The sequence below is a fragment of the Achromobacter sp. 1011791174 genome (assembly GCF_059760925.1).
Genome location: NZ_JCBANH010000006.1, coordinates 1 through 54,879, shown reverse-complemented (window position 1 = coordinate 54,879; position 54,879 = coordinate 1). Strand labels below are relative to the sequence as shown.

General features: G+C 64.6%; 57 protein-coding genes, 3 tRNA genes and 2 pseudogenes. 33 read left to right on the top strand and 29 right to left on the bottom strand.

All coding sequences use genetic code 11. The features are described 5' to 3' along the window. Positions 1 to 222: 222 nt before the first annotated feature. Together AC6LJ5_RS03710 and AC6LJ5_RS03705 are read left to right on the top strand one after the other, a co-directional pair. Complete coding sequence (locus AC6LJ5_RS03710) at positions 223 to 816, top strand: cytochrome b (RefSeq protein WP_392411988.1); 594 nt, start codon at positions 223 to 225, stop codon at positions 814 to 816. Positions 817 to 961: 145 nt separating this feature from the next. Beyond that, positions 962 to 1,037: transfer RNA gene (locus tag AC6LJ5_RS03705), tRNA-Gly, on the top strand. Between the two features lie 88 nt (positions 1,038 to 1,125). Here AC6LJ5_RS03705 and AC6LJ5_RS03700 read toward each other — a convergent pair. Beyond that, entirely contained in the window at positions 1,126 to 2,124 is a 999-nt protein-coding gene (locus AC6LJ5_RS03700) for a GntR family transcriptional regulator (protein ID WP_392410668.1), read from the bottom strand. 197 nt (positions 2,125 to 2,321) lie between these two features. Here AC6LJ5_RS03700 and AC6LJ5_RS03695 point away from each other — a divergent pair, with 197 nt between their 5' ends. The 13 genes from AC6LJ5_RS03695 to AC6LJ5_RS03635 all read left to right on the top strand — a co-directional run bounded on the left by AC6LJ5_RS03695 (position 2,322) and on the right by AC6LJ5_RS03635 (position 12,689). Continuing rightward, on the top strand, positions 2,322 to 3,005 hold the full coding sequence (locus AC6LJ5_RS03695) for an amino acid ABC transporter permease (protein ID WP_392410667.1): 684 nt from the start codon (positions 2,322 to 2,324) through the stop codon (positions 3,003 to 3,005). Positions 3,006 to 3,047: 42 nt separating this feature from the next. Beyond that, positions 3,048 to 3,692, top strand: a complete 645-nt coding sequence (locus AC6LJ5_RS03690) for an amino acid ABC transporter permease (RefSeq protein ID WP_498139844.1) — start codon at positions 3,048 to 3,050, stop codon at positions 3,690 to 3,692. Positions 3,693 to 3,726: 34 nt separating this feature from the next. Beyond that, entirely contained in the window at positions 3,727 to 4,455 is a 729-nt protein-coding gene (locus AC6LJ5_RS03685; RefSeq protein ID WP_498139843.1) for an amino acid ABC transporter ATP-binding protein, read from the top strand. 49 nt (positions 4,456 to 4,504) lie between these two features. Beyond that, positions 4,505 to 5,302, top strand: coding sequence for a transporter substrate-binding domain-containing protein (locus AC6LJ5_RS03680; protein WP_498139842.1), 798 nt, complete (start codon positions 4,505 to 4,507; stop codon positions 5,300 to 5,302). Between the two features lie 20 nt (positions 5,303 to 5,322). Beyond that, the gene (locus AC6LJ5_RS03675; protein ID WP_498139841.1) at positions 5,323 to 6,876 is read left to right on the top strand and encodes a UxaA family hydrolase; all 1,554 of its coding nucleotides are present in this window, start codon (positions 5,323 to 5,325) and stop codon (positions 6,874 to 6,876) included. A 29-nt stretch (positions 6,877 to 6,905) separates the two neighbouring features. Further along, complete coding sequence (locus AC6LJ5_RS03670; RefSeq protein WP_392410662.1) at positions 6,906 to 7,832, top strand: dihydrodipicolinate synthase family protein; 927 nt, start codon at positions 6,906 to 6,908, stop codon at positions 7,830 to 7,832. A gap of 173 nt (positions 7,833 to 8,005) precedes the next feature. After that, the gene (locus AC6LJ5_RS03665; RefSeq protein WP_498139840.1) at positions 8,006 to 10,213 is read left to right on the top strand and encodes a TonB-dependent receptor; all 2,208 of its coding nucleotides are present in this window, start codon (positions 8,006 to 8,008) and stop codon (positions 10,211 to 10,213) included. 23 nt (positions 10,214 to 10,236) lie between these two features. Beyond that, positions 10,237 to 10,920: a Fe2+-dependent dioxygenase gene (locus tag AC6LJ5_RS03660; RefSeq protein WP_498139839.1), complete on the top strand. Its 684-nt coding sequence runs from the start codon at positions 10,237 to 10,239 to the stop codon at positions 10,918 to 10,920. Positions 10,921 to 11,158: 238 nt separating this feature from the next. Further along, a tRNA-Gly gene (locus AC6LJ5_RS03655) sits at positions 11,159 to 11,234 on the top strand. Between the two features lie 54 nt (positions 11,235 to 11,288). Then, positions 11,289 to 11,362: transfer RNA gene (locus AC6LJ5_RS03650), tRNA-Cys, on the top strand. A 100-nt stretch (positions 11,363 to 11,462) separates the two neighbouring features. Beyond that, a complete protein-coding gene (locus tag AC6LJ5_RS03645; RefSeq protein ID WP_498139838.1) occupies positions 11,463 to 11,819 on the top strand; it encodes a hypothetical protein in 357 nt (118 codons plus the stop codon). A 1-nt stretch (position 11,820) separates the two neighbouring features. Continuing rightward, positions 11,821 to 12,447 (top strand): DUF2946 family protein, encoded by a 627-nt coding sequence (locus tag AC6LJ5_RS03640; RefSeq protein WP_498139837.1) that lies wholly within the window; start codon positions 11,821 to 11,823, stop codon positions 12,445 to 12,447. Continuing rightward, positions 12,444 to 12,689 (top strand): hypothetical protein, encoded by a 246-nt coding sequence (locus AC6LJ5_RS03635; protein WP_498139836.1) that lies wholly within the window; start codon positions 12,444 to 12,446, stop codon positions 12,687 to 12,689. Before AC6LJ5_RS03640 ends, AC6LJ5_RS03635 begins: the two co-directional genes overlap by 4 nt. A gap of 86 nt (positions 12,690 to 12,775) precedes the next feature. Here AC6LJ5_RS03635 and AC6LJ5_RS03630 read toward each other — a convergent pair whose 3' ends face one another. Beyond that, entirely contained in the window at positions 12,776 to 13,177 is a 402-nt protein-coding gene (locus AC6LJ5_RS03630; protein WP_392410641.1) for a DoxX family protein, read from the bottom strand. 130 nt (positions 13,178 to 13,307) lie between these two features. On the opposite strand from AC6LJ5_RS03630, the gene AC6LJ5_RS03625 reads away from it, so the two are divergent. The 5 genes from AC6LJ5_RS03625 to AC6LJ5_RS03605 are packed head-to-tail and all read left to right on the top strand — an operon-like array spanning position 13,308 to position 17,482. After that, positions 13,308 to 14,237 carry a LysR family transcriptional regulator gene (locus tag AC6LJ5_RS03625; RefSeq protein WP_498139835.1) on the top strand — a complete coding sequence of 310 codons (930 nt, stop codon included), beginning with the start codon at positions 13,308 to 13,310 and terminating at the stop codon, positions 14,235 to 14,237. Positions 14,238 to 14,247: 10 nt separating this feature from the next. Further along, a complete protein-coding gene (locus AC6LJ5_RS03620; RefSeq protein WP_103272700.1) occupies positions 14,248 to 14,829 on the top strand; it encodes an NUDIX hydrolase in 582 nt (193 codons plus the stop codon). Then, positions 14,826 to 15,596: a leucyl/phenylalanyl-tRNA--protein transferase gene (gene aat, locus AC6LJ5_RS03615; protein WP_392410643.1), complete on the top strand. Its 771-nt coding sequence runs from the start codon at positions 14,826 to 14,828 to the stop codon at positions 15,594 to 15,596. Before AC6LJ5_RS03620 ends, aat begins: the two co-directional genes overlap by 4 nt. Positions 15,597 to 15,649: 53 nt before the next feature. Continuing rightward, on the top strand, positions 15,650 to 16,387 hold the full coding sequence (locus AC6LJ5_RS03610; RefSeq protein WP_103272698.1) for an arginyltransferase: 738 nt from the start codon (positions 15,650 to 15,652) through the stop codon (positions 16,385 to 16,387). Between the two features lie 48 nt (positions 16,388 to 16,435). Continuing rightward, positions 16,436 to 17,482 (top strand): quinone-dependent dihydroorotate dehydrogenase, encoded by a 1,047-nt coding sequence (locus AC6LJ5_RS03605; RefSeq protein ID WP_103272697.1) that lies wholly within the window; start codon positions 16,436 to 16,438, stop codon positions 17,480 to 17,482. A 368-nt stretch (positions 17,483 to 17,850) separates the two neighbouring features. On the opposite strand, the gene AC6LJ5_RS03600 is transcribed toward AC6LJ5_RS03605, so the two are convergent. From AC6LJ5_RS03600 to AC6LJ5_RS03540, 13 genes are read right to left on the bottom strand one after another with little or no spacing between them, the layout of a single operon-like run. Next, entirely contained in the window at positions 17,851 to 18,096 is a 246-nt protein-coding gene (locus tag AC6LJ5_RS03600; protein WP_000108283.1) for a DUF2274 domain-containing protein, read from the bottom strand. Further along, the gene (locus AC6LJ5_RS03595) at positions 18,093 to 19,373 is read right to left on the bottom strand and encodes a TraB/TrbI/VirB10 family type IV secretion system protein (RefSeq protein WP_003092274.1); all 1,281 of its coding nucleotides are present in this window, start codon (positions 19,371 to 19,373) and stop codon (positions 18,093 to 18,095) included. Before AC6LJ5_RS03595 ends, AC6LJ5_RS03600 begins: the two co-directional genes overlap by 4 nt. Positions 19,374 to 19,375: 2 nt before the next feature. Continuing rightward, entirely contained in the window at positions 19,376 to 20,368 is a 993-nt protein-coding gene (trbG, locus tag AC6LJ5_RS03590; RefSeq protein ID WP_000776560.1) for a P-type conjugative transfer protein TrbG, read from the bottom strand. After that, positions 20,365 to 21,069, bottom strand: coding sequence for a conjugal transfer protein TrbF (trbF, locus tag AC6LJ5_RS03585; RefSeq protein ID WP_001211312.1), 705 nt, complete (start codon positions 21,067 to 21,069; stop codon positions 20,365 to 20,367). The genes trbG and trbF overlap by 4 nt, the downstream gene beginning before the upstream one ends. A gap of 18 nt (positions 21,070 to 21,087) precedes the next feature. Continuing rightward, positions 21,088 to 22,455 carry a P-type conjugative transfer protein TrbL gene (gene trbL, locus AC6LJ5_RS03580; protein WP_023093366.1) on the bottom strand — a complete coding sequence of 456 codons (1,368 nt, stop codon included), beginning with the start codon at positions 22,453 to 22,455 and terminating at the stop codon, positions 21,088 to 21,090. Continuing rightward, positions 22,452 to 22,778 (bottom strand): hypothetical protein, encoded by a 327-nt coding sequence (locus AC6LJ5_RS03575; RefSeq protein ID WP_014603538.1) that lies wholly within the window; start codon positions 22,776 to 22,778, stop codon positions 22,452 to 22,454. The genes trbL and AC6LJ5_RS03575 overlap by 4 nt, the downstream gene beginning before the upstream one ends. 12 nt (positions 22,779 to 22,790) lie before the next feature. Continuing rightward, positions 22,791 to 23,534, bottom strand: a complete 744-nt coding sequence (gene trbJ / locus AC6LJ5_RS03570) for a P-type conjugative transfer protein TrbJ (RefSeq protein WP_003092277.1) — start codon at positions 23,532 to 23,534, stop codon at positions 22,791 to 22,793. Continuing rightward, on the bottom strand, positions 23,531 to 25,981 hold the full coding sequence (trbE, locus tag AC6LJ5_RS03565; protein WP_000933135.1) for a conjugal transfer protein TrbE: 2,451 nt from the start codon (positions 25,979 to 25,981) through the stop codon (positions 23,531 to 23,533). The genes trbJ and trbE overlap by 4 nt, the downstream gene beginning before the upstream one ends. Before the next feature lie 12 nt (positions 25,982 to 25,993). Continuing rightward, positions 25,994 to 26,263, bottom strand: a complete 270-nt coding sequence (locus AC6LJ5_RS03560; protein WP_003092280.1) for a VirB3 family type IV secretion system protein — start codon at positions 26,261 to 26,263, stop codon at positions 25,994 to 25,996. After that, positions 26,260 to 26,646, bottom strand: coding sequence for a TrbC/VirB2 family type IV secretion system protein (locus AC6LJ5_RS03555; RefSeq protein ID WP_000150010.1), 387 nt, complete (start codon positions 26,644 to 26,646; stop codon positions 26,260 to 26,262). The genes AC6LJ5_RS03560 and AC6LJ5_RS03555 overlap by 4 nt, the downstream gene beginning before the upstream one ends. Beyond that, positions 26,643 to 27,713: a P-type conjugative transfer ATPase TrbB gene (gene trbB / locus AC6LJ5_RS03550; RefSeq protein ID WP_023093367.1), complete on the bottom strand. Its 1,071-nt coding sequence runs from the start codon at positions 27,711 to 27,713 to the stop codon at positions 26,643 to 26,645. Before trbB ends, AC6LJ5_RS03555 begins: the two co-directional genes overlap by 4 nt. Beyond that, on the bottom strand, positions 27,710 to 28,186 hold the full coding sequence (locus AC6LJ5_RS03545) for a ribbon-helix-helix protein, CopG family (protein ID WP_000085131.1): 477 nt from the start codon (positions 28,184 to 28,186) through the stop codon (positions 27,710 to 27,712). Before AC6LJ5_RS03545 ends, trbB begins: the two co-directional genes overlap by 4 nt. Then, positions 28,183 to 30,180: a conjugal transfer protein TraG gene (locus AC6LJ5_RS03540; protein ID WP_001163195.1), complete on the bottom strand. Its 1,998-nt coding sequence runs from the start codon at positions 30,178 to 30,180 to the stop codon at positions 28,183 to 28,185. The genes AC6LJ5_RS03545 and AC6LJ5_RS03540 overlap by 4 nt, the downstream gene beginning before the upstream one ends. A 305-nt stretch (positions 30,181 to 30,485) precedes the next feature. On the opposite strand from AC6LJ5_RS03540, the gene AC6LJ5_RS03535 reads away from it, so the two are divergent. From AC6LJ5_RS03535 to AC6LJ5_RS03525, 3 genes and pseudogenes are all read left to right on the top strand, one after another. Beyond that, positions 30,486 to 31,391, top strand: a complete 906-nt coding sequence (locus tag AC6LJ5_RS03535; protein ID WP_023093368.1) for a LysR family transcriptional regulator — start codon at positions 30,486 to 30,488, stop codon at positions 31,389 to 31,391. Between the two features lie 281 nt (positions 31,392 to 31,672). Then, on the top strand, positions 31,673 to 32,203 hold the full coding sequence (locus tag AC6LJ5_RS03530) for an SRPBCC family protein (RefSeq protein ID WP_000043569.1): 531 nt from the start codon (positions 31,673 to 31,675) through the stop codon (positions 32,201 to 32,203). A gap of 101 nt (positions 32,204 to 32,304) precedes the next feature. Beyond that, positions 32,305 to 32,484, top strand: a pseudogene (locus AC6LJ5_RS03525) (integrase core domain-containing protein); the annotation flags it as partial. A 228-nt stretch (positions 32,485 to 32,712) separates the two neighbouring features. Here the strand turns inward: AC6LJ5_RS03525 and AC6LJ5_RS03520 are convergent. From AC6LJ5_RS03520 to AC6LJ5_RS03505, 4 genes are all read right to left on the bottom strand, one after another. Continuing rightward, entirely contained in the window at positions 32,713 to 33,030 is a 318-nt protein-coding gene (locus AC6LJ5_RS03520; protein ID WP_000539741.1) for a DMT family transporter, read from the bottom strand. A gap of 58 nt (positions 33,031 to 33,088) precedes the next feature. Beyond that, positions 33,089 to 33,352, bottom strand: a complete 264-nt coding sequence (locus AC6LJ5_RS03515) for an EexN family lipoprotein (RefSeq protein WP_000717310.1) — start codon at positions 33,350 to 33,352, stop codon at positions 33,089 to 33,091. A 32-nt stretch (positions 33,353 to 33,384) separates the two neighbouring features. Continuing rightward, the gene (locus AC6LJ5_RS03510; protein ID WP_000405670.1) at positions 33,385 to 34,290 is read right to left on the bottom strand and encodes a LysR family transcriptional regulator; all 906 of its coding nucleotides are present in this window, start codon (positions 34,288 to 34,290) and stop codon (positions 33,385 to 33,387) included. 93 nt (positions 34,291 to 34,383) lie between these two features. Next, on the bottom strand, positions 34,384 to 35,787 hold the full coding sequence (locus AC6LJ5_RS03505) for an efflux transporter outer membrane subunit (protein WP_000078291.1): 1,404 nt from the start codon (positions 35,785 to 35,787) through the stop codon (positions 34,384 to 34,386). Between the two features lie 88 nt (positions 35,788 to 35,875). On the opposite strand from AC6LJ5_RS03505, the gene AC6LJ5_RS03500 reads away from it, so the two are divergent. The 9 genes and pseudogenes from AC6LJ5_RS03500 (at position 35,876) to AC6LJ5_RS03460 (ending at position 45,568) form a co-directional block, all read left to right on the top strand. Further along, on the top strand, positions 35,876 to 36,529 hold the full coding sequence (locus AC6LJ5_RS03500) for a TetR/AcrR family transcriptional regulator (RefSeq protein WP_498139834.1): 654 nt from the start codon (positions 35,876 to 35,878) through the stop codon (positions 36,527 to 36,529). Positions 36,530 to 36,660: 131 nt separating this feature from the next. Next, positions 36,661 to 37,692 (top strand): efflux RND transporter periplasmic adaptor subunit, encoded by a 1,032-nt coding sequence (locus tag AC6LJ5_RS03495; protein ID WP_225984323.1) that lies wholly within the window; start codon positions 36,661 to 36,663, stop codon positions 37,690 to 37,692. A 24-nt stretch (positions 37,693 to 37,716) separates the two neighbouring features. Next, positions 37,717 to 40,821 (top strand): efflux RND transporter permease subunit, encoded by a 3,105-nt coding sequence (locus AC6LJ5_RS03490; protein WP_003092293.1) that lies wholly within the window; start codon positions 37,717 to 37,719, stop codon positions 40,819 to 40,821. A gap of 80 nt (positions 40,822 to 40,901) precedes the next feature. Further along, the gene (locus AC6LJ5_RS03485; protein ID WP_038421338.1) at positions 40,902 to 41,249 is read left to right on the top strand and encodes a DMT family transporter; all 348 of its coding nucleotides are present in this window, start codon (positions 40,902 to 40,904) and stop codon (positions 41,247 to 41,249) included. Positions 41,250 to 41,264: 15 nt separating this feature from the next. Then, positions 41,265 to 41,885 (top strand): DUF3313 family protein, encoded by a 621-nt coding sequence (locus tag AC6LJ5_RS03480; RefSeq protein WP_000837791.1) that lies wholly within the window; start codon positions 41,265 to 41,267, stop codon positions 41,883 to 41,885. Beyond that, positions 41,882 to 43,039, top strand: a complete 1,158-nt coding sequence (locus AC6LJ5_RS03475) for an MlaE family ABC transporter permease (protein WP_000063629.1) — start codon at positions 41,882 to 41,884, stop codon at positions 43,037 to 43,039. Before AC6LJ5_RS03480 ends, AC6LJ5_RS03475 begins: the two co-directional genes overlap by 4 nt. Then, positions 43,033 to 43,855: pseudogene (locus AC6LJ5_RS03470) on the top strand (ABC transporter ATP-binding protein). The gene AC6LJ5_RS03475 and the pseudogene AC6LJ5_RS03470 overlap by 7 nt, the downstream one beginning before the upstream one ends. Before the next feature lie 91 nt (positions 43,856 to 43,946). Further along, on the top strand, positions 43,947 to 44,876 hold the full coding sequence (locus tag AC6LJ5_RS03465; RefSeq protein ID WP_000433686.1) for an MlaD family protein: 930 nt from the start codon (positions 43,947 to 43,949) through the stop codon (positions 44,874 to 44,876). A 92-nt stretch (positions 44,877 to 44,968) separates the two neighbouring features. Then, positions 44,969 to 45,568 carry an ABC-type transport auxiliary lipoprotein family protein gene (locus tag AC6LJ5_RS03460; RefSeq protein ID WP_003124411.1) on the top strand — a complete coding sequence of 200 codons (600 nt, stop codon included), beginning with the start codon at positions 44,969 to 44,971 and terminating at the stop codon, positions 45,566 to 45,568. Between the two features lie 66 nt (positions 45,569 to 45,634). On the opposite strand, the gene AC6LJ5_RS03455 is transcribed toward AC6LJ5_RS03460, so the two are convergent. The 9 genes from AC6LJ5_RS03455 to AC6LJ5_RS03415 form a co-directional block, all read right to left on the bottom strand. Further along, the gene (locus AC6LJ5_RS03455) at positions 45,635 to 47,638 is read right to left on the bottom strand and encodes a relaxase/mobilization nuclease domain-containing protein (RefSeq protein ID WP_000132148.1); all 2,004 of its coding nucleotides are present in this window, start codon (positions 47,636 to 47,638) and stop codon (positions 45,635 to 45,637) included. Positions 47,639 to 48,086: 448 nt separating this feature from the next. Beyond that, complete coding sequence (locus tag AC6LJ5_RS03450; protein WP_003092304.1) at positions 48,087 to 48,674, bottom strand: S26 family signal peptidase; 588 nt, start codon at positions 48,672 to 48,674, stop codon at positions 48,087 to 48,089. After that, positions 48,671 to 49,228, bottom strand: a complete 558-nt coding sequence (locus AC6LJ5_RS03445) for a DUF2840 domain-containing protein (RefSeq protein WP_023093372.1) — start codon at positions 49,226 to 49,228, stop codon at positions 48,671 to 48,673. Before AC6LJ5_RS03445 ends, AC6LJ5_RS03450 begins: the two co-directional genes overlap by 4 nt. After that, positions 49,225 to 49,488 (bottom strand): hypothetical protein, encoded by a 264-nt coding sequence (locus AC6LJ5_RS03440; RefSeq protein ID WP_000147048.1) that lies wholly within the window; start codon positions 49,486 to 49,488, stop codon positions 49,225 to 49,227. Before AC6LJ5_RS03440 ends, AC6LJ5_RS03445 begins: the two co-directional genes overlap by 4 nt. Beyond that, positions 49,485 to 50,123: a ParA family partition ATPase gene (gene parA / locus AC6LJ5_RS03435; protein WP_003092312.1), complete on the bottom strand. Its 639-nt coding sequence runs from the start codon at positions 50,121 to 50,123 to the stop codon at positions 49,485 to 49,487. The genes AC6LJ5_RS03440 and parA overlap by 4 nt, the downstream gene beginning before the upstream one ends. A 241-nt stretch (positions 50,124 to 50,364) precedes the next feature. Next, positions 50,365 to 51,210, bottom strand: a complete 846-nt coding sequence (locus tag AC6LJ5_RS03430) for a replication initiator protein A (protein WP_022652188.1) — start codon at positions 51,208 to 51,210, stop codon at positions 50,365 to 50,367. Positions 51,211 to 51,236: 26 nt separating this feature from the next. Beyond that, positions 51,237 to 51,521 (bottom strand): helix-turn-helix transcriptional regulator, encoded by a 285-nt coding sequence (locus AC6LJ5_RS03425; protein ID WP_001247107.1) that lies wholly within the window; start codon positions 51,519 to 51,521, stop codon positions 51,237 to 51,239. Positions 51,522 to 51,632: 111 nt separating this feature from the next. Next, positions 51,633 to 52,403: a DUF2285 domain-containing protein gene (locus AC6LJ5_RS03420; RefSeq protein WP_003092318.1), complete on the bottom strand. Its 771-nt coding sequence runs from the start codon at positions 52,401 to 52,403 to the stop codon at positions 51,633 to 51,635. A 342-nt stretch (positions 52,404 to 52,745) separates the two neighbouring features. After that, a complete protein-coding gene (locus tag AC6LJ5_RS03415; protein WP_016487838.1) occupies positions 52,746 to 53,093 on the bottom strand; it encodes a DUF2958 domain-containing protein in 348 nt (115 codons plus the stop codon). A 287-nt stretch (positions 53,094 to 53,380) separates the two neighbouring features. Here AC6LJ5_RS03415 and AC6LJ5_RS03410 point away from each other — a divergent pair, with 287 nt between their 5' ends. Continuing rightward, positions 53,381 to 53,674 (top strand): helix-turn-helix domain-containing protein, encoded by a 294-nt coding sequence (locus AC6LJ5_RS03410; RefSeq protein WP_006379425.1) that lies wholly within the window; start codon positions 53,381 to 53,383, stop codon positions 53,672 to 53,674. 312 nt (positions 53,675 to 53,986) lie between these two features. On the opposite strand, the gene AC6LJ5_RS03405 is transcribed toward AC6LJ5_RS03410, so the two are convergent. Next, entirely contained in the window at positions 53,987 to 54,301 is a 315-nt protein-coding gene (locus AC6LJ5_RS03405; RefSeq protein WP_001273857.1) for a DUF736 domain-containing protein, read from the bottom strand. Positions 54,302 to 54,879: the final 578 nt, after the last annotated feature.

The following is a 54,879-nucleotide window of genomic DNA, read 5'->3' as shown; positions in this document are numbered from 1 at the left end:
TCGGCGTGCCGCCTTCTGGGAGAGGCCGGCATCTTGGCACCGCGCATGCGCGCCCTCAACGTTTCCAAAACGAATCTAAATTGCGCGGCCCGCCGGCATGGCGCAATCGCGCGTTCGCGTCTTTAGAAAACACTGAGAAGCGTGGCGTCCGCTACGCCGCGCCGCTTCAATGGCGCCTTTTTTTTCGGCGCCGACAGGCGCGCAACCCAGGAACGACGAAGCATGAACCCGTCCATTCATGCCGCCCACGGCGGCTATTCCCGAGCCCAGATCGCCTTGCATTGGCTGAGCGTGGCCCTGATGTGCTCACTGGTGCTGGCCGGCGAACTGCGCCACCTGCTGGTCGAGCATGCCGACATGCGGATGCGGCCGATCATGATCGTGCACATCGGCAGCGGCATGGCGCTGCTGGTCGTGATGCTGATGCGCAGCGCGCTGCGCGCGGGCCGCGCCAAGCCCATCGGCGCGACCACCCTGCAGCAGTGGTGCGCCCACATCGTGCACCTGGCCATGTATGTCTTCGTGCTGGGCGAATGCCTGGCCGGTTGGGTCATCGTCAACGCCAAGGGCCTGGTCATTCCGATGCCCGGCACGGGCTGGGACTTTCCCCGTCTGGTGGACGCCGACCCGCAACTGGTCCGCTACATGGTCCAGGCCCACGAATGGCTGGGCTTCCTGCTCTACGCCCTGCTGGCCGCGCACATCGGCGCCGCGCTGTGGCATCACTGGGTCGTCAAGGACGGCACGCTGGGCCACATGGGCCGTCCGGGCTGGCGCCTGGCGCGGCGCGGACAGCGCTTGCAGAACGCGTCCTGAGCGACGCCCCCGGCACAGGCGCACGCGGTTTTGCGCAAATCCGGAATTCGGGTAGAATTCGCTCCCGCCTTGGTTCTGGTTCATTGACCCAAAAGCCAGGCGCAGGCAACGGCGCGGTCCGCATGACGGCGGCGCCAGCCAAAACGCGGGAGTAGCTCAGTTGGTAGAGCGCAACCTTGCCAAGGTTGAGGTCGCGAGTTCGAGACTCGTCTCCCGCTCCAACATCCGATCCGCAGATTTCCACCGGAGTCTGCGGATCATTGAAAAAAGGGCCTGTCGGCCCTTTTTTCATTTCCGCGCGATCCCTCATCACGCGAGATAAGGCAGCCTCGGCGCGGGCACCCGCTCGTGGATCAGGCCCACACGCTCGACGATCTTCAGGCACGACGCTTCCAGGTGGCGCCGCAACGCCTCCTGCGCCTGCCCCGTCTCGCCGCGAGCCAGCGCTTCCAGCACGTCCAGATGCTCCTGCATGAACGGATCTTCGTTAGGCATGGGCGCGGCAGCGCCCAGCACATGCTTGCTCAGCGTCAGGATGCAGCGCGTGCGCTGCAGGCTTTCGACGATGCTGTCGTTGGGACAACGGCCGATCAGCGCGACATGCAAATCATGTTCCAGCTCGTCCAGCTCGGCCCGGGTCAGGCGCGGATAGCGCGCCTTGGCGCGCCGCAGCCGTTGCGCCATCGCGGCGATGTCTTCGGCGGACACGTCGGCGGCCGCGCCGGCCAGCGCGGCGGGCTCCAGCAGCCAGCGCAGCTGATAAAGGTTGCGGATGCGCCGCTCGTCCAGCGGCGTGACGATCCAGCGCTGGCGCTCGTCCTTGCCCACCAGCCCCAATCCTTCAAGCCGCAACAGCACGTCGCGCGCGGCGGTGCGACCAACCCCGAAGTGCCGCGCCAGCTCGACCTCGTTGAGCCGATAGGCGCCGAACACCGAAAGATGGACCACGTCGTGCTCGACCGCGTGATAGATGTGCTCCCAGCCCTGTGCCTTGCGCACGGGTTCGCTCTCATCGCCCAGCCCCAGCATCCCTGGCGTCAGCGATTGCCGCAAGGGCGTCTCGGACGCGCCGCCCGCCAGCATGCCACGGCCGTCGAACCGCGCAACCAGTCCTTCGCTTTCCAGCTCGCGCAGCGCCTGGCGCACGGGGTTGCGCGTGACGCCCAGCAGTTCGGACAGCGGCCCCTCGAGCAACACCATGCCCGGCGGCAACGCGCCGCTGGCCAGCGCCTGGCGCAACAGGTCCGCGATGCGGGCATAGAGCGGGGTGCTGGCGGGCGTTCCGGGCAAGGAGAATTCGGTGGACATGAACGTATTCGTGGACGGCGTCACGGGAGGTGCATCGCTTATGCGTCAGACCGAATCGTAAGACAAGCACGCACTCGATATGAAGCAGCTAGGGAAAACGATAGCGCTTATTGCCGGCATTGATCGTTTATATTTTTGATCATTGCCGGCAACAACCCTTTATTGAGCACCAGCACGAGCCTTGCGGACGAGGGATCATGGATTACGACTTCGACTTCAGTTTCCTGTCCACGCATTGGGATGCCTTCCTGGCCGGCGCGCGCTCGACGGCGCTCATGTCCCTGGCGACGATCGCGCTGGGATTCCTGGCGGGCGCGGTGCTGGCCGTGATCCGCACGCAAGGGCCGCGCGCGGCGCGCCGGATCGTCACGGCCTACGTGGACGTGATCCGCAACACGCCGCTGGTGATTCAGGCCTTCTGGCTGTTCTTCGGCCTGGCCTCGCTGCAGGTGCGCATTCCGGCGATTGCCGCCGCGGTCATCGCCTTGGTGATCAACGTATCCGCGTACACCACGGAAATCCTGCGGGCGGGCATCGAGTCGATTCCTCGCGGCCAGATCGAGGCCGCGTCCTGTCTGGGCATGAACCGCTGGAAAGTCCTGCGCCTGGTGATCCTGCCCCAGGCGGTGGAACGCATGTATCCGGCGCTGGTCAGCCAATTCGTGCTGATGCTGCTGGCGACCTCGATCATGTCCCAGATCTCCGTCGAGGAACTGACCTCGGCTGGCTACAGCGTCCAATCCGAGACGTTTCGCGGGTTCGAGATCTATCTGGTCGTCGCCCTGGTCTATCTCTGCCTGTCCTGGCTGCTGCGCCTGCTGATGGCCAGCCTGGCCCGCGCGGCGTTCACCCGGCAACGCCGGCTTGGCACGCCGCTGTAGCGCCCCAAGGGCAGTCCCTCCCCCCTCTCTCGGAGTCGGCACATGTTGGGCATTTCCTTCGAACAATTGCGCTTCATCCTCCATGGCGCAGGCTGGACGCTGCTGCTGTCGCTCATCGGCTTCGCCGGCGGCGCGCTGCTGGGACTGCCGCTGGCGCTGTTGCGCAGCCGCGGCGCACGCCTGTGGCGCGCCACGACGGGCGCGCTCATCCAGCTGGTGCAGGGCATTCCGCTGCCCGTCCTGATGTTCCTGTGCTATTTCGGCATCAGCATCGCCGGCTATGACCTGCCCAGCCTGGCGGCGGCGGGCCTGGCGATGACGCTGTATTCGGCCGCGTTCCTGGCGGAGATCTGGAAAGCCTGTATCCAGGCCGTCTCGAAGACGCAGTGGGAAGCCGCCGAATGCCTGGCGTTGCGCCCGCTGCAATGCGTCCGGCATGTGGTGCTGCCGCAGGCGGCGCGCATCGCGGTGGCGCCCACGGTGGGATTCCTGGTGCAGATCGTGAAGAACTCTTCCTACGCGGTGGTGATCGGCTTCTTCGACCTGACCTACTCCGCGCGCGTGGTGAACAACTCGACCTTCGAGCCCTTCGCGGTGTTCAGCATCGCGGCCGTCCTGTACTTCGCCATCTGCTACCCCCTGTCGGTGCTCTCGTACCGGCTCGAGAAACGCCTGCGCCGCGCCTAGGCGACAGGCTGGAAAAAATCAGGAGACAGATTTCATGAGCGACATCGTTTGCTTCAAGCAGGTACGCAAGTCCTTCGGCGATGCCCAGGTGTTGAAGGGCGTCAGCTTTTCCGTCGCCCCCGGCCAGGTCGTGGCGCTGATCGGCCGCAGCGGCTCGGGCAAGACCACGGCGCTGCGCTGTATCAACGGACTGGAAACGATCCAGGACGGCCAGCTGCATGTCTGCGGCCGGGCGCTGGAACGCGGCGGCCATGACCTGCTGGCGCTGCGCCAGGAAGTCGGCATCGTGTTCCAGGCCTACAACCTCTTTCCCCACCTGACCGTGCTGCAGAACGTCAAACTGGCGCCCTGCAAGGTCAAGGGACTGCCGGACGCGCGGGCCGACGCGCTGGCCATGCAGGTCCTGGACAAGGTGGGCATGCGGGACCGCGCCCACTACTACCCGGAGCAACTGTCCGGCGGACAGCAGCAACGCGCGGCGATCGCCCGCTCGCTGGCCATGCAGCCCAAGCTGATGCTGTTCGACGAGGTGACCTCGGCGCTGGATCCTGAACTCACCGGCGAAGTGCTGCGCGTGATCGAATCGCTCGCCGCCGAGGGCATGACCATGGTGCTCGTGACCCACGAAATGGCGTTCGCCAGATCGGTGGCCGATCAGATCCTGTTCATGCATGACGGCGTCGTCTGGGAACACGGAGACGGCCGCATGCTCGACCAGCCCTGCACCCCCGAATTGCGGCAGTTCATTTCCAGCGGCTTGTAGCCCGGTCACGCCGCCTGCTATCCATCCCGCCATCCATAGGGAGAATCCCATGAAAATCCTGTCCCGGCTGCTTTCCGCGCTCGTCGCATCCAGCCTGCTCCTGGCCAGCGCCGGCGCCTGGTCCAACACGCTCGAAACCATCAGGCAACGCCAGAAGATCCTGGTCGGCGTCGACATCAGCGCGCCGCCTTACGGCATGCTAGATGAGCAGGCGCGCCAGACGGGGTCGGACGTCGAAGCGGCGCGGTTGCTCGCCAAGGATCTGGGCGTGGCCCTGGAGATCGTGCCGGTGAACGGCCCGAACCGGGTGCCCTATCTGCTGAGCCGCAAGGTCGATGTGGTGCTGGCCTCTTTCTCGATCACCGAAGAACGCAAGAAGGTCGTGGCGTACTCGGAGCCCTACGGCGTCGTGCCCGTGTTGGTGGCCGGCCCCGCGTCGGTTTCCGTCGCCAGCTTCGCCGACCTGCGCGGCAAGACCATCGCGGTGACGCGCGGCACCACCAGCGACCAGGAACTGAGCCGCGGACTGAAGGATGTGCCCGGCGCGAGAATCGTCCGCTACGAGGACGACGCCACCACCAATACCGCCGTCGCCACGGGCCAGCAGGACTTCCTGGTCGGCGCGCCCAGCGTGCTGCTCGCGATCAGGCAGGCCAATCCGGCGCGGGACATCGTGCCCAAGTTCACCGCCACGGCCTATCCCTATGCGGTGGGGCTGCGCAAGAACGAACCCGAGCTGAAGGCCTGGCTGGACGACTGGGTGGCCGCGAACCTGAAGAACGGCGCGTTCAACGAGATCTATCAACGCTACTTCGGCATGCCCTTGCCTGCGGACATGCAGCGCTGAGTCACCCGGGGAAACACAACATGCCCAGCAACGATATCGCCCCCTTGAAACCGGCTCGCGTCATCCGCCTGCATCCGCGCGACGACGTGGTCGTGGCCCTGGACCAGTTGATCGCGGGCGTCTACGTCGCCAGCGAAGCGGTGACCGTTTCCGGATTGGTTCCGCCCGGCCACAAGATGGCGACGCGGACGCTGGCCGCCGGCGAGCCGGTCCGGCGCTATGGCCAGATCATCGGCTTCGCCAGCCAGCCGATCAGTCCGGGGCAGCACGTACACAGCCACAATTTGAGCATCGGCGATTTCGTGCGCGACTATGCCCACTCGGCGGAAGCGCGCGCCACGACGATGGCGGCCGAGCCCGCCACGTTCCTGGGCATTCCCCGGGCCGACGGCAGGATCGCCACGCGCAACTACATCGGCATCCTGACCAGCGTGAATTGCTCGGCCACGGTGGCCCGCGCGATCGCCGATCACTTCCGGCGCGACATCCATCCCGAGGCCCTGGCCGACTACCCCCATGTCGATGGCGTGGTCGCGCTGACCCATCACAGCGGCTGTGCGATGGACGCGGAGGGCGACGGCCTGAAGATGCTCCAGCGCACGCTGGGCGGCTATGCCTGCCACCCCAACTTCGCCGGCGTGCTGATCATCGGGCTGGGTTGCGAAACCAATCAGATCCCGCGCCTGCTGGCCACGCAGGGCCTCGCCGAGAGTCCCGGCCTGCGGACCTTCACCATCCAGGACAGCGGGGGCACCGTCCACACGATCCGCAAGGGAATCGAGCTGATCCGAGACATGCTGCCCCAAGCCAACGCCGTGCGCCGGCAGGCCGTGCCGGCCAGCCACCTGCGACTGGGCCTGCAATGCGGCGGATCAGACGGCTATTCGGGCATCTCGGCCAACCCGGTCCTGGGCGCGGCGGTGGACCTGCTCGTCCAGCACGGCGGCACGGCGATTCTTTCCGAGACGCCGGAGATCTACGGCGCCGAACACCTGTTGACCCGGCGCGCGCAGACGCCGGACGTCGGACGCAAGCTCCTCGAACGGATCCGTTGGTGGGAGGAATACTGCGCCCGCAACGGCGCCTCGATGGACAACAATCCCTCGTCCGGCAACAAGGCCGGCGGCCTGACCACGGTGCTGGAAAAATCGCTGGGTGGCATCGCCAAGGCCGGCTCCACCAACCTGGTCGAGGTCTACCAATACGCCGAACCCGTGCGCGCGCAGGGCCTGGTCTTCATGGATACGCCGGGCTATGACCCGGTCTCCGCCACCGGCCAGGTCGCGGGCGGCGCCAATCTGATCTGCTTCACCACCGGCCGCGGCTCCGCCTATGGCTGCGCGCCGGCGCCCTCTTTCAAGCTGGCCACCAACACCGCCCTGTGGCGCCGGCAGGCCGACGACATGGACCTGAACTGCGGCGATGTGCTGGACGGCACGCGCGGCATCGCCGAACTGGGCGCGATCCTGTTCGAGCAACTGCTTGCAACCGCTTCCGGCGCGCCGTCGCGCAGCGAGCGCCATGGATATGGGCAACAGGAATTCGTGCCCTGGCAAACCAGCGTGATCACCTGATCCCTCCCATCCTCCTTGATTGGAATCCCATGAGCCTCTCTCACCCTCCCCGCCATCGCGGCCTCTACCCCGTCGTGCCGACGATCTTCAACGAAGACGGCAGCCTGGACCTGGACGGTCAGCGCCGCTGCGTGCAGTTCATGATCGACTCCGGCGTCGATGGCCTGTGTGTGCTGGCGAACTATTCGGAGCAATTCCTGCTGGCCGACGAGGAGCGCGAGATCCTGACGCGGCAGATCCTGCAATGCGTGGACGGCCGCGTGTCGGTCATCGTCACCACCAGCCACTTCAGCTCGACGGTCTGCGTCGAGCGCAGCCGGCGCGCCCAGGACATGGGCGCCGCCATGGTGATGGTCATGCCGCCCTATCATGGCGCGACGTTCCGGGTCGGCGAAGCGCAGATCCACGATTTCTACGCGACCCTGTCCGATGCGCTGCGCATTCCCATCATGATCCAGGACGCGCCCGTGGCGGGAACGCCGATGTCGCCCGCCTTCATGGCGCGCATGGCCCGCGAAATCGAGCAGGTGTCGTATTTCAAGATGGAAACGGCGGGCGCGGCGGCGAAACTGCGCGAGCTCATCCAGCTGGGCGGCGAGGCCATCGAAGGCCCCTGGGACGGCGAGGAAGGCATCACGCTGCTGGCCGACCTGGACGCCGGCGCCACCGGATCCATGACGGGCGGCGGCTACGCCGACGGCATCCGGCCCATCATCGACGCCTATCGGGCGGGGGACCGGGACAAGGCCTATGCGCAGTACCAGGCCTGGCTTCCCCTGATCAACCATGAGAACCGGCAGGCGGGGTTTCTGGCGGCCAAAGCCCTGATGAAGGAAGGCGGCATCATCCGCTGCGACGCGCCCAGGCATCCCTGGCCCGCCCTGCATCCGGAGACACGCCGGGGCCTGTTGGATATCGCCCGGAGGCTAGACCCGCTCGTGCTGCGCTGGGCCTGATAACGGGCCTGGCGAGCGTGGGGATCATCCTGTTGGCGGCTGCCGCGCTCAGGATGACCCGCGGCGCGCCGGCTCATACATTTCCATCACGAATAGGACTTATCCGATTGCGGCGACAGGCTCGATAAATCTTTAATAGAAATAGGAACCATTCCTATTAAAAGGATTTCATCATGACCTCGCCGCACATCCGCTCCCGCGCCCTGCCGCCCCGCGCCAGTCTCTATTCCGCCTTCGCGGCCGCAACCGCCGCCACCCTGGCCGCGCCGGCCTATGCCCAAGGCGCCGCCGACGGCACGAGCGTGCAACTGGCGCCGGTCACGGTCAGCGGGCAGGCGGTCACGGGTTCCAAGACCGACGTTTCCGGATCGGCCAAGTACGCCGTGCCGCTGCTGGACGTGCCGCAGACCATCACCGTGGTGCCGCGCCAGGTGCTGGACGAACAGAACGCGCTCAGCCTGCGGCAGGCCCTGTCCAATGTCTCGGGCATCACCTTCAACGCGGGCGAAGGCGGCGGCGGTTCCGGCGACTCGATCAACATCCGCGGCTTCAGCGCCAACGCGAACATGCAGGTGGACGGCCTGCGCGACAGCGCGCAGACCAGCCGCAGCGACCTCTTCAACCTCGACTCGGTGGAAGTCATCAAGGGGCCCAACTCGGTCTTCGGCGGCTCGGGCACCACCGGCGGCAGCATCAACATGATCAGCAAGCAGCCCAAGTCCACGGATTCCACCGAGATCGCCGCGCGCCTGGGCACCGACCGCTACAAGCGGCTCACGGTCGACACCAACCAGACGCTGGGCAGCGAAGGCTTCGCCGCCTTCCGCCTGAACCTGATGGCCCATGGCAACGACGTGCCCGGCCGTGATCAAATCTACAAGCGCCGCTGGGGCGTGGCGCCTTCACTGACGCTGGGCATGAACGGACCGACGCGGCTGACGCTGAGCTTCCTGCACCAGACCGACGACAACCTGCCCGATTTCGGCGTGCCGGCGCTCTATGGCAAGCGACTCGACGGCGTCTCGCGGGAGTCCTATTTCGGCTGGCGCAACCTGGACAAGGAGAAGATTCAGTCCAACGCGCTCACCGCCAAGCTCGAGCACGACTTCTCGGCCGACCTCAAGCTGCAGAACCTGACCCGCTATTCCAGCCTGAGCCGTGACACGACCGTATCGGCCTCGCACGTGGATCTGCGCGGCATGCGGCCAGGCTACTACAAGCCGGCGGGCCCGCAGGGCTATGGCCGCGATTCCACCACCGAAATGTGGGTCAACCAGACCAACCTGACCAGCAAGTTCGACACCTTCGGCCTGGGTCATACGCTGGTGACGGGTTTCGAGATCTCACGCGAAACCTATGACCGCACGACCTACTCCTACAACATCAACCGCTACTATCCGGCGGGTGGCTTCGAACTGGCCCGTCCGCCCGGCCGCTGGGATGGCCCCACCAGCAAGAGCGCGTCCGCCCGCAACAAGACCAGCCTGGACACCAAGGCGCTCTATGCGATGGACACCATCGCGCTGGGACGGATGTTCGATGTCAGCCTGGGACTGCGCTACGACTGGATCGACGCCAAGTCGTCCAGCCGCCCCGTCGGCGGCGCGCGCCTGGATGTCGACAGCGCCGATCGCAAGCTCAGCACGCGCGTCGGCCTGACGTTCAAGCCCGCCGAGAACGGCCGCATCTATGTGGCCTATGGCACGTCCTTCAACCCGTCGGCGGAATTCCTGGTCACCACGGGCGGCGGCCTGGATGCCAGGAACAACAGCCTGGCGCCGGAAAAGAACCGCACGGTCGAGCTGGGCACCAAATGGGAACTGCTGGACCAACGCCTGGCGCTGGGCGGCGCACTGTTCCAGGTGGACAAGACCAATGCCCGCGAAGCGCTGGCCGATGGCAGCTACCTGCTCGCCGGCGCCCAGCGCGTGAAGGGCCTGGAGCTGAACCTGTCCGGCAAGGTCACGCCGCAGTGGGACGTGTACGCCAACTACACCTACATGGACAGCGAAACGCGCAAGTCGACCACCCAGCCGCTGCGCATCGGCCGCGCCCTGGGCAACACGCCGCGCAACTCCTTCAGCCTGTGGACCACCTATGCCCTGCCCGGCGGCTGGACGGTCGGCTATGGCGCGCGCGCCGTGGGCACGCGCAACGTCACCTCGCAGGGCGACGGCAAGCTCGACGCCTACTGGGTCCACAGCGTGATGGCGTCCTACGACGTGAACCGCAACCTCAAGCTGCAGCTCAACGTCGAGAACCTGACCGACAAGGCCTACGTCGAACGCGTGCGCCAGGTGGTGGGCAACGAGTCGCGCTCGTCCGCCATCGAGTACGGCGACGGCCGCTCGGCCATGCTGTCGGCTATCTACAAGTTCTAGGCCACAGACAGGAAGCCGCCGCGATGATCGTCCACGTACCCGGCGTGCTGGCCACCGGCCCGCTCACGAGCTGCCGGCAACTGCTGCAGCAGGCGGACTGGCAGGACGGCCGTGGCACCGCCGGCTTCCAGTCCGCCCTGGTGAAGAACAACCTGCAGCTGCCCGCCGATTCCGAACAGGGGCTGCAGGCCGCCGCGCTGATCGACCAGGGCCTGGCCCGCAATCCGCTCTTCATGTCGGCCGCGCTGCCGGCGCGCATCTTCCCGAAGCTGTTCAACGTCTACGGCGAAGGCCAGTCCTTCGGCCTGCACGTGGACAACGCCATCCGCTATGCGCCCGGCGCGACGTCCGGCATCCGCACCGACCTGTCGGCCACGCTGTTCCTGTCCGAGCCGGACAGCTACGACGGCGGCGAGCTGGTCATCCAGGACACCTATGGCGAACATGCGGTCAAGCTGCCGGCGGGAGACATGGTGCTGTATCCCGCCGGCAGCCTGCATCGCGTCACGCCGGTGACGCGCGGCATGCGCCTGTGCTCATTCTTCTGGATCCAGAGCATGATCCGCGACGATGGCCAGCGCGGGCTGCTGTTCGACCTGGACGGCGCCATCCAGGATGCCGGGCAGCAGCTGGGCGCCGGCCATGGCGTGGTGGTTCGCCTGACCGCCACCTACCACAACCTGCTGCGCCGCTGGGCGCATCCCTAGCGCCCAGCGTAGACCTCTCCAAAGCCCCCGGGCGCCGCCGACGCCGGCCACGCAGGTCGGCATTAGGCGGCGCCCACGCTCCGGCTGACCGCCATCTTGCGCCCGCCTTGCCACTTTCACGCACACGTCCCGAAATCTGTGTATAATCGCTGTCTTTGGTGAATGCCAGTGCGCAGCAAATCGCGAATAGCGGCCTGCGAACAATGAACGGCAAGCATCAAAATGCAGCAATGCAAACGCGGGAGTAGCTCAGTTGGTAGAGCGCAACCTTGCCAAGGTTGAGGTCGCGAGTTCGAGACTCGTCTCCCGCTCCAAATACAAAAAGGAAGCAACGGCCATCCCGCGCTTCCTTTTTTCTTGCAAGTGCTGGCGCAATGGCAGAGTGGTTATGCAGCGGATTGCAAATCCGTGTACGTCGGTTCGATTCCGGCTTGCGCCTCCAGCATCCTTTCCCTTCCCCCTGAGCATCTGGTTACCCATCCCTACCTCCGGTCAGGCGGATGATTGCTATGGTGTCGCCGTTTTCCACTGACGACACCACCATGCTCAAGAATATGGAATCCCGCGCGTCGGCGGGCCGCCGTCCCGCCGCGATCCTGTGGGTGCTATCCGCCGCCACGCTGATCGCCCTGGCGCCCCTGGCGGCCCGGGCCGACGACGACGATCACCACCACCGCTACAAGCGCGGTGAGTACAAAGAAAAGTACTGGGACGGCGCCTGTAAGGTCGAGCGCAAATGGAAGCGCAACGGCGACTACAGCGAAAAGCGCAAGTGCCGGGATGACGATGACGACCAGGGCTATGCTTACGGCTACGCGCCGCGGCCGGCCATGGTTCCCATGATGCCGGTCGCGCCCGCGATCGTGATCAACCCGCCCCCCATCGTGATCAGGCCCTGAGATGGATCAATCGGTGAAAGACGCCATCGCCCGCTGGCCCGACGTGCCGGCGGCGCACGGCTGGCTGTCGCTAGACGCGCGCGGCCGCTGGCGCTTTCACCCGCAGGGACTGTCCGCGCAGGGCGGCCCCGGCGAATCCATCACCAATCCCCAGATCCTGGATTTCATCGGCCGCAACTACACGCATGACGACGCCGGCCGCTGGTTCTTCCAGAACGGGCCGCAGCGCGTCTACCTGCGGCTGGACGCGGCGCCTTATGTGCTGCGCCTGGACGACGCTGGCCGGGCCCTGCTGACGCACACGAACCAGCCAGTCACGGCGGTCAGCGCCTGGTGGCTGGACGACGCGGGCAGCCTGTATGCCGTGACGCCCGCTGGCCCCGGCATCGTGCTGGACCGTGATCTGCCGGCGCTGCTGGACCAATTGCGCGCGCAAGACGGCGCCATGCCGCTGGACGCCCTGGCCGAACTGACACCTGGACAGCCGCCCCTGATGGTTGAATGCGCGGCTTATGGTCGGGCGCCGCTGCGCATGGCGACGCGCGCGGACCTGCCGCGGATCCTCGGTTTCGAACCCGCCGCTCCCGTAGCGGCAACCGCACACTCACCCGGCGACACCCCCAAATGACCAGCTTGCGCGATATCGGCCTGTCCCAAGGACTGATCGACCATCTTGCCGCCGATGATCAAAGCGGCCCGTTTGGATATCGATGCCAGCCTGCCCACTACTGGAAATCCTCGCCCATCGCCGAGCGCGATATCGTCGCTTTATGGGAAAGCGGCACCGTCCTCAACTATTTCACCGACGTGCCGCAAGCCCCGGCAGTCTACGAACAGTGGCGCCAGACATTCCCAGCCAGTAGCGCCTGAAGCCGGGACGGCGATCCAGGTTGCACGGCAGCCAGCCGCCGCCACCCCGGATGCGCCTCCCTCACGGGCATGGCCGCGCCTGACGCTCAGCCTCGCTGGCCCGGCTTGAGCGCGAACTTACCGTCACCCAGCAGCGCCAGCACGGCCGCCACCACGGTCAGGAAAATCGGGTACTCCCAACCGCCGCCCGTATTGCCGAACCCCCAGCCATTGCCGAAATGCACGGTCGACGCGACGAACAGCTGCACCACCGCGATGGCGGCGACCCAGCGCGGCCACACGCCCAGGATCAGCAGCACGCCCGCGGCGACTTCGAAGATGGTCACGGGATAGGCCAGCCAGCCGGCGAAACCGATCTTGGCGAAGAACTGCGCCGTGCCCGGCAGCGTGTACACCAGCAGCTTGGTCAGGCCGTGGGCCAGGAACATGACGCCCAGCGCCACGCGCAGCAGCAGCGCCGCATAGGGCGCGGTACGGTTATCGATCATTGCGTTCTCCTTGTCTGGAACATGAATCGCCCAGGACGGGAAGATTCTTGATGGGCGCCATTTTTGCGATTCCTAAAACAAAGATAAACATGCAAAATCGCAAATTATTGTTCCCAAAAAGGAAACAATCTTGGATACGCATACCGCCATGCAGACCTACGCCAAGGTCGTGGAACTGGGCTCCTTCGCCGCCGCCGCGGACAAGATGGGCCAGGCCCGCTCCGTGGTGACGCGCCAGATCGCCTATCTGGAACAAAAGTACGGCGTGCGGCTGCTCAACCGCACTACCCGCAAGCTCAGCATGACGGACGCCGGACGCGCCTTCTATGAACGCGTGCGCCCGATACTGGCCGAGGTGGCGGACCTGGAGCAGGCCCTGCAGGCCGAAGGCCAGCGCCCCAGCGGCCGGCTGCGCATCAGCGCCCCCGTGTCCTTCGGCATCCTGCACCTGGGGCCGGCCATCGCCGAATACCTGCAGCAGTACCCGGACGTGGTCATCGACCTGGACCTGAACGACCGCGTGGTGGACCTGGTGGAAGACGGCTACGACGTGGCCGTGCGCATCGGCCCATTGCAGGACTCCTCGCTGGTGGCGCGGCCACTGGCGCCGCAGCGACTGCTGGTCTGCGCCTCGCCCGACTACCTGCGCCGGCATGGCACGCCGGCCACGCCCGAGGACCTGAAGCTTCACCGCTGCCTGCACTACGCCTACGCCAGCACCGGCAACGAATGGCATTTCGAGAAGGACGGACAGGTGAGGCTGCTGCGCGTGAACGCGGCGCTGCGGGCCAACAACGGCGACGTGCTGCGCACCGCCGCGCTGGCCGGGCATGGCGTCATCCTGCAACCGGAGTTCCTGGTTGGCGAGGACGTGCGCGCCGGCCGCCTCACCGAGATCCTGACGGACTACACGAACACCTCCATCGCCATGTATGCCGTGTATCCGCACCGCCGCTTTCTGTCCCCAAAAGTCCGCTCCTTCGTCGAGCACCTGGAGGCGCGTTTCGCCGCGCCCCGCCCGATGCCCGCCCCCGGCGCAGCGAAGCGCCGCAGCCGGTAGAATCCCGTCCATGACCGCAAAATCGCCCATCGAGTATTTCCCCGCGCCGCGCCGGGCGCGCTTCTGCAGCCAATGCGGTTCGCCCGTGAACCGCCGCGTGCCCGAAGGCGACAACCGCGAGCGCGACATCTGCGACCATTGCGGCGCGATCCACTACCAGAACCCCCGGCTGGTGGTCGGCACGGTTCCGGTCTGGGAAAACCGCGTGCTGCTGTGCCGGCGCGCGATCGAGCCGCGCTACAACACCTGGACGCTGCCGGCGGGCTTCATGGAATTGGGCGAAAGCACCGCGCAGGGCGCGGCGCGCGAAACGCTGGAAGAATCCGGCGCCCGCATCGAACTGGGCGAGATCTACACCATCATCGACGTGCCGCAGATCGAGCAGGTGCATGTGTTCTACCTGGCGCAGGCGCTGGGCCCCGAGCTGGATCCCGGCCCCGAAAGCCTGGAAGCGCGCTACTACGACGAGGCCGAGATCCCGTGGGACGATCTGGCCTTCCGCACGGTGTCCAGCACCCTGCGCCGCTACTTCGAAGACCGCAAGCATGGCGCCTTCGGCCCGCATCACTACACCCTAGAATCGCACCGTTGAAGCTGCCCTGGCTCGCCGCAGACACGCCGTTTCCGCCCGCGGAGTTCGCGCTGACGGAACCGGACGGCCTGCTCGCGGCCGGCGCCGACCTGTCGGTGCAGCGCCTGACCCAGGCCTATTCCAGCGGCATCTTCCCCTGGTACTCGGAAGGCGAACCCGTGCTGTGGTGGAGCCCGGATCCGCGCATGGTGCTGGAGTGCGCGCATTTCTCGCCCTCGCACTCGCTGCGCAAGCTGCTGCGCCAGATCGCGCGCGACGAGCACGCGGCCACGCCGCGCGTGCAGGTGCGCGTGGACACGGCCTTCGCCGAGGTCATGCGCCAATGCGCGGCGCCGCGCGACGGGCAGCCCGGCACCTGGATCACCGCCGCGATGCAGGAAGCCTACCTGGCCTGGCATCAGGCCGGCGTCGTACACAGCATCGAAACCTGGATCGACGGCGAACTGGCCGGCGGCCTGTACGGGATCAGCCTGGGGCGCATGTTCTACGGCGAATCCATGTTCACCCGCAGCACCGACGCCTCCAAGATCGCCCTGGCCTACCTGGTGCGACACCTGACGGCGCAAGGCGTGGCGCTGATCGACTGCCAGCAGCAGACCCGCCACCTGGCCAGCCTGGGCGCCCGCCCGATCGCGCGTTCGAAGTTCCTGCAACACGTGCGCGCCGCCACCGCGCAGCCGTCGCTGGCCTGGACGCCCGGCTGGCTGGACAGCGCCGGCATGCTGCATCCGCTCGCCCGCAAGGACGAGCCGGAATCCGCCGCTTAAGCGTTAATATGTAGCCGTCCCACGCGGGCCCGCCCGCGCATCCCGGGCATCCCATGAGCCAGCTAAAAGAATTACCCTTCTCCACGCTGCAGTTCTACGCGACCGCTCCCTACCCTTGCAGCTATCTGCCGGGTCGCCAGGCCCGGTCGCAAGTGGCTGCGCCCGGCCACCTGATCAACGCCGGCACGTATTCCCAGCTCGTCGAGCAGGGCTTTCGCCGCAGCGGCCTGTTCACCTACCGTCCCCATTGCGACAACTGCCAGGCCTGTGTGCCGGTGCGCGTGGACGCCGCGGCCTTCGCACCCAACCGCAGCCAGCGCCGCGCCTGGCGCGACCACCAGCCGCTGCAGTCCTTCGTGGCCGAGCTGGCCTGGTCGCCCGAGCATTACCGCCTGTACACGCGCTACCAGCAGGGCCGCCATCCCGGCGGCGGCATGGACGAGGACAGCCGCACCCAGTATGCACAGTTCCTGCTCACCAGCCGCGTCAACACGCGGCTGGTGGAATTCCGCGATCCCGCGGGCGCGCTGGTGATGGTGTCCATCATCGACGTGCTGGACGATGGCCTGTCCTCGGTCTACACCTTCTACGATCCGGACGTGCCCGGCAGCCTCGGCACCTACAGCATCCTTTGGCAGATCGAGCAGTGCCGCACGCTCAACCTGCCCTGGCTGTACCTGGGCTATTGGATCGCCGAAAGCCGCAAGATGTCCTACAAGGCCAGCTTCCACCCCGCGCAGTTCCTGGTGGACGGGCAATGGCGGGACGGCCCGCCGGCGCCGACGGCCTGAGCGGCGGCGGCGGACGGGCCGCCTCAAGACAAATTACAATCCCGCCTCATGTCTATCCTCTTCCACGCCTATCCCCTGGCCCGCCCGGCGCTGTTTGCCATGGACGCGGAAACCGCCCACGAAGTCACCTTGTCCGGGCTGCAACGCGCCTATGAGTGCGGTGCCACGCGCAAGCTGCTGCACGCGCAGCCGCAGGCGCCGACCACGCTGATGGGCATGCGGCTGGCCAATCCCATCGGCCTGGCCGCGGGGCTGGACAAGAACGGCGCCTACATCGACGCGCTCGGCAACCTGGGTTTCGGCTTCATCGAGGTCGGCACCGTGACCCCGCGCGCGCAGCCCGGCAACCCCAAGCCGCGCATGTTCCGCCTGCCGCGCGCCAATGCGCTGATCAACCGGTTGGGCTTCAACAACCAGGGCCTGGACGCCTTTCTCGCCAACGTACAGCGCAGCCAGTGGCGCAAACAGGGCGGCATCCTGGGGCTGAACATCGGCAAGAACGCCGACACGCCCATCGAGCGCGCCGCCGACGATTACCTGATCGGCCTGGCAGGCGTGTATCCGCACGCCGACTACGTGACGGTCAATATTTCCTCGCCCAACACCAAGAACCTGCGCGCGCTGCAGGGCGGCGACGAGCTGTCAGCGCTGCTGGCCCAGCTGGCCGACAAGCGCAAGGCGCTCGAGGACCAGCATCAGCGCCGCGTGCCGATGGCCGTGAAGATCGCCCCGGACCTGACCCAGGAGCAGATCGACGCCATCGCCGACACGCTGCCGCGCCACGGCATCGATGGCGTCATCGCCACCAACACCACGCTGTCGCGCGATGCGGTCGCGGGCATGGCCCACGCCGAGGAAGCGGGCGGCCTGTCGGGTGCGCCCGTGCACGAGCTGTCGCTGGCGGTGATCCGGCGCCTGAAGGAACAGTTGGGAAGCCGCATGGCCATCATCGGCGTGGGCGGCGTGCTGTCCGGCAAAGCGGCCCAGGAAAAGATGCAGGCCGGCGCCGACGCGGTGCAGCTCTACACCGGCCTGATCTATCGCGGCCCGGCGCTGGTGGGCGAATGCGTCAAGGCGGTCGCCGGCGCGCGCTGAGCGCCCCGCGATCCCGGCCTGCACGGGCCGGGGCCTCGCCCCCCTCTTGGGCCGAAGGCACGCAAATCGCAGGCAAAAAAGTGCCGGTGTCAATTCTTTCGCGCAAATCAAGAAGGACTTGAAACCGTATATGGGACAGTAGGTTAGCTCCTTTCGGGGCCGCTTAGAAGAAGAGCGGCGTTGTCGGCTAGGAGCGACATAGGAGCGTTGGGAGAGAAAGCCGCATCGCACTGTGTAGTGCTGGATTGCCGAGGAACGGCGGGCCTGTCGCATCATCATAGCCCAACAGGCTCGGCGGCATCCAGAATGAAGAACGCGCAGCCTGGGCTGCGCGTTCGATGGATGCCGTTGAATAGCATGCGGTGCAATCATGGCGGCTTCGGTGGTGTGCTGCGGGTCGCCGTGCCCTTCCTGAATCCTCGATCCCCCGCCATGAACGCTTCCAGCATATGCGGGATCAGCGTCGCCGCATCAACGGCCTCGCCATACGCCTGCGCGTGTAGCGCGGCGTAGCGGTCGAGGTCGACTTTCAAGCTGGTCGGGCAAACGAAAGTCAGCTTGGTGCTCTCGGTCTTCGGCAGCGGGCCGAGCCGCAGCTTCTTGGTCGTGCTCATCGTGAAGTCCCCCGGTTGAAGAACAGCGGCTGGTACGGCCGCAGCACCAGATCCCGGTTGACGATGATGCGAACCGGCAGGCCCGGCCGTTGCGTTAAGGTCGGCTGGATGTTGAGGTTGCGCCGGGTCATCTCCTGGCCGACCTGATTGATGCTGTCCTGCGCGCTGTCGCGCCCAGCGATGATGACGCGATCACCATCCTGCCGGTTCTCCGGCGCGGCCAGCTCGGCACCGACGCCCAGCAGCGTGGTGAGTGCCGCACCGGCAAAGATGCGGCCCCAGTGGTAGTCCACATCGTCCTCCAGCCCGGCATAGCCGGCTGGGTCGGTGCCGGCCAGGTTGTCGAGCGTGAGCGAAGACGTGTCCGGCAGGATGATCCGGTTCCAGACGACTTGAACGCGGCTCTGCCCGTAGCTGACCTGGCTGTTGTATTTGCCCAGGATGCGCGAACCCTGCGGAATCAGCAGGAAGCGCCCGGTGGCTGTGTCATAGACCGGCTCCGTCACCGTGGCGATCACGTCGCCGGGCAAGTCCGACTTGATGCCCGTCACCAAGGCACCTGCGACCACTGTTCCGGCCATAACCTGATACGGCGAAATTGGCAGAGTCAGATTGCCGGAATTACGGGTTTCAGTGGGGCCAGCTTTCATGAAAGCCTCTTTCTGGTCTTGCCGGTTTTGCACCGCTGTCGGGTCAGCAGGTTGGGCCGCCGTGGAGGCCGGCCCGGCCGCCAGCGGGTCAAACGCCGCATTGGCGGCGAAGCCCGGCGCAGCGGCCACCTGTGTCTGCGCTACCGGCGCCGCATTCTGCCCACCCGAGCGGAAGAACACGGACGAGGCCGCGGCCGCCTCGGCTTCTTTTCGCAGGGCATCGTTCGGGTCGTGACCGGGGGCCGCGTAGGCAGCCGTCGCCGGTTGCTGCGACTTCACGATAGCCGGGCCAAGATCGCCCGGCAGCGGTGGCCCTAGTTCGGGAACGGCAGGCAGCAACGCCGGCGGCAGCTTGGAATAGTCCGTCGGCAGCGCATCCAGTCCTTCCGACTTTGACACGCGATCGACGTTGTAAAGCTCGGTCTGCTCGCCTGTGCTGCGTCGATGAGGTTGCAGCGACCACATCAGCGCGCCGAGCACGGCGACCGCTAGGACGCCGGCAAGGATGGCCAGCGAGCGCCGGTTCAGGCGTGTGACTGGACGCGGCTGGGCGCGCAGCGCCACTGCCTCCGGCGCCACCTTGTCCGCCTGCGGCGCGGCAAGGTCGGGAGTGTCATCCTGGCTCATGGTCAGTTCCTCCGTGCAACACCATCGGTGCGCTCGATCCGCACCACGTCGCCGCCATCGCCGCCCAGCCGCAGTTCGGCCGCGCCGAACAGGCGATCCACGACGTAGTACGGCGAGCGAAAACGGTAGTTCACCAGTTGCCCGTCGCCCTGCGCGCCGATGACAAACAGCGGCGGCAGCTCGCCCTGGGCGATGCCCGGCGGGAACTGGATATAGACCTTCTCTCCATCATCGAAGGCGCGCAGAGGCTTCCACGGCGGGTTGCTGCCCGATACCGCGTAGCGGAAGCGGATCTTGTCCAGCGACAGGCCCGTATCGACAGGCGTTGTTGCCTGCGCTGCCTGCGCCTGGCGCTGCAACGCGAGCATTCGGTCTTTCGGATAGTCCCAGGACACCGACGCCATCCATGCCCTCTCGGTCGAGGTCAGCTCCAGCAGGTAGGTGCGCCGACTGGTGGTGATGACGAGATTGGTTTTCAGACCGGAGCGGATAGGCTTGACCAGCACATTGACGCGCAGATCGGCCCCGCCGCCGCTGGACGTGTCGCCCACGATCCAGCGCACGGTATCGCCGGCGGCGACCGTTACCAGTTCCTCGCCCGGTTGAAGCGAAACCACCGTCACGCGCCCCGGCGACGCATAGACCTGATAAAGCGCGCCATCGGTGAACGGCCACACCTGAATCGCGTTGACGTAGCCCTCACGGGTAGGCGCGATACGCGCTTCTGCATTGGCACGGGAAACGCGCACCTTTTCGTCGGCCGGCTCCGGCGCAACGGGGGCCTCATCGAGTTCCGGCAGGGGCTTCAACTGCGCCGGCAGCGCCAGCGGTTCAGGGACGGCGACGACTTCGACGGGCTTGGGCGGTTCGGGCAACGGCTGGGCCAGCACCGTCTCGTCGAGCGAGATGGATGGCGGCGGCTTCCCCTGCGAGGCGCAGCCCGCGAGGGCCAGCAGCGTCAAAGGAACAACGTAAAGGCGGAAACGAAGTTTCATGGTTTGGCTCCTTCGGAAGAATCCAGTTCGCGGCTCCATGACAGGCCGTTGACGTAGATACCCAATGGGTTCTTGAGCAGGCGCTGTTCAGTACGCGGGGTTTGCAGGACGGTCGAAAGCACGGCGTTCCAGCGTTCGGTGCCGGCGGGCGCACCGTTGACATAGCGCTGCTCTGTCCAGCGCACGTTGAAAGACGTGTCGCTCGCGCGAACCACGCTGGTGATTTGCACCGTTACCGATTCCTTGCCGATGCGGGCGAATGGGTCATTGGTGCGGGCGTAGTCGTTGAGCACCGCCGCGCCCTTGTCGGTGGTGTAGTCGTAGGCATCGAGCCAGTTCTGCCGCACCACGATGGGGTCGATGGACAGCGAGCGAACCAGCGTCACGAAGCGCGCCAGGTGGTGCGCGATCTGCGCGTCGCCGGGCCGGTACGGCGTGGCGGCCTCTCCCACGGCGCGCACCTGCCCGGCTTGATCGACCTCGATGACATAGGGCGTCACGATGGACTGCGCCGAGCGCCACACCAGGCCGCCGGCCATCAACAGCGCGAGCACTAGGCAGCCGAAGGCCATCAGGCGCCAATTCTTCGCCTGCACGCGGGCGGAGCCGATACGGTCGTCCCACACCTGGGCGGCGGCTTGATACGGGGTGGCAGGCTGCGGCGTATCGGCGTAGCGCACCTGCGGTCGTTTGAATCGCATGGGTGTTCTCCTTGAAGGTTAGGTATCGGAATCCCGCAGGCTCGGGCCTTGCCCGGAGCCGCCGCCGTCGCCGCCGCGCAGCGTGTGGGCGGCAGTGGTCGCGGCATGGGTAGCCTGCTGGCGGCGGTGCATCCGCTTGGCCCAGGCCGGTTGCTGTTGCTTCTGCGAGCCTGCGGTGCCGTCTGCGGTCTGGCCGGGGCCAGCACCGTCGCTGCCGGCTTCTGTGCCGTTCCAGCCAGCGCGGAAGGAGTCGGCCACCTTCTGCCCAACAGCGGAAGCACCAGAGGTGACGCTGCGGCCTGCGGCTTGTGCGCCAGTCTTGGCGACATTGCCGAGGCCAGCCGCCGCGCCCTTGGCACCGCCGCCGGCCGCAGCGGAACCGGCCTGGAACGCCGATCGGGCACTGCCGGCCGCCGAAGTCGCGGCACGCGCACCGGCACCGGCCAGCTTTGCGGCCGCCGGGGCCATTCGTGCCCCGGCCATGACGGCGCCGCCCACGCCCGTTACGGCGGCGCCGATGGCAACGCCGGTGCCGACAGCCCCGACCGCAGCACCAGCCATCGCGCCCGCACCAAGCTGTGGCGCACCGGACACCAGGCCGGTGGCGATACCGGGGCCGAAAATGCCCAGCGCCAGCAGCGCGAGCGAGGCCAGCATCACGACCAGCGCGTGGTCGATGGATGGTTCGTCGGGATGCACCTGGAACTCGGCGAACAGGCCTGAACCGATGCCGACGATGACGGCCAGCACCAAGACCTTGATGCCTGACGACACCACGTTGCCTAGCACCTTTTCCGCGAGGAACGAGGTCTTGTTCCAGAGTGCAAACGGGATCAAGACGAAGCCGGCGAGCGTAGTCAGTTTGAACTCGATCAGCGTGATGAAAAGCTGTACGGCCAGCACGAAGAAGCAGAGGATCACCACCAGCCAGGCGATGAACAGAACCACGATAGGGTCGATGTTCACGAACACCTCGGGGAACCCAGCCATGTCCCCGATCTGTTCCAGAATCGGCGCGGCTGCGTCGATGCCGGTCTTCGCCAGCCGGCCCGGCTGAAGGAAGTTCTCCATCGTGATGGCCGAGCCGGTAGCGGTAATTCCCAAGCCGGCGAACGAGCGGAACACGATGCTCGCCAGCCAGTTGAAGTTGCCGATGATGTAGGCGAACGCGCCGACACAGAGCACCTTGCGCAGCAGCTTGGCGATCACGTCGTCGCCCTGGCCGGTGGCGTGGCTCATGGCCCAATACAGGCCAGCGATCGTCATGTCGATGACGATGAGCGTGGCGGTGAGAAATGCCACTTCGCCCTGCAATAAGCCGAAGCCCGAGTCGATGTAGCGCGAGAACGTATCGAGGAAACGGTCGATGATGGTCACGTCGTTCATGGCGAATCCTCGGGCGGAGTGAGCGGAACGGCGCCCTCTGGCAATTCATCTGCGGGCGTATCGAAGCTCGGCGGAATCGGCGGGAGTTCAGCCAGCGAGTTGTATTCATCCGGCCCGGTATGGCCGGCGAAGAAGCGCCGCCGGAAGGCTTCAGCGGCGGCGCGGCAGGCATCCTCGCCCACGGCCTGCCGGTCGGCCGCGCATTGCCCGCGCAACGCCTTGAGCCGCACCGGATCTGCGGCCAGGGCGTCGGCCAGGTTCTCGGCCGGCTGCTGGCCGCACGCGGTCAGCAGCACGGCCATCAGGACGGAAGCGCATCGCATGGCCGCCTCCGGTCAGTTGTTATAGAAGTTGACGGACTGCGGCGTGTACGGCGTGCCGGTGCCCAGAAAGCGCCGCCGCACTTCGCGGGCGCGCTCCATAGCCGCCGCTTGCCGCGCCAGTTCCAGTGAAGCGGCCCGGTCTTGCGTGATCTGGAGCTGCTGCGCCTGGATCGACTGCTTGGCCTGCAAAGCCAGGAGCTGGTTCGTCGCCTGCATCGCTTGCAGCGCGCCGGTGGCCGACTGGCTCTGGCTCACGAGATCGGCCAGCGCGCTTTCGTCTTGGGCGAGGTTCTGCGACACCTGCGCCTGCATCCGCATCGCGGTGTGCAAGCCGTTCAAGGTGTTCTGCCAGCGTTCGCGGGCGTCCTGTGCCATGCGGTCGCCGCTGATGGTGGCGGCGTACTGTTCCGGGTACAGGCGGGCGAACGTGGCATCCATGCTCTGCACGTCGTAGGCCAAGCCGCGCGCCTCGGCGATCAGGCGCTCGGTGGTGGCGAGCGTCGAGCGCAGGCGGTTGACGATGTTGAAGTCGAGATTTGCCAGGTTCCTGGCCTGGTTCATCAACATCTGCGCCTCGTTCTGAAGCTGGTTGATCTGGTTGTTGATCTGTTCCAGCGTGCGCACGGCGGTCAGCGTGTTCTGCACGAAGTTGGACGGGTCGAACACCGTCAGCGCGGATGCGGGCTGCACGGCCAGCAGCGATACCGACAGCACGGCAGCGAGTGAGACAGAGAGCAAACGGGGCTTGGTCTTCATGGTGAAACCTCCAGCGGTTGAGAAGCGAGAAAGGAAGCTGCCGCCGGAGCGGACGGCAGCAGGTCGGCGGCCCAGCCGAGGCCGCGATGGCGCAGCCACGCGCCGGCGAAGCCGGGAGCGCCGGCCTGCGTCAGCACGCGGTCAATATCGCGTTGGTCTTGAGGGGTGGATGCGCCCGCGAATGCGAGCGCGACAGGCCCCAGGTCGAGGTCGAACAGGCGATTGCCGAGGCGCGACTGGTAGTAGTAATCGCGCTTGGGCTGTGCGGTCGCCACGATCTCAATCTGGCGGCTGTTCAAGCCGAAGCCTTCGTAGATCGTGCGAATCTGCGGCTCGGTGGCCTGCGGGTTAGGTAAGAAGATCCTGCTCGCGCAGCTTTCGATGATGGCTGGCGCGATGGTCGAGTCCTTGATGTCGGCCAGCGACTGCGTGGCAAAGATGACGCTGACGTTCTTTTTTCTGAGCGTCTTGAGCCATTGCCGGATGCGGGCCGCGAAGGACGGCTCATCGAGGAACAGCCACGCTTCATCGAGGATCAGCAGCGTGGGCGCGCCGTCAAAACGTTCGTCGAAGCGGGCGAACAGGTAGCGCAGCACTGCTTGCACGGCGGCGGGGCTGTGCATCAGTTCTTCCATCTCAAAGCCCTGCACGTCGGCCATGCCCAGCCGGTCGTGGTCAGCGTCCAGCAGCTTGCCGTGGGCGCCGCCCAACACATAGGGCGCGAGCGCTTGGCGCAGCGCGTTGGACTGCAATAACACCGACAAGCCGGTCATGGTGCGCTGCTCCACTGGCGCACCGGCAAGGCTTCGCAGCGCCGACCAAATGGCAGCCTTCTCGTCCGGGCCGACCGTCACGCCTTCGTGCAGCAGCCGGCCCTCCACCCATTCGGCGGCCCAGGTGCGGTAGCCCTCGTGGGCTATTCGCGCGAGTGGCTGGAAGGCGATGCCGCCATCGGCACCGAGGTCGTAGTGCTCACCGCCAAGGCCGAGGATGGTGGCGCGCATCGAGCGCCCCATGTCGAAGGCGAAGATCCGCGAGCCGAAGTAGCGCCGGAACTGCATGGCCAATATGGCGAGCAGCACCGACTTGCCCATGCCGGTCGGCCCGGCGACAAGGGTGTGCCCCACGTCGCCGATGTGCGTCACCAGCCGGAACGGCGTCGCGCCATCGGTGCGGGTGACGATCAGCGGCGGGCCATCGAGGTGTTCGTTCTTCTCCGGCCCAGCCCATACCGCTGACATCGGCATCATGTGCGCCAGGTTCAGCGTCGAAACGATGGGCTGACGCACGTTCGCGTATGCGTTGCCGGGGACGGACGACAGCCAGGCATCGACTGCGTTGAGGGTTTCGGGGATGGTCACGAAACCCCGGCCCTGGATGACGCGCTCCACCATGCGCAGCTTCTCGTCGGCCACGGCCGGGTCGGCGTCGAGCACCGTCACCGTGGCGGTGAGGTAGCCGAAGGCGACTTGATCGCTGCCCAGCTCCTGCAAGGCGGCATCGGCGTCGGCGGCCTTGTTGCTGGCATCGGTATCGACCAGCGGGCTTTCCTGCTGAAAGATCGTTTCGCGCAGCAGCGCGATGACGTTCTTGCGCTTGGCGAACCATTGGCGCCGCAAGCGCCCCAATTCCCGTTCCGCCTCGGCTTTGTCCAGGCACAGGAAGCGCGTACTCCAGCGATACGCAAAGCCCAGGCGGTTGAGGTCGTCCAAGATCCCCGGCCAGGTCGAGGTCGGGAAGCCTCGTACCGACACCACGCGCAGGTGCTGATCGCCCAGCATGGGCGCCAGGCCGCCGACCAGCGCGGCATCGGCCAGCAGTGCGTCGATATGGAACGGCACGTCGGGCACGCCGACGCGATAGCGCCGCGTGGAGACTGTGGCATGCAGGTAGGTCAGCGTCTGGCTATCGTCCAGCCAGGCAATCTCCGGCATCACACCATCGAGCAGGTCGAACACGCGATCGGTCTCTGCCACGAAGGAATCAAGCCGACCACGCCAGTCCACACCCTCAGTGGGCCGGTTCTCGTACAGCATCCCAGCCGCACGGGCGCGAGACTCTTGCGGCGGTAGGTGTTGCAACGTGAAGTGATAGACGCTCTCGAAATGGCCATCCGACTCCTCGAACGCCGCGCGTCGCTCCTCATCCACCAGCCAGGACAGTGGTTCGGGAAAGGAGGATTGCGGATAGCTCGATGCCCGCATCCGCTCGGCCTCGATATAGAAGGCCCAGCCAGACCCGGTACGGCGAAGCGCGTTGTTCTGCCGCGCCGACGTGGCAATCAGCTCGCCCTGTGTCGCACTGTCCAAGTCGGGGCCGCGAAACTGGAACGTGCGTTGAAACGAACCATCTTTGTTCAGCACAACGCCCGGCGCGACCAGCCCGGCCCAGGGCAGCCAGTCGGCAAGCAAGGCCGGGCGCTGACGATATTCGGCAAGGTTCAGCATGGCGTCCTCCCCTCACACGTCCAGAAGCGGGCGGTGTTTGATATGCCGCGCGAAGACCTGCATGAACTGCGGATCGACGCGCGCACCCCATACGGCCAGCGAGTGGCCGACGATCCAGAGCACCACGCCGGGAATCCACAGTTGCAGGCCCAGCCCGACGGCGGCGGCTAGCGTGCCGTTGGCAATCGCCACGGTGCGCGGCGCACCGCCCAGCAGGATCGGCTCGGTCAGCGAGCGATGCAGCGGCACTTCAAAGCCCGGAAGATCGGTGGCCTTACTCATACGACGGCCCCTCCGGAGAAGCTGAAGAACGACAGGAAGAACGAGGACGCGGCGAACGCGATGGACAGGCCGAACACGATCTGGATCAGCTTGCGAAAGCCGCCGCTGGTATCACCGAACGCCAGCGCAAGCCCCGTCGAGATGATGATGATCACCGCCACGATCCGGGCGACTGGCCCTTGGATGGATTCGAGGATGGAGGTCAGCGGCCCTTCCCACGGCATCGAGGAACCGGCGGCCTGCGCCGTGCCCGCCAGCAACAGCATCAGCGCGGCCAGCAGCAGCCCTTGCCCTGCGGGACGGGCCAGGTGGCGCAGCCGCGCCATGCTGGACAGGCGAGAAATAGGATTTACGGAAAGACGGAAAGCATCAACGTGCGTCATGGCAGTTCTCCAGGTTGGTCAGGGGTCGAGGAAGGCGCAGCGGCAGCGGCTGCAAGAGGAACCGGCGGCAGCTCGGGAAACGGCGTTTCCAGCGCATCTGTCAGGCGATAGCCCGCACCGTCGAAGCCGACGACACGGGAGATGGTTTCGACGTGACGTTTGCGGCCACGGCCTGCGATGTGAATCACCACGTTGACCGCCTCGGCGATCAGGGCGCGGGGCGGATTCACTGCCACTTCGAGGATCAGTTGCTCCAGACGCAGCAGTGCGCCCAAGGCGGAGCCGGCATGGATGGTGGCAATGCCGCCGGGGTGGCCGGTGCCCCAGACCTTCACCAAGTCCAGGGCTTCGCCGCCACGCACTTCGCCGACGATCACGCGGTCAGGCCGCAGGCGCATCGTGGCCCGCACCAGCTCGGTCATTGTGACGACGCCGGCGCGGGTGCGCAGCGGCACATGGTCGCGGGCCGCGCATTGCAGCTCGATGGTGTCTTCGAGCACCAGCACGCGGTCGCCTGTGGCGGCGATCTCGGCCAGCAGCGCGTTCGCCAGCGTGGTCTTGCCGGTGCTGGTGCCGCCGGCGATCAGGATGTTCTGCCGCTCGCGCACGGCGCGGCGCAGGAACTCGGCCTGCCCGGCGGTCAGGATGCCGTCGGCCACGTAGCGATCCAGGCCGATGATGCTCACGGCCCGCTTGCGTAGCGCGAAGGCTGGCCCCGGGGCGGCCGGAGGCAGGATGCCCTCGAAACGCTCGCCGGTTTCCGGCAACTCGGCGGTCAAGAGCGGCTGGCCGCGATGCACCTCCGCGCCGACATGCGCGGCGACCAGGCGGATGATGCGTTCACCATCGGCCTCGGGCATCTCCACGCCCAGCGGCGAGCGACCCGACGACAGCCGATCCACCCACAGGGTGCGATCGGGGTTGAGCATGATTTCCACAACATCCGGATCTTCGAGCGCAGCGGCGATCAGCGGCCCCATCGCCGTGCGCAGCATCTGGATGCGGCGATCCTGGGACGCCGCGGCGGATGAGCGAGATTCAGGCGGAATCTGCGGAACGGCACTCATGACGCACGCTCTGCAGCTCGCTCATCGGCGGACGCCATCGCTGCTGCGTCATCCATCCGCATCGGATCGGGGTGCAGTTCCTCCACCACGTCGCGCACCAGACTGCGGCCACGCAGCAGGTGGCGACCCAACTGCTCGACGAACTGCTCGAAGCGCGCTTTGCCCTGGGCGCGGGCCGCGTCCTTGTGGGCTTCTGGCACCGGCGTGCTGATGGTCAAGAAATAGCGGATGAACAGCGCCAGCGTTTCGATCTGGATGTTCTGGTCGCGCTCCATGCGTTCGGTCTGCCGCGACAGTCGATCCAGCCGCTTGGCAATGGCGGCCTCACGCTGGTCGCCCGCATCGGGTGACAGCCAGGACGCCAAGGCCGCTGCGACGATGGAGGACTTGGACACGCCTTTCTTGGCGGCAAGTTCATCCAGGCGCTTGGCGTGCTCGGGCTGGATGAAAAGATTGAGGCGGTATTGGCTCATAGGTCGATTCCGTCGTTGGGGTCGAGAGAAGCCAGCCGGGCCGTGCGCTGCATGGCCGGGTCGAGCTGGCCGGGAAGCGGGAGCGCCAGGTCGTCGTCATCGAGCAGCTCCAGGTCGTTCGCACACGCGTCCAACTCGGGCTCGTAGGCGACGGTTTCGGAGAGTTCGAGCTGGCGGCGCGGGCCGCCGTCATCGGTGCCGCCCGGACCATCGGCGGATACCGAGGTCGGCGCCGTAGGTACGGCCGGGATCGCCAAGCCGCTCCAGTCGTCGGGGCGGGCTGGCGGCGCGTCGGCGTACCTCCCGACTGCGAGCACGGGCGGTGGCAGGACGCGATCCTTGAAATTGGCGTCGACGTAGTAACGCAGCTTCTTCGCGCGGATCGGGGCAACGCTGGACACCATGACTACGGCGTCCTCAGGTGGAAGCTGCATCACCTCGCCGGGCGTCAGCAGCGGACGTGCAGTTTCCTGACGCGACACCATCAGGTGCCCCAGCCACGGAGCGAGGCGGTGGCCCGCGTAGTTGCGCTGCGCGCGAAGCTCGGTGGCGGTGCCGAGGGTTTCGGAAATCCTTTTCGCCGTCCTTTCGTCGTTGGTGGCGAAAGTCACCCGGACATGGCAGTTGTCGAGGATGGAATGGTTCTGCCCATACGCCTTGTCGATCTGGTTCAGGCTTTGAGCGATGAGAAAGCTGCGGATGCCGTAGCCGGCCATGAAGGCAAGCGCGGACTCGAAAAAATCGAGGCGACCCAGCGCCGGAAACTCGTCCAGCATCAGCAGCAGCTTGTGCCGGCGCGCGATGCCATCGCTGCCGTCGAGCGATTCGGTCAGCCGCCGCCCGATCTGGTTCAAGATGAGCCGGATCAGCGGCTTGGTGCGGCTTATGTCGGAGGGCGGCACCACCAGATAGAGCGATACCGGGTGCTCGGCGGAAATCAGGTCGGCGATGCGCCAATCGCAGCGCGATGTGACTTCGGCCACGGTCGGGTCGCGGTACAGGCCGAGAAACGACATGGCGGTGGAGAGCACGCCCGATCGCTCGTTGTCCGACTTGTTGAGCACTTCGCGGGCAGCGGATGCGACAACCGGGTGAGGCGCATCGCCCAGGTGCTTCGTCGTCATCATCCGGTGCAGCGTCAGCTCGAACGGACACGCCGGGTCGCTGAGGAAGTTGGCGACGCCGCGCAGCGTCTTGTCCTCGCCTGCGTACAGAACATGCAAGATTGCACCGACCAGTAGCGCGTGGCTGGTCTTCTCCCAATGATTGCGCTTCTCTAACGCACCTTCAGGGTCAACCAGAATGTCGGCGATGTTCTGCACGTCGCGCACTTCATGTGCGCCGCGCCGGACTTCAAGCAGCGGGTTGTAGGCGGCCGACTGCCTATCGGTGGGGTTGAAAAGCAGGCAGTGCGAAAAGCGCGAACGCCAGCCCGCCGTGATCTTCCAGTTCTCTCCCTTAATGTCGTGAATGACGGCGGACGCCGGCCACGAAAGCAACGTAGGCACCACCAAGCCCACGCCCTTGCCCGAGCGCGTGGGTGCGAAGCTCAGGACATGTTCCGGCCCCTCATGTCGGAGGTATTGGTCGTCGTGTTGGCCGAGGAAGACGCCCGCCGGGAGGGTCAGTCCAGCTTTGCGGATGTCGACGGCATCGGCCCAGCGTGCCGAACCATAAGTCGTAACCAGCCGCGACTGCCGAGAACGCCATACCGACATGGCGATGGCGACGAGTAAAGCGAACAAACCGCTACCACCCGCAATCGCACCGCCTGTGTCGAAGACGTGCGGCGCGTAGGCATCAAAGAAGAACCACCATTCGAACAAGCGCCACGGGTGATAAACCGGTACACCTAGAAGATCGAACCAGGGCGATCCGAGGCGTACTTGATAGCCAAGGGTCGCTGCTGTCCATTGTGTGGCGCCCCAGACGCCGGCGATCACGATGCCGATTACCACAGCGATCTGGCCGAACAGAACGTTCGTCCCTTGCATGACCTGTCCTCCGATTTCTCCTGCGCTGGTGTCTCATTGAAAGCGTTGCACAGGGGGTGTCGCAGGCGTCAGGATCGGTTCTGGGCTAGTGCCGGTCAAAGACCGTTCGCAGCACAATGGTCGAGGGAAAAGAAAGAATGAGCGCGGTGGCGAGTCAAAGAAAAGCGCCGCAAGCGAAAGCGCACTGCGGCGCATACAGAGTTCCAAGCAAGTTACCCAAAAAAAGCCGTCAATGGGCCTTGCTTCCACTCATAGGCAATATTTAGATATCATGAAAAACGATGATATTTAAGATTGGAATAAAAATGAAAAATATCAAGAGTATGGATCTCAACTTGCTCAAGGCGCTGGACGCATTGTTAGACGAACGCAATGTGACACGGGCGGCGGCCCGTCTGGGACTAACCCAGCCGGCCTTGAGTGGCATGCTGACGCGGTTGCGCGAGAGCTTCGGTGACCCGCTTTTCGCGCGCTCGCAGCGGGGTATCGTTCCAACGCAGCGGGCGCTGGATCTAGGGATGCCTGTCAAGCAGGTGCTCGCCGAAATCGACGCGCTGCTCCAGCCACCTTCCTTCAATCCGGCCACCGCACAACTGACCTTCTCCATCGCCGCGACGGACTATGCGCTGCGTGCCGTTGCTGTCCCATTTCTATCGGCACTTAAACGGCACGCACCGCGTGTACGAGTCTCATTAGTGCCAGTCGAGAGCGGGCAGCTACAGAACCAGCTTGAGCGCGGTCAGATCGATTTAGCCCTCCTGACGCCAGAGATCACTCCGCCAAATCTGCATGCCCGAGAGCTGTTCAAGGAACACTATGTGTGTGTCCTGCGGGAAGACCATCCTGCGGCTATGGGGCGCAAGCTGACCGTTAAACAGTTCTGTGCTCTCGACCATGCGCTTGTTTCCTACGATGGTGGAGGTTTCCGCGGCGTCACCGACGATGCGCTAGAACAGTTGGGCAAACGACGCAGCGTCACACTGTCGGTCAAGAGCTTTCTGATCTTGCCAGACATCCTGCGTGCCAGTGACATGGTTGCGATCTTGCCGAGCCGCTTGGTCGCCGGTATGGACAAGCTGGCTATCTCCCTGCCGCCGGTGAAGATACCGGGGTTCACCAAGACGGCTGCTTGGCACGAACGCACCCATCACGATCCAGCACATCGCTGGATACGAGCACTGCTGTTCACTTCCTGTGCTAACAACAAGTAGGCAAGATCGCTCCTATCGTCATGCTCAGCACAACTCTACCTCGCACTACAAATAAGCAATCAGTCGGCTCAATTGGAGACGCGCCCTTTCGTAGCGCCGCTGCGAGATAGCCTAGTCGGTGGATGGCAGAACCTAGGCCTTGATATCATATTTTATGATATCAAAAATAGAAACTTAGGATTTCACTTATTGCAGATGGAGGCTCATGATTTGCTCCATGACCACTTGAATGACGCAGCCACCCCTGTTGCGTCATCGACATTTTGTGAAGGAGCTTCGATATGAGCAAGCAACAGAACGCCATCCTCTGGCCCGAAGGCTACACGCCGGGCTTTACTGAGAATTTCGCCTCCAATGAGATCATCGCCGCCGGCTTGAGCGCGGCCGACGTATGGCCTCTACTCGTCACACCATCGCTGTGGCCAAGCTACTACGCCAACTCGGCTAACGTGTGCTTTCATGACGGCAAAGGCCCGGTACTGGCCGACGGCGATCGGTTTTACTTCGAGACCTTCGGCTTCCCGGTAGAGGGGCAGTGCAACGAATACGTGCCACCTGCGGATGGGCAACCCGGCCGCGTGGCCTGGCACGGCTGGTCCGGCGAGGAAGGCACAGATACGCGCCTGGATGTGCATCACGCCTGGCTGGTTGAGAACCTGGACGGCAGGCGCGTGCGCATCCTCACGCAGGAAACTCAGAAGGGCAAACCGGCCGAGGAGCTGCACAACGCCAAACCCAACCCGATGATCAACGGCCATCAGGACTGGCTCGACAGCTTGGTCGAGGCAGCGCGCAAAGCCAAGCAGGCGTAGTGGTCTCCGGCCGCTTGATCCCAAGCGTCTGAACGGAGAAAACCATGATGAGAACTCCCCTCAGGATTCTGCTGGTCCTGACTTCGCAGGCAACGATGGGCGACGAACTGCTCAACCGCGAATGGTTCCGCAGTCGGACCGAAGCGAAGGTGCTGATCGAACGTTGGCGACAGTTCTACAACGAGCAGCGGCCGCATAGCGCGCATGCTTACAAACCGCCGGCGACGATCCGGCGCAACTGGATCCAATCCGATAGCATCCCCTCCGAACTCACTGCCTGACTGGCTACAAAGTTCGTACTCAGGTCACCTTGGCGCAGGCACTGAAGGTGGAGCCACCCGGAATGGGTGCTCCCACCGCCTTACGCGCACTGGCTCGAACTCTCCCGAGGCGCCGGCAAGCTCGTCACATAGCGACTAGAGAGAGGAGGTGACCGTACGAGTTCCCAGCGCCCGATCCACTCTGGGAGCTGGGTCGCCTAGCGACTACGCTACCAATGGAGCTAGCGATCAACTCGATAACTTGAGCGTGATAACGCCCAGGATGATCAACGCCACGCCAAGGTATCGCATCAGGGAGGTTGGGTCGCCATAGAAATGAATTCCGACTAAGAAAGTTCCCGCCGCTCCGATACCCGTCCACACCGCATAAGCAGTCCCAATCGGTATCTGACGCTGAGCAAGCCATAGGAAGGCGCCGCTAATTGTCATGAAAGAGACGGCTACTGCGACCCCACTCCAACGCGATGTTGGCTCTTGCGCCATTTTCAGCCCGACCGGCCATCCGATTTCAAACAATCCAGCCAAAACAAGATAGATCCAACCCATTGCGATTCTCCTTCAAATTTTTCATATCCGGCATACATACTCCGGCATGACCACCAGCTTAGAACTTCGGCGGCTCTTTAGGCGTGGTGTGGGGCACATCGCCATCTTCGTAAAAGCGCTTTCGCGTAGCCTCGGCAACCCGGTTACATAGTTGGTCGCCCAGCATTGGTCGATCCAACTTGCATTGCTTGCGCAACTCTTTCAGACGCTCAGGATTGAGCGCTAATTCATCGACTGTCGGAAGGTTGGCTTTATCTGGTTTCCCAGATGGGCTGCAGGCTGCCAATGTCGAGGAAAGCAATATGAGAGCAATCTTCTTCATGGTTAATTTTCTTTGGGAGATTGTGTGATGGTTTACCGCCGACCTTTGGCATCTGGAGATTTGATCGAATGAACGCGTTCCATGAAGCGAGTCAGCATTTCTGACGGCTCGCTGGCCGGCCGTAGTAGATAGGTCGTGAGCATTGGCGAACGTCCAGTCAGCGGCCGTGCGACCACCCCCTGTTCCCTGCTGGCTGTGATATGCGCGCCTCCTGTGAGGCCTAGTGCAAGTCCCGCCGAAACCAGGACCATCATTAGATCGCTGGAAGTCACGCGTTCGGCAATCAGTGGCTCTATGTCCACGCGACGTAGCACCCGTTCAACTTGCCGAGCATGGCCCTCACACGCCACCGCGTCGCAGAGCACCAGCGGATACCGCAACAGCTCTTCTAGGGGAATCTGTTTGTGGGATAGCAAGGGGTGCCGTGCGGGCACAGCTACCATCAGAGGGTCACTCCACACCGGCACGGCGATGATGCCTTCGCCGACTTCATCCGATTGAGCGAAGCCGAGATCGTACAGTTCGCCACACAATCCCTTGATTTGCTGTGCCAAAGGCACCTCGAAGAAGCGAACTTCCACTTCCGGCTCTTCCTGCCGGCAGAGCGCCAACAACGCAGGCAGGCGCGATGGCGTGATTCCATCAGACAATGCAATACGGAGCTGGCAATGAAAGCCATTGGCTGCGGCGTTCACACTGTCGCGCGCCTGCTGCAAAGCTGCGAAGACACGCGGCACGCTCTCAAAGAAGAGCCTGCCCGCACGAGTCAAGCGGGTGCTCCGAGTGGTTCTCGCAAATAGCGCTACGCCCAACTCTTCCTCAAGTTCCTTGATGGCGCGCGACAGCGGCGATGTCTCTATGTGGAGGCGCTCTGCGGCTCGGGCAAAGTGCAGCTCCTCTGCCACCGCCAGAAAGTAGCGCAGGTGTCGAATTTCCATGTTCGCATTCCTCATCACTCAGGCCTCACCACCTTCGCCTTGCGTCACGCTATTTAGCTAGCCTTCGCAAGCTGCTCCAGCATGTTTCTGCGATCAAACAGGAGAGCCGGATAATGCTTTTGCCAGGACGCCCCATTGCATGGCTGTCTCGGCCCGCGTGCGGATCAGCGAAGCCTGCGCTGACAGCACCCCGGCCTCAGCCTCGGCCACCACCGTGGCGTCCACTTGTCCCGCCTCGAACAGACGTCGGCTGCGATCGAGCTGACGCTCCGCGACTGCGACACCCTCGGCCTGATGCTCCAGTGCTGCGTGCTGCGTATGCCAACCGAGATATGCGTTCTCTACGTCCTGCAAAGCACTCAACAAAGTGCGCTCGAACTCCGCACGGGCAGCTCGGCTGCGCGCCTCTCCGGTCTCGATGCCGGCACGGATCGCGCCACCATCGAAGATCGGCAACGACACCCCGGCCCCAAGTGAAAAAATGTTTCCAGTGATGCGGGTTCCCACACTCTCTACGCGCTGCCGTCCGCCGCTCAGGTCCAACACCAGCCTGGGGAAGCGTTCGCCTTCGGCTGCGTTCCAGCGCGCGGTTTCGGCGGCGAACTTCGCTTCGGCGGCGCGCACGTCGGGCCGCTCACTCAGCAGGTCCGCAGGTATGCGTGTCGGTGTCCAGTCCGGGACGGCGAGCGACGCAAGAGTTGGGGAAGCTGCAGGCGCTCCGGGCGTTTGTCCCACTAGTACATCGAGTGCATGCGTCGCCTCGCCGCGCGCACGCCGCAGTTGCTCTTGCTCCACGCGCAGTGCGACGACGCCGGCGCGGGTACGCTCGATGTCGAAGCCGGTAGCTTGTCCGGCCTCGAACTTCCGTTGCATCAGCAAGACGAGTCGTTCTGCGGATGCCAGCCGCGCCGCGGCTAGCGCTTCGAGCTCACTGGCTTGGCGCTGCTGCACAGCCGCCGACACTGTTTCAAACGCGACCTGCCACCGCGTGGCAACCCACGCTTGTTCGGCTGCCACCGCATCCAGGCGCGCACCTTCTGCTGCCTGCGAAAGCCGTCCCGACAGGTCTGCCTCCCACGATGCGGACAACGTGGCGCGGCCATCATTGCCGATTGCAACGTTCTCTGAATAGTCGCGTCCTCGAGTTGCCTGCGTGCCCGCGGACAACGAGGGGAGCAGGGAGGCCCGTGCTCGCCGCGTGGCGGCCGATGCCTCGTCCACGCGCGCTCGCGCAATCGTCAGTTCGGTATTGCGCTCCAGCGCCGCCCGGACCAAGGCATTGAGGTGCGGATCGCCGTAGGCCGTCCACCAATCGACGGGAAGAGTACGGCGGGACGATTTGTCCAAGATGCCTTCACCTCCCTCTTCATTTGAGAAATGGGCCGGTACATCCAGGCGAGGTGGATCGGCAGAGTGCGGGGCATGGCTGCAGGCCGCAAGAAGCAGTAGCGGAGAAATCATGGCAATGAGGCGATAGCGTTCAAGAATTTGAGACATGGCAGCTCCTTGCGCTCCGAAAAAGTCTTGACGGACTGTTGTATGGCTTCTACCATACCGTCTGGACTGTATATGACTCAAGCTTTTTTTGAGCACGACCATGCCGCCCCGCGCGAAAACAAAGTTGCCCCCCCCGTCCACTGCCCATAGCAGCGCCGATGCGCAGCCCGGCCTCCAGCAAGGAGCCCAGCGAACTCGCGACCGCATCCTGCAGGCCGCCCGCGAACTGGTGCTGGAGGAAGGTGCCAGTCGCTTGACACTGGACGCCGTCGTTGTGCGGGCCGGGTTGAGCAAAGGGGCGTTTCTCTATCACTTCAAGACCAAACGCGATTTGTTCGTGACACTGATCGACGAGATGATCCGGGCGCTCGACGCGGTACAAGCCAATCACGAGCGCAGGTTTGCCGGAGATCCGGACCCCTGGCTGTCGAGCCAGGTGGAAGCGATGCCCGACGACGAGATGCAGAAGATGGGCGCAGCGCTGCTCGCGGCAGCTGCGGAAGATCCAACACTTCTCGACCCACTGCGCGAGTGTTACCGCGTGCAGTACGAACGCGTGCGTCGATCCCCGCGTGGCACCGAGACCGCGGCACTCATCATGCTGGCATTGGATGGCGCCCTGTTCGCCGATCTTCTGGGTTTGCCAATACTCGCACCCGCAGAGCGGCGGCATTTCTTTCGGGCGCTCCAGGATCTCGCCTCGGGCCATCTCGAACTTGTCCCGGCAAAAGGACGCACATGAGTCGCGTCCGTAGCGGTGTCATGACCGCGTGCGCACCGCGCTCCTTGGCGGTTGCTTGCACACTATCCATTTCGACTCTGCTCTCAGGGTGCGGAAACTCGCAATCCACCGTATCCGAGCCTCCGCGCGCAGTGAAGCTCGCCGCCGCGCAGTCGGATCTCCCGCATAGCTCTCGCATCGAATTGACTGGCTCGGCGCGAGCAACCGAGCGCAGCATCCTAGGATTTGAAACAGGAGGACGGATCGCCAAGTTGAACGTCGACGTGGGTGAACGGTTCTCCCGCGGCCAAGTCCTGGCAGAACTTGATGCGCAACCTGACCGGCTTCGCGTGACACAAGCGCAAGCATCCCTGGCGGCCGCCGAAGCCGGCCTGATGGATCGACGTGTACAGACAGATCAACAGCGCCGGTTGCTCGAAAGCGAAGTCATCTCCCCTGCTGCGTTCGAGAGCGCGAAGGCGCAGCTAGCGGTCGCAGAGGGTCAAGCGCGCACTGCCAAGGCGGCGCTTGGCCTGGCCGAACGAGCACAACGTGGCACGATGATCGTCGCTCCTTTCGATGGTGTCGTGGCGGAAAAGCTGGCTTTGGCGTTCACCGACATTGCTGCTGGTGCGCCGGTATTTCAGGTCGACGGCGTGCGCAGTGGCACTGAGATCATCGCGAACGCGTCTACTACACAGGCACCTCACATAGATGTCGGCCAACGCGCAGAACTGAGCTGGAGCGGAGCCGAACAACCAATCCGAGCGGTGGTACGTCGTGTCGGTCTGCGCGCCGAAAATGGCTCGCTCCTACCCGTGGTGCTAGTGCCTGAAGATAACGCGCAAGCGCGCGCACTTCGGCCAGGTATTCCCGTACAGGTCGTGCTCGACGCACCTGCGGCAACCTCCAAGACCTCTCGGCCCGAGACTGTATCCATACCTTATGCCTCGCTGGTGCTCGGCACGAAGCCGGGCGAGGCTTCCGTCTTCGTCTACACCCCTGAAGATAAGAAGGTGCACCGTCGCGCGGTGCGCTTCACGCCGGTACAGGAAGGAGACAGCGCGCGCGTCCTCGCTGGACTCAAGCCCGGCGAGACGGTGGTTGCCGCCGGAGGAGGATGGCTCACCGATGGACAGCCAGTGACACCACTGGAAGCCACCACTCAATTGACCAAGCGCTAACGCGATCCACCAGGTTACTTCATCATGAAGATCACCGAGATGGCGCTGCGCGCCAGTCGACTTACCTACTTTGTAGCGCTCATCATTTTCGTCGCCGGCATCGCGACCTTCCTGAATTTTCCTTCTCAGGAGGAGCCGACTGTCACGGTCCGCGATGCGATGGTCACGGCGTTGAACCCGGGGCTGCCCGCCGAACGCGTTGAGCAACTCATTGCCCGGCCGATCGAGGAGCGCTTGCGCGAACTGGCAGAGGTCAAGCGCGTGACGAGCACCGTGCGCGCAGGCAGCGCCATGATCCAGGTCACGATCTGGGACCGCTACACCGACTTGGCACCGATCTGGCAGCGCGTCCGGGCCAAGGTCGCCGATTCGAAGGATGCCTTACCACAGAGCACGATGGGGCCTTTCGTCGACGAAGACTTCGGCCGCGTCGCGGTTGCCTCGATTGCGGTCACTGCACCAGGTTACTCCATGAGCGAGATGCGCGTCGCGCTCAAGCAGATGCGCGACCGCCTGTACACCGTGCCTGGTATTGAGCGCATCACTTTCTACGGCCTGCAGGAAGAGCGCGTCTATCTCGAATTCGATCGGCCTAGGCTCGCGCGATTGGAGCTGACACCACAGGGGGTGATCGACCAACTCGTCAAACAGAACGTCGTCGCTTCGGGTGGACAAATTGTTGTCGGCGGCATCAATGCAACCTTGGCGGTCAGTGGCGAAGTGCGTGACGCTCCCTCCCTGCGAGCAATGCCGATCGCGCTGCCACGACCGCAAAGTAGTACGGCGCCCGTGCCGACGATCGCATTGGGTGAACTGGCGCAGGTGAGTGTGCGGCCAGCCGATCCGCCGGAATCTGCTGCCATCTACAAAGGCCAGCCCGCTGTCGTCATGGCGGTTTCGATGGCCTCCGGTCAGAACGTGGAGCAGTTCGGAAAAGCGCTCAAAGCACGGGTTGCAGACCAGGAGAAGCTGCTGCCGGCGGGTTTCGATCTGTCATACGTCACTTTCCAGGCCGATGTCGTCAAGCACGAGATGGGCAAAATGAACCACGTCATGATGGAGACGATCATCGTCGTCCTCGGTGTCGTCGTGCTATTTCTCGGTTGGCGCACCGGGATCATCGTGGGCATGATCGTGCCGTTGACGATCCTCAGTGCACTCATCGTCATGCGCGCGATGAACATCGAGCTTCAGAACGTCTCGATGGGCGCCATCATCATTGCGCTCGGCTTGTTGGTGGACAACGGCATTGTGATTGCCGAAGACATCGAACGCCGCCTGGCCGGTGGCGAAGATCGTAAGCATGCCTGCCTCGAGGCGGGCCGCACGCTCGCCATTCCGCTGCTCACGTCCTCGCTCGTGATCGTGATCGTGTTCTCGCCGTTCTTTTTTGGCCAGAACGCCACGAGCGAGTATCTGCACAATCTCGTGGTCGTGCTGGCACTGACGTTGTTCGCTTCGTGGCTGCTGTGCCTGACTGTCACGCCCCTATTGTGCTACCACTTCGCCAAACCCCATCACAAGCAGGAGCAGGGCGACGCCTATGACACCCGCTTCTACCGTGGCTACCGGCGCGTACTGGAGTGGGTGCTCCACCATAAGGCGGTCTATGTAGCGTCGATGATCGCGGCGCTTGCCATTGCGCTGTATGGCTTCACCACCCTGCCGTACGATTTCATGCCCAAGTCCGACCGGCTTCAGTTCCAGATTCCGGTGCAGCTCGCCCCCGGTACCGACTCGCGCGAAACGCTCGCCCGCGTGAAGCAGATCAGTGGTTGGCTGGGCGACACGAACATCAATCCAGAAGTCTCCGATCACATCGGCTACGTCGCCGATGGTGGCCCGCGCTTCATCCTTAGCCTGAATCCACCACTGCCGGCATCGAACATCGCGTACTTCGTTGTCACATTGAAGCCGAAGAGCGACATCGACGCCGTCCTCGCCCGCACCCGCAGCTACTTTGCGCAAGCACATGGCGACGTGCGCGCCGAGCCCAAGCGTTTCTCGCTCGGTGCGACCGAGTCAGGGACTGCCATTTATCGCGTCAGCGGTCCGGATGAGGAGGTATTGTTGGGGGCCGCGTCCAAAATCGAAGCAGCGCTGCGCAAGCTGCCCGGCACCATCAACGTCAAGAACGATTGGGATACGCGCGTTGGCCGCATCGACGTACGGGTCGACCAGGACCGCGCGCGTCGGGCGGGCGTGACGACTGAAGACATCGCTGGCGGGCTGGATGTCCGCTACAGCGGCAGATCGATCTCGGTTATTCGCGACGGTGACACCTCCGTCCCGATCGTCCTGCGCAGTATCGTAAGCGAGCGTCGCAGCACGGCAGACGTAGGCGCGACGCTCATCTATCCCACCAACGGCGGTCCAGCGGTGACGCTGGCTCAGGTCGCAGACGTATCGCTCGCGAGCGAGCCCTCGGTCATCCAACGGCGCAATCTCATCCGCACGATCACCGTGCAAGGACAGAACACCTCTTACACCGCCCAGGAGATCATCAACCGCCTGGCGCCTAGCGTCGCTGCCCTGGACCTGCCCGCGGGCTACTCGGTTGAACTTGGCGGCGAGATCGAGGAAGCCGCCGAATCGAACGCCGCGCTGTCGACCTACATGCCCCTCGCATTTCTGGCGATGCTGATGCTGTTCGTATGGCAGTTCAATTCTTTCCGCAAGCTCGGTGTGATCCTCGCGACGATCCCTTTCACGCTTATCGGCGTGGTATTGGCTCTGAAGCTGACCGGCACACCTTTCAGCTTCATGGCGACCTTCGGCGTACTGGCCCTGTTCGGGATCATTGTCAACAACGCCGTGCTCTTGCTGGAACGCATCGACCAGGGGCTAGCGGAAGGCCTGCCACGCCATGAAGCCTTGGTTGGGGCCGCGATACAACGGCTTCGTCCAATCGTGATGACCAAGGTCACCTGCATTTCGGGACTGGTGCCACTCATGCTCTTCTCCGGACCATTATGGAAAGGGATGGCGATCGCGATGATCGGTGGGCTGGCACTCGGAACGCTGGTGACGTTGGGCTTGATTCCGCTGCTTTACGAAGTCCTGTTTGGAATCAAGCGAATTGGGCCGTGGAACCTGAGTGTCGCCACCGCGCATGGAGATCGCTCATGAGTCTCTTGCGAGCCGCCGCGTGCTGCGCATTCTCAGAATTCGTATGCACCCACGCTTCATGCGTATGTCTCGCTAGGCTTATGCGATTCAGCACCCATCCGCTGATCTGGAAATCCTGGTCGATTGTCATTGCCGCAGGGGTTCTAGGAGCGGGCTATCCACTGGGCCTGCGGGCCATCACGGCGGGCGGTCCGATGCGCTGGGTCGGCCTCTGTGTGGCAGTGACGTGCATGGCGGCCAGCGGCGCACTTTTGTGGTTCGCGCTCAAGCGGATTCCGATCAGCGCGGCCTCTGCAGCCTGGGCAGGAATCGGGCTACTTGGAAACTTGGGCGTCGGCGCCCTCCTACTAGGCGATGTCGCATCGGTAACGCGCTGGTCTGGCACCGCCCTCATCGCAGCAGGCATTGCCTGTCTTAGTTTCGTTTGATCAAGGAGACCCATTATGAAGAGCAAAACTGCATTGATCCGCGGCGGCATCTTTTTTTGCGTAGCAGGCGCGCTCTCTGGATGCGCGACCAACAGCATGACGCGCTCCGGATTTCTCGGCGACTACGAGAAGTTATCGCCGACACGATACGAGAACGTACTGATGTACCGCGCAGCGGGATTCGAGCCCAAGCGTTATGCCGCTGTCGTGGTGGAAGAAGCGCAGATCAAGACCGCCTCGGGTCGCATCGATGGGCTCGATGACGCGCAGCAGCGCGAAGTGCTAGACCATGTGACGAGCGAACTGAAACGCCAGGAAGGCAAAAGTCCCGCCCCCCCAGGTGGCGCGGGACAGGTTCGGGTGCGTGTAGCGGTCACCGAACTGCAGACACCGAATCGGGCAGTCAATGCAATGACGACCCTGCTGGTTGGACCCGTGACGACGGGTGGTGCCAGCCTAGAGTTCGAAGCAGTCGATTTAAGGACGGGACGCCGGGTTGCTGCCGCCAGTTGCTTCGAGCGCGGCAACGTCATTAAAGAGTTCGCCGGTTCGTACACATTGCTGGGTCATGCCAAAGCGGCGATCACGAACTGCATCGAGCGCATCGACAGCGCTTGGCGGGACACGCAGCCATGAGCAACGCTTCACAGGCTTGGCTCCGGCAGGATGCCATGGTCGGCGGTGATCACAAATGGCTGGCGGGTGGCGACTGGACGATAGAGCACTACGCCAGTCTGGCAAAATCCGTGTCCGCCGCCCGCATCAGTCATGCCGAGGGGTACGCCACTCCCTTACTCGACTGGACGCAAGTCCAGAGACTGGACACCGCCGGCGCGGCTCTGCTGGTGGAAATTCTCGGGCCAGACTCGATACTCGACCGGCCGGAGGCAGCTCCAAATCTGTCCTCGGATCGCCTCGCCCTAATGAGAGCGCTGGCCGCCGCTGCTACCGATCAGCAGAAGACGGAGAAAGCAGCGGTGAGCGGGAATCCTCTGCTCCGCGGTCTGGGACGCATAGGCCTGACCTTGGAACAGGGCTGTCGTGCGTGTCTTGGTCTGGCCGGGTTCGTGGGCCAGATCATCGAAACATGGAGCCGTACCGTTCGTCACCCGCGTCGCTGGCGCGCGACCTCGGTGATCGCTCAAATCCAGCGATCAGCGGTGGACGCCATTCCCATCGTGGCGCTACTGAGCTTCATGGTAGGAATGGTGGTGGCGTTCCTGGGAGCAACGGTGCTGGCCAACTTCGGTGCGAGCATCTTCTCGGTGCATCTGGTCGCCTTCTCGTTCATGCGCGAGTTCGGAGTGCTGCTCCCGGCCATATTGATTGCAGGCCGTACCGCAAGCGCGTACACCGCCCAAATCGGTTCGATGAAGGCAAATGAAGAGATCGATGCGCTTCGCTCCAACGCGCTCGACCCCATCGAGTTACTGGTGCTGCCACGCGTGCTGGCGCTTCTTGTGTCCTTGCCACTGCTCACCTTAGTAGGCATCTTGGCTGGCATTGCGGGCGGCGCCACCGTATGCGCACTGAGCTTGGAAATTCCTCCCGCACAGTTCCTTGCCATCGTGCAGGAAAAAATCGAGGTGCGCCATTTTCTTGTCGGAATGAGCAAGTCCCCGCTCTTCGCGGTGATGATCGCCGCTATCGGCTGCCATGAAGGGTTCAAGGTCGCCGGTAGCGCTGAGTCGGTAGGCGACCACACGACGTCTAGTGTCGTGCAATCAATCTTCATGGTGATCCTGATAGACGCCATCGCTGCACTGTTCTTCATGGAGATGGGCTGGTGAGCGCGGTGAAGCAAGACACCGACAACGGTGTGCGACACGCTATTGAAGTGCGCGGCCTGGACAACAGGTTTGGAACCCAGCAGGTCCATCAGGACCTAGACCTGGACGTGCGGCGCGGGGAAATCCTTGGCGTGGTGGGAGGGTCAGGCACCGGGAAATCCGTGCTCTTGCGTAGCGTCGTCGGGCTGCAGAAGCCGCATTCGGGCGTGGTCCGTATCGGGGGGCGCGACCTACTGCGAGCCCAATGGCTTGCGCGCGCGTATGGAGCGAAGGTTCGGCATTCTGTTCCAGAAGGGCGCGTTGTATTCATCGCTGACCGTCTTGGAGAACGTCGCTCTTCCTTTGATCGAGCATGTCGGTCTGGCGCGGCCTCTTGCCGAGCGTTTGGCAAGAAGCAAGCTGGGCTTGGTGGGGTTGCCTGCCGGAGCGGGAGACAAGTATCCGGCCTCGTTGTCCGGAGGCATGGTGAAACGAGCAGCACTGGCGAGAGCCTTGGCGCTTGATGCGAACATCCTGTTTCTTGACGAACCCACCGCAGGACTGGATCCAATCGGGGCTGCATCTTTCGACCAATTGATTCTGACCCTGCGCAATGCACTGGGCCTCACGGTGTTTCTGGTAACCCACGACCTCGATACGCTGTACACCATATGCGACCGTGTCGCGGTCCTGGCGAACCAGAAGGTACTCATCAACGACGGCATCGAGGCAGTCGAGCGCTTCAAGCACCCGTGGATACAGGAATACTTTCACGGCCCCCGTGGCCGTGCGGCCGCACAGGCCACTGGTGCTTCCAGCCAAGAGACGCAGCCATGAAACCCCTCCGCATCTGCATCATTCTTCCGTCGCGCACGCATTGGGCTGGGCGCACGCAATATTTAAACTCTGAGAACGAGGTGGTCTGATCATGGAACCACGTGCCCATCATGTATTCATTGGTCTGTTCGTCGTGCTGCTCGGTGCGATTGGTATTGGCTTCGCGCTTTGGCTCAGCGACACACGTTCCGACCACGATTACCAGTATTACCGGATTATGTTCGATGAGCCAGTGACCGGGCTTACGCCCGGCAGCCAGGTTCAGTACAGCGGAATCACGATTGGCGAAGTCGTTGCACTTTCTCTTTCACCGCGAGACCCAAGGCGGGCGATAGCGCGCGTACGCATCAATGCCACCATCCCGGTCCGGCAGGATACCCGCGCTGAATTGGTCATCACGGGAATTACCGGCAACGCGGTGATCGAGTTGAGCGACGGTGGGCCAAACGTGCCATTGCTGGATCGGAGAGAGGACGAGGAACCGTTGATCCTCGCACCACGTTCGGCGATGGCATCCCTGGTCTCCGGTGAGGGGAACAGCATGACGACACTCAACGGCATCTTGCTGCGCACGCAGGAGTTACTGTCGAAGGAGAATTTGGCTCTTGTGCACCGCAGTCTGGTGAATCTTGAACAGACCACGGGCGCGGTCGCTGACCAGAGGGCCGAGATCGCGACGTTAATCAGCAATCTGACCGAAGCAAGCAGAGAATCGACAGCTGCCGTGCGCCAAGCAAATAGCACTCTTCGCGATGCCAACCTGCTACTAAATAACGATGGTAAGCAAATCATGGTGAACACGCGTGATGCAACGGCATCCCTCGAACGCGCCGCTTTCAGGGTTGAGACGCTACTGCAAAACAATCAGGAATCGCTGAACCAGGGCTTGGCCGCCACAGGTCCTGCCATGCACGAACTCCAGCAGGCGCTGGCCAATCTAAACACCGTGCTGCGCCGACTGGATCGCAATCCGGCGCAATACCTGCTCGGTGGAGAGAACATTGAGGAAACCAAGCCGTGAACACTTCCGCCAGGATGATTCCCGTCGCTGCCGTGACTATGACGCTAGTACTCGGCTTGTCCGCGTGCAGTGTGCTTCCCAAAGCAGCTCCAATGGTCACCTACAAATTGCCCGACTATCACATCGCCCAGGCGGAGAGTACGCCGCGCGCCGTTCCGGGACCCGGGGCGCTGCGCGTCTACGCCCCTGAGAGTAGTCGCGTCCTGGATTCGGAGCGGCTGTTCATTGCGCAGCCCGATGGTCGCTTGTCGGCTTGGCAAGGAGTGCGTTGGGCCGACCCCGCACCGGTGCTGCTGCGTGACCGAATCGTCGAAGCCTTCATGCGCGATGGGCGGTCGACTTCCGTGATTACCGATAGCACCCCAATGAGCGCCGATATGGAGTTGCGCAGTACGCTGCGGGCGTTCCAGCTCGAATACCGCGGCACTGAAGCGATCGCCGCGGTTCGGCTCGATGTGCAACTGGTCGATCCGGCCAAACGGACTGCTATTGCCAGTAGACGCTTCGAAGCAATCCAAGCCACAGGCAGCAAGCGAGAGGCCGATGTGGTGAGCGCGTTCGGTGTCGCCACGGATATATTGGCCGGGCAGATCGTTGAATGGGCAGTTCAGGTCGGGGCAGCGCGTTTGCGAGTTGCACCGGAATTGGCAAGCAACCATGCACCCACAGCGTCGTCGATAAGCACAGACTAGTCGTCTTAACGGAGCACAGAAGCTAGGGCCAAAACGCTGCTCGACACCTTAACTCGGTACGACAGCCTACGGCCCCGATCCAATCCCAGGACCTCTTTGCCGTCCAACCTCCCATGACACACCGCCGCCGCGTACAGTCGCGGCGATCTGCTGCCCCAGTCGTGGCTCGATTATCGGCCGCCAAGGCACCAGACTGAATCCCATGCCGTCATCGAGCAGCGCATAGCGACCGCTGGCGAGCATGACCGAGCGCCGGTAGATGCCGGCTACGCGCTGCCCGTCTGTGACGTGCCGATGCTCCAATCCGCTATCGGCGGCAATGTGCTGGGCGGCCTGCGCCAGCTCCCGATTGCGCAGCGTTTCCAGCAGATTCCGGGAGAGAATCAGCCGCTGCCCGCGCCGCTGGGCCAGCCCCTGTTCTTCGAGGAAGTCGGCGCGCTGCTGCAAGGCTTGCCTAGCATCGCCGCCAAAGCCCAGGTCGCCCAGTCCCTTGCCGCCGCCGATCAACTGCTGATCCAGCCAGGTCGCGCCGATGACGCGGGCCTGCCGTTCAATCGGCAGATGCGATTTCAGTTCGACCGCCACGCCGCCCAGCCGCTGCGCGTCGTACTGGCGGCCACGCTCGGCCAAGTCGTCCGGCACCTTCCATAACCCCTCGGCCACGCGCTCCACGATGCCGGCCCGCCGTAGGGCTTCCAGCCGGCGGATATGGGCCGCCACAGCCTCTTGCGGGTCGCGGCCGGGCTTGGCTCGGCCTTGCTCGATCGCCAGGTGGTGATCGGTGCGGTACAGGCCATTGCTCGCCAGCGTGGCGATGTTCTTGTCGGCCGCCCGCACCTCGGCGGAACCGCGTACCTCCACCACCGCGCCGATGGGATAGTTCGCCAGCTCGTCGCGGGCGTCCAACGCGACGTAGTGGGCTTTGCCGTCCAACCCGTCGATGACCAGATAGCCGCGGTCGTGCAGCTCGTCGGCCAGACCCTTAGCAGCCACGCGACCGACGATAGTGCGGCCGTCGTCGCCCGGCTCGAACACCGCCAGCTCGCGAGGCTTGCCGCTCATGGCCCGCTGCATCGTTCGGATGATGTCGCCACGCTCGCCCAGGGCACGCAAGGTCTTCTCCGCGTCCGCATGGACGGCCCAGGTGCCGGGCTGCACCTCGTCGGCCAGGCCCAGGCGCTGCAAGTGTTGCAGGCGGCCGATCAGCAGCAGGCGCTGGCGTTGCAGCCGGGGTTCGTTGAAGCGTTCGATCTGCACCCGGCCATCCTCGCCGGCCTCGCGCTGCAACGTGCGGTCGAGGCTCGTCCACCGCTCTTGCTCCACCTCGCGCTGCAAGGTCTGCTGGATCTCCAGTTCGGTGCGCGGCCCCAGCCATTCCGTCGCCAGCTCGGCGGCGCGATGGCGGAAGCCGTGGGCGATGTAGTCGCCCGCGATGATGAGGTCTTTGCCGGTATCGTCGCGTCCGCGCACGATCAGGTGCGTGTGCGGGTTGTCGGTGTTCCAGTGATCGACCGCCACCCAATCCAGCCGCGTCCCCAGGTCGGCCTCCATCCGGTTCATCAGGTGCCGGGTGTAGGTGCGCAGGTCGTCCAGCTCCGCACTGTCTTCAGGTGAGACGATGAAGCGGAAATGATGTCGGTCGTCCTGGCAGCGTTCCTTGAAGGCATCGAGGTCGGCTTCGTCGGTCTGCGGCCCGTAGGCACGGCCCGGCTCGCCGTTCCGGCCGGCACCGTCGCGCTCGATGTAGCGCAGGTGCTTGGCGAGCGACTGCGGACTGGCGTTGCGCTGGTTGACCAGCAGCGTCTTGATGGTCACGCGCCGTGACATAGGGGTCAGCTTTGCGCCTGCGAAGCGCGCCGCCGTATGGCCGCGTCCAAGCCGTGAGCCGGGCCGCTGGCCGGCGTGCTGGCCGCTCCCGCCAGCGGTAGGACGGCGCACCGCCGACTTGCCGCCGCTGGCCTTGCCAGCCTGCTTGAGCACCTTGGAAACGAAGCTCTGGCCCTGGCCTTTGCCTCGGTTCTTCGGCGCGCCAGGGCGCACCCAGAAATCATGGTCGCCGCGGTCGGTCATGGCTGTGCTCCCTGCAAGCTCCGGCGTGTCCGAGCGTGCGAAGCACGCGGACATGCCTGCATCGGCGCGTGCCTCGCGCCCCACGCGGCACGGCGGCGAAGCCGCGCCGTGCCGCGCCACCCCCACGTGCAGACTGGCTTTGCGGGCGGCAGAGTGCCGAACCCTTTTGTCTTGCCTTCCGCCTTTGCCCCTCGCTCCCGCTCCGGGCATCGGCGGCCCGGCGGCGCTGCTGCACGAGCAGCCAGCCCGCCGGCGAACACGCCAATGGCCGCAGGCCAGGCGCGTTCGAGGCAAGACGCCTGCACGTTGGGCGGCTGCGCCGAAGGCAGCGCGAAGTGCGGTGCGAATGCACCCGCACTGCACGCGCGACGACACGGCGACGAACAGTAGAACGACATGCCCGATGGCACGATGAGAGGCGCGGCAAAGTGCAGCGAATCGGCGGCCATCATGGACGTGTCTCCAGCCAGATCGGATGCGCAACGCCGATCACGGCGAACGCGCTGACCGGCCCGAAATAGCGGCTGTCGAACGACGCCGGGTTGGTCGCGCTCAACAGGAACAGTTCGCCCGGTTGGAGACGGCGGCAAAGCTGCAAGGATGGCAGCGGCCGGCCCAGCCGGTCGGCAGGCAGGGCGGCGGCCACCGGCACGCCGTCGATGCGAACCTGGCCGGCGACGATGCAAACGTGTTGTGGCGCGACTGCGCCCACACGTTTGAGCAGCGGAACGCGGGTCGGCAGGTAGCCGCGCTGCGCAGCCAGCATGGCGGCCCTGTCGGGCAGCGGCATCAGCACGATGCTGTCCACGGACAGCGGACGTGGCCGCGAGGCGGTGCGCGGGTCGAACGGTTCGATGCGATACCAACCGACCGCCACGCTGTCGGACGGGTTGTAGGCCATTCGCGGCAGGGGCTGCACGAACGCCGCCCAGGCCAGCGCAGCGAGGCCGACGGTGGCGAAGCCTGCCAGCACGAGGCGAGCGCGCAGGCGCGAGCGAGGATGCGGCACGGGGCCGGTCGTGGAAATCGTGGTCATGGCAATGCCCTCCCGGCCAGCCAGGCGGCGTGCCGTTCTGCGGTGTATGTGGGTAGCGCCGAGCGCGCTGCGAGCCGGTTCGCGAGCGTGCGCCAGTACGCGGGCGATGTGTCTGCGGCTGCGATGCCCAGCGCCTCGATGCCGTCGATGCGTTCCAGCACGGCGCGCACGTTGGCATCGCCTTCGGCGTGCAGCAGCAGACGCGCGCCCGGCTGCACGCCGGGGATGCGCTGCACGGCGTCCAGCGGCGTGGCGGTCTGCATCACCATGAGCTGCCAGCGGATCGTGCCGTAGTCGTTGGCCTGCCAACGGATGCGGCACAGAACCGCGTTCGGCAGGAACACGGCGCAGCGCCGCCAGCGGTCGAGCTGGAGCGTGCGCGCCGGTTCGCCGAAGCGCAGGTAGAGCTTGAAGCGCGGTTCGATGTAGGCCAGCGCCACGCGCGTCAGCGGCACGTTGCCGGCCTGGCCGGCGAGTGTCGAAGGCGCCGGCGGCGGCGCAGCCGTGGGCGCACTTGCTTTGGGGGTGTGGGCGGTCGAAGCGGATGCGTTCACGGCGTGCCCTCCGGGGGAAACTCCCGCTCCAGCAGGTCGCGCAGCAGTTCGGCTACGGTCACGCCTCGCGTGAAGGCCGACACCTTGATGCGCGCCCGCATGGCGGGCGTGATGTCGAGCGTCAGTCGAGCGGTGTAGAGGTCGCCTTTCTGCACGGCATCTGCGTCGCCCTGGCGAATCCACGCTTCGGCGTGCGGATTCGCTGGGGGACGCGCACCGATGCCGACGCGCTTGCTGCGTGGTGGTGGCTTCCCAGTCATGTCGGCCACCGCAGCAGTTCGTCGGTGAGCGCGGCGATCTCGCGGGCAGCGGCGCTGTCGGGCGCGGTTTCGCGGGCGAGCCGGCCAGCGGCTACGCTGTCGGCAAAGACGATGCGCTGGTGGATCTCCGAGCGCAGCGCGGGCAGCGGCTGTTCGGCCAGCGATTGCCGTGCCTCCCTGCCGATGATGGTGGTGCTGACGCGCCGGTTGATGACGAAGGCCGCGCGCAGCGCTGGCCGGAACACCTGTGCTTCGCGGATCAGTGCGACCATCTCGGCAGAAGCCCATACGTCGTAGGGGCTGGGCTGCACGGGGATCAGCACGCGCTCGGCCGCCAGCAGCGCGGAACGCGCGAGGGCGGCGATGCGCGGCGGGCCGTCGATGATGATGTGATCGGCCCGCCTGGCGAGTTCTGGCGCTTCCTGATGCAGCGTTTCGCGGGCAAGGCCCACGGCGCTGAACAGACGGGGCAGGCCCTGCTGGCTACGCCGCTGCGTCCAGTCGAGCGATGACCCCTGCGGGTCGGCATCCAGCAGGATGACATGCAGGCCGCGCATCGCCAGTTCGCCGGCGATGTGCGTGGCGAGCGTGGTCTTGCCGACGCCGCCTTTCTGGTTGAGAAACGCGAAGATCATGGCGCGGCCCTCCGAGCTGGAAAGCCGGCCTGGCCGTGCCGTTTCGTGGTTGTCCACCGAAACGGCGCGCTTCTACTAAAAGTTATGTATTTCTTGTTAGGTAAGTTAGAGGGAACGCAAACCCGCGCCGTTGTTGGCTTTCCGGCGTTTTCGTACTCCTGATAGCACGAGGGTCGTACTCCTGATAGCACGATACCCGGTACTCCTGATAGCACGAGGCCGTCCACAGGTTCTCCCGCAGTTATCCCCGTGCCGCGTGCGGCACGGGCCGGAAGGTCAGCAGCTCGGTGTTGTCGTCCGGCATCCGCTCGATGCCGAGGACGTAGCCGGGCAACGACTGCCGCGCCACCAGGGCGCGCACGTCGTAGGCGAAGTCCGAGAAGCGGGCCGCGCTGCCGGATTTGCGGTACAGGTGTCGGAAGTCGAATTGCCAGCCGTGCTCCTGCCGCCCGCCATGCTTGCGCACCAGGCGGTACAGCCAGCGTTCGATACCGCCCTTCAAGCGGAAATAGGCCGGGTCGATGGTCAGCACCAGGGCGGCGTCGAGCACGCCGGCATAGAACCAGTCCGGCAAGATCAGCTCGATGCCCAGCGGGGTGCCGCTGGCGTCGGCGAGTTCCTTCCACTCGTTGATCCACGAGAAGCGATGCAAGCGCCTTCCCGTGGTTTCGCGGATGGACGTGGCCACCGTGGTCGATTGCAGCCGGTCGAGGGCGGCCTTCAGGCGCTGGTAGTCGTTGAGGGACGTGCCGCGCCCGATGAAGCGCAAAATCTCGTAAGGCGTGGCGCGTATCCAGCGCGACGGGCGCAGGCCCGCGTCGCGCGCCTCCACGATCTGCGAGGCGGCCCATATCAGCACGTCGGCATCCCATATCGTTGCGATGCCGTGCTCCTGCGTGCCTTCCACGCGAATGGTGACGTTCCCGCTGCGGAAGTCGATCGGCGCCGTGCGCCGCGACTTGGCAAGCGAGAAGAACGGAAAGGCCATCAAGTCCTGGGAATCGCGTGGCGCCATGTCGCCCGGCAGCGCGCGGAACAGATCGAGCTGTTCGCGCTGCGGCAAGGCTTGCCCTGGCGGGCTGGACATGGCGAAGGCCACCCACGCGCCGACGATCAGCGGCCATCACGGTAGTCGCCCGCGTGGCGCTCGGCGTATTCGGGATCGGACGTGGCCTCGTAGCTGCGCTGGTCGGCCCAGGCATCGAGGTCGGACACCGCGTACATGACGCGGCGGCCGAACTTGCGGAACTTGGGGCCGCCGCCGATCACCCGCTGCTTCTCCAGCGTGCGCGGCGACAGCCGCAGGTAGTCGGCGGCTTCGTCGTTTGTCAGGTAGCGTTGAGGCTGCGAGGTCGCAGTGACGGCAGCGGCGGCAGGCCGCGAGGGAGCAGGTCGCATGGGATGTACCTCCATCAAGCCCGGCCACACCACGCGGCCGGATAGAGGCACTCTCAAGAAAGCAAGGCTTCTTGCTAAGGGACGATTCGCACGGGTCGAGAAACGTCCCCCCTAATGCGACGGGAACATTGGAAGCTGCGCTAGTCGGCGGTAGCCGCCGTGCATCAGCTCATCGCCGCGGCGTACCAGCCGCCGTACGCGGGCACGCAATGCACTGTCTTTGTGCCAGTCGGCCGCGACGGCATCCGCGCCGAACAGACCTTCGCCCACCTCGCGCAAGGAGGCTCCCGCGAGGGTCGCGTCGAGCGCTTGCAAGGTATGCAGTTCCAGCAGCGCGGCGGGCGTGGGGCGGGAGCGGGCTGTTGCCACAGGCGTGGCCACGGTTGCGGCAGATAGCGCATCCAGCTTCGCAGCGAGCGTGCGGTAGCGCGCACAGGGCGTGGCGCAGGCGCGTGTGGCGTAGAGATAGGCCGAACCATCTTCCAGGTCGGGTGCGAGTGCCAGCCGAACGCAGCAGCCTGGCCAATGCGATACGAGCACCAGGCGCTTGCCGTCGTGGGTCAGTTGCTTGCGCCCAGGAATGCGCCAGAACTCGAAGGTATGCGCATCGGGTGGTGGGTCGGCGTCGGGGTATAGCTGCACCACGGCATCGTGATCGGGGAACCAAGCAGGATGTGCGTCGCGCGCATCCAGGCCGGGATCTTCCAGCAGGCGCAGGCCCCAGGCCTGCGCCGCATCAGGCTTGCGACGCCGGCGTAGCCAGTCGCGCCGGTAGCTTGGATTCCTGCGCAAATACTCCCAAGCCAGCGCTGGGCCATCGAGGTGCAGCGTGTAGAGATACGCGGCCGTGGGATACCAGTGTTGGCTGCTGCGGTCAGTCATGGCGAAACCTCCCTGTTTCTGGGAACGTCGCCACAATTCCGCTGTGCGGGAGCTATCGAATCGCCATCAAGTGGTCATCAAACTCGGGTTACGCTTTAACTGCTGGTGTCAAGACAGATTCGCTCCAGTGCATTGCCGAAATCGTCTAAATGCGACGACTGCACCGCCCGGAAATGGGGTGCAGCATTGAACACCGTGCCGAATCTCGCGCCTGGCATCATGACTGTTTTGGTCAGGAGCGCACCACCCTGGTGCAAGCATGCGGATCAAGACTTGCCAGGTCTTGGCTAAGACCGAAATAGTCACAATGCGATACTTTTTGCCTGGTCGCGCTGGAATGCGTCAATCGGTGATCGAACCGTTTTCCTGAGCCAGTCGAACGTATTCCGACAGCGGCCGCGTCGGCTGGAAATACCGATCTCGTATCACGGGCTGCTTGAGCGGCCCGACGATGGACGCCAGATCGGACAGCTTCACCGTCGCCAGGGCAGGCATCCCGATCCCGAGGTCGATCAGGCCGTAGGCCGTATCGCCATCGGTCGGATCGAGCGCGGCCAATAGCCAGGTCGCATGTGCGTCCGGTGTGAACAGGCGCACCACGGGCAGCGGGTCACATTCCTGGCCTGCGGCGCGGGTGAGGCCGTGGGCCAGTAGGTGCACCCGGTCTTCCTCGGTGACAAGCGTGGTCAAGGCCGCGCCCCTTCCACGAACACACGCAATCGCCGAGGCGCATCTGTGCCTGCGGACGGATGCACGTATGCGCAAGCGCACGAAGCCGCAAAAGCGGAGAGGCACGAAGGCGTATTGGTGGAAGTCAGGAAAGACACGGATGCGGTTCCCTGGGTCTGAGGAAATCCGCAGATGCGGATCTCCGTAAAAGCACGGAAAAGGAAAACATCACCACCAAATGAACACTATAGATTGTAGTCCTATAGGGCGCAATGGGCTGTCATCTTGGTTTTTTGGGGAAACCATAGGTGGCAGCGAAGAACTCATTGGCAGCGGCGATTCGGACGGTAAGGAAGGCGCGTGGTTTGAGCCAGGAAGCGTTCTCCAACGTGTCCAGTCGCACCTACATGAGCACGCTGGAGCGCGACCTGAAAAGCCCAACCATCCAGAAGCTGGCCGATCTGTGCGAGGTCATGGAAGTGCATCCGCTCACGCTGCTCACATTGGCTTATGCCGGTGACAGCACCCGCGAAGCTGATGAATTGCTGGCACAGGTGCGCCAGGAACTCAGGGCGATATTGGAAGAGCCCGACACGCCTTAGCGCGTTGGCGTGTGGTACTGAATTGCAGCAAGCGGAGCGCGCAGCGCCGCAGGCGCGAAGGCGTGAGGGATTGAAGCCGGATGGCCGTGACGGCTTGCCGGCACGGGGCGAAGCCCGAAAGCCCGGCGGCGCTTACAGCGCCGACACGCCACACACCGCTCGTTGACACGGATTGCGAGCCACAAGGCACGCATGCAGGCCCGCCGTGACGGGCGTATCCAGCACGCGGCAGCAGCAGAAATCCTGCGCGTGCGGTGCTGCGATCAGCAGCATCGCGCCCCGCCGCAGTGGGCGGGACGCGGTAAGCGGCTGTCAGGCCGCCTTCGGCTTGTTGCGCGACCAGATCAGGTCGTGCGTGCCGTCCTCGTTCTCGATCAGGCGGGCATAGACCGTCGCCGGGAACGAAGGGTCGTCGATGGATACGGACAGGTATTCCCGCCCGGCCTCGCTGGTCTTCTTCCACGCTGCGCCGACTTCGTGGCCAGCCGCTTGCAGGTGGAAGTCGGGGGCGTTCTCGGTGTCGCCCTTGTCGTTGGGAACCAGCTTGACCTTGACGTTGAGCGTCAGGGTGCGAAGCGTGCCGGTGAAGCCGTCTTTCTCTGCGGTGAAGGTGCCGATGTTAGCCATGATGTTTCTCCTTTCGGGTTGAACAAGGTCGCGCCAGTGCGTCCTTGTTGTGATCCGGCCGGCGGGGGATGGGCTGGTCGCACCGCACAGCGGTCGCAACAACGTGGAGAACCTGGAAGCGAAAAGAATTTGTCCCGCGAGGAATGCGCGCAGCGCAGGGGAAATTGTTTTCGCTGCAAGGTTGCGGCCATCAAGCACAAGGCGCAGCCGCGCCACCGCCAGGATTCACAACAAGACAAGGACGCACAGGCCGCCCGCTCCCGAATGGAGACGTGGCCAACTCGGCATCCCCGCGTGACGGCTGCACCGGCTTGCGCCCTGACGCGGGCCAGGTCAATGCCCCGACGACAAGGCCAGAGCGCCCCTGCCGCAGCTCACGGCCACATACTGAGGCGTGGTGTGGAAGCTCCATAGAAGCGAGGCTGGGCGGCGTGTCGGTGAACCGTCTTTCGTGACGTACAGACAACGAACCGCCAGCGTCGGGGACGGCACGCTTTCGTGCAACCTGCCGCAGCAAGCCGGGGCGTAGCCACACCAGCCCCGCCCATTGCGGCGGGGCTCGGTCGAATCGTTGGCGG

Coding starts and splice junctions, on each gene's coding strand:
- AC6LJ5_RS03600 (WP_000108283.1), bottom strand. CDS start 18,096: ATGAGCACGACCAAGAAGCTGCGGCTCGGCCCGCTGCCGAAGACCGAG.
- AC6LJ5_RS03620 (WP_103272700.1), top strand. CDS start 14,248: ATGACCGCAAAATCGCCCATCGAGTATTTCCCCGCGCCGCGCCGGGCG.
- AC6LJ5_RS03665 (WP_498139840.1), top strand. CDS start 8,006: ATGACCTCGCCGCACATCCGCTCCCGCGCCCTGCCGCCCCGCGCCAGT.
- AC6LJ5_RS03700 (WP_392410668.1), bottom strand. CDS start 2,124: ATGTCCACCGAATTCTCCTTGCCCGGAACGCCCGCCAGCACCCCGCTC.
- AC6LJ5_RS03710 (WP_392411988.1), top strand. CDS start 223: ATGAACCCGTCCATTCATGCCGCCCACGGCGGCTATTCCCGAGCCCAG.
- AC6LJ5_RS03450 (WP_003092304.1), bottom strand. CDS start 48,674: ATGACCACGATTTCCACGACCGGCCCCGTGCCGCATCCTCGCTCGCGC.
- trbB (WP_023093367.1), bottom strand. CDS start 27,713: ATGAGTGCCGTTCCGCAGATTCCGCCTGAATCTCGCTCATCCGCCGCG.
- AC6LJ5_RS03475 (WP_000063629.1), top strand. CDS start 41,882: ATGAGCAACGCTTCACAGGCTTGGCTCCGGCAGGATGCCATGGTCGGC.
- AC6LJ5_RS03430 (WP_022652188.1), bottom strand. CDS start 51,210: ATGTCCAGCCCGCCAGGGCAAGCCTTGCCGCAGCGCGAACAGCTCGAT.
- AC6LJ5_RS03605 (WP_103272697.1), top strand. CDS start 16,436: ATGTCTATCCTCTTCCACGCCTATCCCCTGGCCCGCCCGGCGCTGTTT.
- AC6LJ5_RS03575 (WP_014603538.1), bottom strand. CDS start 22,778: ATGCGATGCGCTTCCGTCCTGATGGCCGTGCTGCTGACCGCGTGCGGC.
- AC6LJ5_RS03695 (WP_392410667.1), top strand. CDS start 2,322: ATGGATTACGACTTCGACTTCAGTTTCCTGTCCACGCATTGGGATGCC.
- AC6LJ5_RS03530 (WP_000043569.1), top strand. CDS start 31,673: ATGAGCAAGCAACAGAACGCCATCCTCTGGCCCGAAGGCTACACGCCG.
- AC6LJ5_RS03540 (WP_001163195.1), bottom strand. CDS start 30,180: ATGCAAGGGACGAACGTTCTGTTCGGCCAGATCGCTGTGGTAATCGGC.
- AC6LJ5_RS03490 (WP_003092293.1), top strand. CDS start 37,717: ATGAAGATCACCGAGATGGCGCTGCGCGCCAGTCGACTTACCTACTTT.
- AC6LJ5_RS03635 (WP_498139836.1), top strand. CDS start 12,444: ATGACCAGCTTGCGCGATATCGGCCTGTCCCAAGGACTGATCGACCAT.
- AC6LJ5_RS03440 (WP_000147048.1), bottom strand. CDS start 49,488: ATGACTGGGAAGCCACCACCACGCAGCAAGCGCGTCGGCATCGGTGCG.
- AC6LJ5_RS03680 (WP_498139842.1), top strand. CDS start 4,505: ATGAAAATCCTGTCCCGGCTGCTTTCCGCGCTCGTCGCATCCAGCCTG.
- AC6LJ5_RS03460 (WP_003124411.1), top strand. CDS start 44,969: ATGGTCACCTACAAATTGCCCGACTATCACATCGCCCAGGCGGAGAGT.
- AC6LJ5_RS03685 (WP_498139843.1), top strand. CDS start 3,727: ATGAGCGACATCGTTTGCTTCAAGCAGGTACGCAAGTCCTTCGGCGAT.
- AC6LJ5_RS03425 (WP_001247107.1), bottom strand. CDS start 51,521: ATGCGACCTGCTCCCTCGCGGCCTGCCGCCGCTGCCGTCACTGCGACC.
- AC6LJ5_RS03610 (WP_103272698.1), top strand. CDS start 15,650: ATGAGCCAGCTAAAAGAATTACCCTTCTCCACGCTGCAGTTCTACGCG.
- AC6LJ5_RS03420 (WP_003092318.1), bottom strand. CDS start 52,403: ATGACTGACCGCAGCAGCCAACACTGGTATCCCACGGCCGCGTATCTC.
- trbJ (WP_003092277.1), bottom strand. CDS start 23,534: ATGAAGACCAAGCCCCGTTTGCTCTCTGTCTCACTCGCTGCCGTGCTG.
- trbE (WP_000933135.1), bottom strand. CDS start 25,981: ATGCTGAACCTTGCCGAATATCGTCAGCGCCCGGCCTTGCTTGCCGAC.
- AC6LJ5_RS03595 (WP_003092274.1), bottom strand. CDS start 19,373: ATGAGCCAGGATGACACTCCCGACCTTGCCGCGCCGCAGGCGGACAAG.
- AC6LJ5_RS03555 (WP_000150010.1), bottom strand. CDS start 26,646: ATGACGCACGTTGATGCTTTCCGTCTTTCCGTAAATCCTATTTCTCGC.
- AC6LJ5_RS03645 (WP_498139838.1), top strand. CDS start 11,463: ATGCTCAAGAATATGGAATCCCGCGCGTCGGCGGGCCGCCGTCCCGCC.
- AC6LJ5_RS03670 (WP_392410662.1), top strand. CDS start 6,906: ATGAGCCTCTCTCACCCTCCCCGCCATCGCGGCCTCTACCCCGTCGTG.
- AC6LJ5_RS03485 (WP_038421338.1), top strand. CDS start 40,902: ATGCGATTCAGCACCCATCCGCTGATCTGGAAATCCTGGTCGATTGTC.
- AC6LJ5_RS03480 (WP_000837791.1), top strand. CDS start 41,265: ATGAAGAGCAAAACTGCATTGATCCGCGGCGGCATCTTTTTTTGCGTA.
- AC6LJ5_RS03660 (WP_498139839.1), top strand. CDS start 10,237: ATGATCGTCCACGTACCCGGCGTGCTGGCCACCGGCCCGCTCACGAGC.
- parA (WP_003092312.1), bottom strand. CDS start 50,123: ATGATCTTCGCGTTTCTCAACCAGAAAGGCGGCGTCGGCAAGACCACG.
- AC6LJ5_RS03520 (WP_000539741.1), bottom strand. CDS start 33,030: ATGGGTTGGATCTATCTTGTTTTGGCTGGATTGTTTGAAATCGGATGG.
- AC6LJ5_RS03690 (WP_498139844.1), top strand. CDS start 3,048: ATGTTGGGCATTTCCTTCGAACAATTGCGCTTCATCCTCCATGGCGCA.
- AC6LJ5_RS03455 (WP_000132148.1), bottom strand. CDS start 47,638: ATGACCGACCGCGGCGACCATGATTTCTGGGTGCGCCCTGGCGCGCCG.
- trbF (WP_001211312.1), bottom strand. CDS start 21,069: ATGCGATTCAAACGACCGCAGGTGCGCTACGCCGATACGCCGCAGCCT.
- AC6LJ5_RS03545 (WP_000085131.1), bottom strand. CDS start 28,186: ATGAGCCAATACCGCCTCAATCTTTTCATCCAGCCCGAGCACGCCAAG.
- AC6LJ5_RS03510 (WP_000405670.1), bottom strand. CDS start 34,290: ATGGAAATTCGACACCTGCGCTACTTTCTGGCGGTGGCAGAGGAGCTG.
- AC6LJ5_RS03535 (WP_023093368.1), top strand. CDS start 30,486: ATGAAAAATATCAAGAGTATGGATCTCAACTTGCTCAAGGCGCTGGAC.
- AC6LJ5_RS03560 (WP_003092280.1), bottom strand. CDS start 26,263: ATGAGTAAGGCCACCGATCTTCCGGGCTTTGAAGTGCCGCTGCATCGC.
- AC6LJ5_RS03505 (WP_000078291.1), bottom strand. CDS start 35,787: ATGTCTCAAATTCTTGAACGCTATCGCCTCATTGCCATGATTTCTCCG.
- AC6LJ5_RS03675 (WP_498139841.1), top strand. CDS start 5,323: ATGCCCAGCAACGATATCGCCCCCTTGAAACCGGCTCGCGTCATCCGC.
- AC6LJ5_RS03465 (WP_000433686.1), top strand. CDS start 43,947: ATGGAACCACGTGCCCATCATGTATTCATTGGTCTGTTCGTCGTGCTG.
- trbG (WP_000776560.1), bottom strand. CDS start 20,368: ATGAAACTTCGTTTCCGCCTTTACGTTGTTCCTTTGACGCTGCTGGCC.
- AC6LJ5_RS03405 (WP_001273857.1), bottom strand. CDS start 54,301: ATGGCTAACATCGGCACCTTCACCGCAGAGAAAGACGGCTTCACCGGC.
- trbL (WP_023093366.1), bottom strand. CDS start 22,455: ATGAACGACGTGACCATCATCGACCGTTTCCTCGATACGTTCTCGCGC.
- AC6LJ5_RS03515 (WP_000717310.1), bottom strand. CDS start 33,352: ATGAAGAAGATTGCTCTCATATTGCTTTCCTCGACATTGGCAGCCTGC.
- AC6LJ5_RS03640 (WP_498139837.1), top strand. CDS start 11,821: ATGGATCAATCGGTGAAAGACGCCATCGCCCGCTGGCCCGACGTGCCG.
- AC6LJ5_RS03630 (WP_392410641.1), bottom strand. CDS start 13,177: ATGATCGATAACCGTACCGCGCCCTATGCGGCGCTGCTGCTGCGCGTG.